This window comes from Candidatus Firestonebacteria bacterium RIFOXYD2_FULL_39_29, assembly GCA_001778375.1.
Classification (GTDB): Bacteria; Oederibacteriota; D2-FULL-39-29; order D2-FULL-39-29; family D2-FULL-39-29; genus D2-FULL-39-29.
The window spans coordinates 1-44143 of the sequence record MFGV01000013.1; the positions used below are offsets into that span (position 1 = coordinate 1).

37 protein-coding genes and 1 pseudogene are annotated in these 44143 nt (G+C 40.7%); all 38 read left to right on the forward strand.

The genetic code is table 11. The features are described 5' to 3' along the window. Window positions 1–529: 529 nt before the first annotated feature. Window positions 530–1435 carry a hypothetical protein gene (locus A2536_00170; protein OGF47855.1) on the forward strand — a complete coding sequence of 302 codons (906 nt, stop codon included), beginning with the start codon at window positions 530–532 and terminating at the stop codon, window positions 1433–1435. Window positions 1436–1673: 238 nt separating this feature from the next. Beyond that, complete coding sequence (locus tag A2536_00175) at window positions 1674–2873, forward strand: hypothetical protein (protein OGF47856.1); 1200 nt, start codon at window positions 1674–1676, stop codon at window positions 2871–2873. A gap of 154 nt (window positions 2874–3027) precedes the next feature. Next, a complete protein-coding gene (locus A2536_00180; GenBank protein ID OGF47891.1) occupies window positions 3028–5496 on the forward strand; it encodes a DNA gyrase subunit B in 2469 nt (822 codons plus the stop codon). Further along, window positions 5493–6188, forward strand: a complete 696-nt coding sequence (locus A2536_00185; GenBank protein OGF47857.1) for a histidine kinase — start codon at window positions 5493–5495, stop codon at window positions 6186–6188. Before A2536_00180 ends, A2536_00185 begins: the two co-directional genes overlap by 4 nt. A 79-nt stretch (window positions 6189–6267) precedes the next feature. Continuing rightward, a complete protein-coding gene (locus tag A2536_00190; GenBank protein ID OGF47858.1) occupies window positions 6268–7245 on the forward strand; it encodes a hypothetical protein in 978 nt (325 codons plus the stop codon). Between the two features lie 178 nt (window positions 7246–7423). Further along, complete coding sequence (locus tag A2536_00195) at window positions 7424–8077, forward strand: 2-C-methyl-D-erythritol 4-phosphate cytidylyltransferase (protein OGF47859.1); 654 nt, start codon at window positions 7424–7426, stop codon at window positions 8075–8077. Window positions 8078–8089: 12 nt separating this feature from the next. Then, complete coding sequence (locus A2536_00200; protein OGF47860.1) at window positions 8090–8755, forward strand: hypothetical protein; 666 nt, start codon at window positions 8090–8092, stop codon at window positions 8753–8755. A gap of 128 nt (window positions 8756–8883) precedes the next feature. Continuing rightward, entirely contained in the window at window positions 8884–9618 is a 735-nt protein-coding gene (locus A2536_00205; GenBank protein ID OGF47861.1) for a hypothetical protein, read from the forward strand. Between the two features lie 168 nt (window positions 9619–9786). Continuing rightward, entirely contained in the window at window positions 9787–10152 is a 366-nt protein-coding gene (locus tag A2536_00210; protein OGF47862.1) for a hypothetical protein, read from the forward strand. 105 nt (window positions 10153–10257) lie between these two features. Further along, window positions 10258–10449, forward strand: coding sequence for a hypothetical protein (locus A2536_00215; protein OGF47863.1), 192 nt, complete (start codon window positions 10258–10260; stop codon window positions 10447–10449). Between the two features lie 108 nt (window positions 10450–10557). Further along, the gene (locus A2536_00220) at window positions 10558–10935 is read left to right on the forward strand and encodes a hypothetical protein (GenBank protein OGF47864.1); all 378 of its coding nucleotides are present in this window, start codon (window positions 10558–10560) and stop codon (window positions 10933–10935) included. Window positions 10936–10948: 13 nt separating this feature from the next. Next, window positions 10949–11536, forward strand: coding sequence for a polyketide cyclase (locus A2536_00225; GenBank protein ID OGF47865.1), 588 nt, complete (start codon window positions 10949–10951; stop codon window positions 11534–11536). A 312-nt stretch (window positions 11537–11848) separates the two neighbouring features. Beyond that, on the forward strand, window positions 11849–12535 hold the full coding sequence (locus A2536_00230; GenBank protein ID OGF47866.1) for a hypothetical protein: 687 nt from the start codon (window positions 11849–11851) through the stop codon (window positions 12533–12535). A gap of 69 nt (window positions 12536–12604) precedes the next feature. Then, on the forward strand, window positions 12605–12964 hold the full coding sequence (locus A2536_00235) for a hypothetical protein (GenBank protein OGF47867.1): 360 nt from the start codon (window positions 12605–12607) through the stop codon (window positions 12962–12964). Between the two features lie 730 nt (window positions 12965–13694). Further along, the gene (locus tag A2536_00240) at window positions 13695–14156 is read left to right on the forward strand and encodes a hypothetical protein (GenBank protein OGF47868.1); all 462 of its coding nucleotides are present in this window, start codon (window positions 13695–13697) and stop codon (window positions 14154–14156) included. 35 nt (window positions 14157–14191) lie between these two features. Then, the gene (locus A2536_00245) at window positions 14192–14347 is read left to right on the forward strand and encodes a DUF1328 domain-containing protein (protein OGF47869.1); all 156 of its coding nucleotides are present in this window, start codon (window positions 14192–14194) and stop codon (window positions 14345–14347) included. Between the two features lie 182 nt (window positions 14348–14529). Then, complete coding sequence (locus A2536_00250) at window positions 14530–17457, forward strand: hypothetical protein (GenBank protein OGF47870.1); 2928 nt, start codon at window positions 14530–14532, stop codon at window positions 17455–17457. A gap of 35 nt (window positions 17458–17492) precedes the next feature. Continuing rightward, complete coding sequence (locus A2536_00255; protein OGF47871.1) at window positions 17493–18446, forward strand: hypothetical protein; 954 nt, start codon at window positions 17493–17495, stop codon at window positions 18444–18446. 51 nt (window positions 18447–18497) lie between these two features. Then, on the forward strand, window positions 18498–20642 hold the full coding sequence (locus A2536_00260; protein OGF47872.1) for a hypothetical protein: 2145 nt from the start codon (window positions 18498–18500) through the stop codon (window positions 20640–20642). Window positions 20643–20677: 35 nt separating this feature from the next. Continuing rightward, the gene (locus A2536_00265) at window positions 20678–21640 is read left to right on the forward strand and encodes a hypothetical protein (protein OGF47873.1); all 963 of its coding nucleotides are present in this window, start codon (window positions 20678–20680) and stop codon (window positions 21638–21640) included. Between the two features lie 52 nt (window positions 21641–21692). Continuing rightward, on the forward strand, window positions 21693–24767 hold the full coding sequence (locus tag A2536_00270; GenBank protein ID OGF47874.1) for a hypothetical protein: 3075 nt from the start codon (window positions 21693–21695) through the stop codon (window positions 24765–24767). A gap of 113 nt (window positions 24768–24880) precedes the next feature. After that, on the forward strand, window positions 24881–26257 hold the full coding sequence (locus A2536_00275) for a hypothetical protein (protein ID OGF47875.1): 1377 nt from the start codon (window positions 24881–24883) through the stop codon (window positions 26255–26257). A gap of 217 nt (window positions 26258–26474) precedes the next feature. After that, window positions 26475–27149, forward strand: coding sequence for a hypothetical protein (locus tag A2536_00280; protein ID OGF47876.1), 675 nt, complete (start codon window positions 26475–26477; stop codon window positions 27147–27149). Between the two features lie 63 nt (window positions 27150–27212). After that, a complete protein-coding gene (locus A2536_00285) occupies window positions 27213–27446 on the forward strand; it encodes a hypothetical protein (protein OGF47877.1) in 234 nt (77 codons plus the stop codon). Window positions 27447–27479: 33 nt separating this feature from the next. Further along, on the forward strand, window positions 27480–28256 hold the full coding sequence (locus A2536_00290; GenBank protein OGF47878.1) for a hypothetical protein: 777 nt from the start codon (window positions 27480–27482) through the stop codon (window positions 28254–28256). Between the two features lie 43 nt (window positions 28257–28299). Next, window positions 28300–28590 carry a hypothetical protein gene (locus A2536_00295; protein ID OGF47879.1) on the forward strand — a complete coding sequence of 97 codons (291 nt, stop codon included), beginning with the start codon at window positions 28300–28302 and terminating at the stop codon, window positions 28588–28590. 9 nt (window positions 28591–28599) lie between these two features. Beyond that, window positions 28600–28935: a hypothetical protein gene (locus tag A2536_00300; protein ID OGF47880.1), complete on the forward strand. Its 336-nt coding sequence runs from the start codon at window positions 28600–28602 to the stop codon at window positions 28933–28935. 21 nt (window positions 28936–28956) lie between these two features. Further along, window positions 28957–29442 carry a hypothetical protein gene (locus A2536_00305; GenBank protein OGF47881.1) on the forward strand — a complete coding sequence of 162 codons (486 nt, stop codon included), beginning with the start codon at window positions 28957–28959 and terminating at the stop codon, window positions 29440–29442. Further along, a complete protein-coding gene (locus A2536_00310; GenBank protein ID OGF47882.1) occupies window positions 29439–35603 on the forward strand; it encodes a hypothetical protein in 6165 nt (2054 codons plus the stop codon). Before A2536_00305 ends, A2536_00310 begins: the two co-directional genes overlap by 4 nt. 488 nt (window positions 35604–36091) lie before the next feature. Continuing rightward, a complete protein-coding gene (locus A2536_00315; GenBank protein ID OGF47883.1) occupies window positions 36092–36802 on the forward strand; it encodes a hypothetical protein in 711 nt (236 codons plus the stop codon). Between the two features lie 25 nt (window positions 36803–36827). Next, a complete protein-coding gene (locus tag A2536_00320) occupies window positions 36828–37529 on the forward strand; it encodes a hypothetical protein (protein OGF47884.1) in 702 nt (233 codons plus the stop codon). A 21-nt stretch (window positions 37530–37550) separates the two neighbouring features. Further along, window positions 37551–38600: a hypothetical protein gene (locus A2536_00325; GenBank protein ID OGF47885.1), complete on the forward strand. Its 1050-nt coding sequence runs from the start codon at window positions 37551–37553 to the stop codon at window positions 38598–38600. Between the two features lie 39 nt (window positions 38601–38639). Continuing rightward, a complete protein-coding gene (locus A2536_00330) occupies window positions 38640–39023 on the forward strand; it encodes a hypothetical protein (GenBank protein ID OGF47886.1) in 384 nt (127 codons plus the stop codon). Next, window positions 39020–39874: a hypothetical protein gene (locus A2536_00335; GenBank protein OGF47887.1), complete on the forward strand. Its 855-nt coding sequence runs from the start codon at window positions 39020–39022 to the stop codon at window positions 39872–39874. The genes A2536_00330 and A2536_00335 overlap by 4 nt, the downstream gene beginning before the upstream one ends. Before the next feature lie 103 nt (window positions 39875–39977). Then, window positions 39978–41183: a hypothetical protein gene (locus A2536_00340; GenBank protein OGF47888.1), complete on the forward strand. Its 1206-nt coding sequence runs from the start codon at window positions 39978–39980 to the stop codon at window positions 41181–41183. Window positions 41184–41464: 281 nt separating this feature from the next. Next, a complete protein-coding gene (locus A2536_00345; GenBank protein OGF47889.1) occupies window positions 41465–41827 on the forward strand; it encodes a hypothetical protein in 363 nt (120 codons plus the stop codon). Between the two features lie 229 nt (window positions 41828–42056). Next, on the forward strand, window positions 42057–42416 hold the full coding sequence (locus A2536_00350; protein OGF47890.1) for a hypothetical protein: 360 nt from the start codon (window positions 42057–42059) through the stop codon (window positions 42414–42416). 31 nt (window positions 42417–42447) lie between these two features. Continuing rightward, a pseudogene (locus A2536_00355) lies at window positions 42448–44143 on the forward strand (hypothetical protein).

The window sequence follows — 44143 nt, forward strand, 5'->3', positions numbered from 1 at the left end:
AGCGACGTTCCTCCTTATAATTTTGTTCTCGTAAAACTTATTATACAGGATACGTCGCTGTTTTACTTCATACACATCTTTTGATTATAACTCTGGAGTAAATTTAATGGAAGGCTATAAAGGAATAGAAATTAGAACTCCTTTGGAGGTAAAAGAATATGATTGATAAAGAACCGAAATCAATGAAAGAAATTCATGACATAAGAATTAAGCATTATGAGCAGAGAAAACACTTGTCCGACAAAGAAAAGATTGCATTGATAAATAATCGGGCAAAAGAAGCCATGGAAAAGTACGGTATAAAACCCAAAGAGTATTCCAAGGTTTAAGTAAATATTATAACCATATACATTTGTTGCCTCTTTATTGTCAATTTCTCCAAGAATGGCGCGCGTTCTCCTGGTCAAATGGGTAAAAGAAAAATATTTGCTTGTAGCCGACAAATCAAATAAAAATAGAATTACAAAAGGTCTGCAAAGTTTTTGTAAACATTTCATCCATACAAAAAAGCGCATACAGGTGGCTTAATATGAAAAGGGTATTTTCACTATTGCTTTTGATGGTTTTATTTGTTTCTTCCTATAAGGCAGGTGAAGAGGTGAATTTTGATGATGTTAATTTATTTTTTGCAGATAAAAGTCTGCTCAAGTTATCCGTGTTTATGGATAAACTGGGGATAAAAAATACCAAATTTGGAAATATTACTTTTTCAAGCGACGGAGAGAAGAGCTGGTATTATCAAAATTATTGCCAAAATCATTATTCGGAAGATAAAAGCCTCTTGGTTTTTGAAATGGCAGAGGTTCCTATGCGTTGGACAAAAGTGTTTGCAATTTTCGAAAAAAAAGATACAAAATATATTCTAAAAGATTATATCGTAGGCAATGGTAAATATAAATTATCAGAGATTTCTTTTTACCCGTCAAAAACCAATGTCCCGGTTTTTTCAATTACCGGTAATTGGGGCGGGACAGGAACGCAAACAAGTGTTATCACATTTTATCAATACAAAAATGGTAAAGCGAATAAAGTGCTTGATTTTACAAGTGATAAAGAGAATAATACTTCGCGAATTTCGGATAAGTACACAGAAAAAATATCATATTCAGATGCAGAAATACGAGTTGTTTATGATATTGAAATATCGTCTTTGATTGGTTTTTATGAATCCACATTTAAAGACCGGCCGTTTAGAATCCAAGTATTTAAAACAACAAGGCAAAATGTTTATAAGTGGAATCCTGCTGAACAAAAATATATATATGATACTGATTCCTCCCAGTTACCGGATAAGACAGGAAGTGGCCTGTCTCCAGATGCGGTATTTTACAAATACTTTAAAACGGAAATCAGAGAAGTTTTAAAAAACGGCGATAAATATCAGCGCGAATGGGTTGAAAAAATGTTTAAAGACATACCGAATCAGGATAGATAGATATTTTTTGGTTTCCCCTTCATTTCACAGCGCCTTCCTAGGATATTGTTTAAAGGCATCTTGACAAGTCTATCTTCCCGCGGTATACTTAAACATCATCCCAGTAAGGCGTTATGCTTTGCTGGCCCCGAACTCTATGGGTTCGGGTTTTTTAAAGGGGAATCCAAATGTCTCAAATCAGCGACCGTGCCGCAATATTAATATCAGCCAAGTTAACCGGTGGAGGGCTGTCTTAAAAATGAAAAAAATAATAATAGCAAGTTTATTACTATGTATAACCTCCAGTGCGGTTTTTCCGGAAGTTGTTAAGAAAACAACAAAGAAAAATGAAAAAGGTTTTACAAGGGAAGTTACTTATTACAACGGCGATCAGGAAATTGCAAAAGAGATAATTGACGAAAGTTGGAAGTCAACAGTAACAGGAAAAATTCCTGACGGTATTGTAAAAGAATATTATGAATCAGGGGAACTCTATATAGAGTGGAATTATAAAAATAACAAGAAAGATGGTCTATCTAAAGCATACTATAAAGATGGAAAAGTAAGCGGGGAGTGGAATTATAAAAACGGGGAGTCTAATGGTTTCTCGAAGTCATATTATGAAAATGGAACACTTAAGTATGAAAGTAGTTTCTCGGACGGAAAAAGAGACGGTTCAGATAAGGAATATTATAAGAATGGACAGCTTAAGCGGGAAGCAAATTATGCAAAGAATGAATTAGATGTTGTAAAAGCATATTTTAAAGACGGTAAAATAAGATCAATCTCAACATATAAAAACGGGAATCCTTTTAACGACAAAATATACGATAAAAATGGTGAGCTTACAATGGATTCAGATTCGGGATACTTTCCGGTTAAAGCTACAGAAAAAGAAAAAGCGGAAGGGGTAAATATTTTAAAGCAGTGGGTTAAAGAAAATACAATAACGATCAATCTTCCTGATTGGCCTACCAATGGTCCGGGATTGAAAGAAATAACTTCAGATGTAACAATTGCCGATATTAATAAAGCTATTAAAGATAAAGCAGAAGAGGAAGAAGAGGGAAAAGAGGAAAACACCTATTTGTATGATGCAAAAAACGAAAGGGTAGAATTAAAAACTATTAGTCTTGGAAAAGGGACTCCATGCTTTGCATTTCTTGTTCAGCATGGACATGTTGGCTGGGATGGGGGACTTTGGAAGATAAACGAAAACAAAAGTTTGGAATTTGTTTTAGGTTTGGGCGGGTGGCATTCAGGGGTGTTTTTCATGGATATAGATAAAGATGGTGTACAAGAAATAATCAATACCGAATTAATGCTTTCTGCCGGAGGTCTTAATTTGCGTAAATATGGAATAGATTTAGGACATGCAGGCATGACTAAGGTTTATAAATGGAAAAATAATAAATTCGAAATTATCGGCCGTATGTTCGACAATATTGACCCTAAATAGAGATTTTCCTTTCATTTTCCAACCCGTTCCTATGATATGAAAGTGACAAAATACCTCCTTTTATGCTATAATGATACGTATTTTTATATGGGAAAATTAATAAATTAACTGATAATATCATAAGAATCAGGAGGAATCATAAGTGGCTAAGAAAGTGAAAAAAGAGAAACCGGTTAAACCTGCTAAGGCGGTTAAACCCGGAACAGGGGATTATAACGCAGATAACATAACCATATTAGAAGGTCTTGAAGCGGTTAGAAGACGGCCTGCTATGTACATCGGCGGGACCAGCGTTGACGGGCTGCATCACCTTGTATATGAAGTTGTTGATAATTCGATAGACGAAGCGCTGGCGGGGCATTGCAAGAATATCTCGGTTACCATCCACAAAGACAACTCCGTTACCGTAATTGATGACGGGCGGGGAATTCCGGTCGGAATGCACAAAGAAAAGAAAAAAAGCGCGCTTGAAGTCGTTATGACGGTGCTTCATGCCGGCGGAAAATTCGATAAGGATTCATATAAGGTCTCGGGCGGTCTTCACGGGGTCGGGGTTTCCGTGGTGAACGCGTTATCGGAATGGCTGGAAGTGGAAGTTTACATAAATGGGGAAGTTTGGAGACAGGAGTACAAACGCGGTAAACCGGTAAAGGATGTGGCGAAAGTCGGAAAGACCGGAAAACGCGGTACCAAAGTAACTTTCATGGCGGACGATAAAATATTTGAAACTAAAGTTTACTCTTATGATGTTCTATCAAGCCGTCTCCGCGAGCTGGCGTTTTTAAACCGCGGGATCAATATAAAAATTAAAGACGAGAGAAGCGGAAAAGATCATGAGTTCGAATTCGCGGGCGGTATTGTTGAGTTTGTTACCACTATGAATAAAAATAAAGAACCTCTGCATCCGAAACCTATCTACATCTCGAAAGAAAAAACAGGTATTGCTATTGAGATTGCCCTGCAGTGGAACGACGGATACAGTGAAAATATTCTGACGTATGTTAATAACATTAATACACACGAGGGCGGTACGCACTTAATAGGACTGAAAACAGGACTTACCAGAGTGGGGAATGACTACGCAAAAAAGAAAGGACTCTTGAAAGCCGATTCCGAATCCCTTCTGGGCGACGATATGCGGGAAGGTTTAACTGCCGTTATCTCCGTAAAAATAGCCGAGCCGCAGTTTGAAGGTCAGACAAAGATGAAACTCGGGAACTCCGAGGTAAAAGGAATTGTTGAGTCCATTGTAAATGAAGATCTCTCCGCATTTTTTGAAGAAAATCCGAGTGCCGGAAAAAAGATTCTGGAAAAAGCATGTATCGCCTCCCAGGCCAGAGAAGCGGCAAGAAAAGCAAGAGAACTGACCAGGAGAAAAGGCGCCCTTGAAGGATGGTCTCTCCCCGGAAAGCTTGCTGACTGCTCGGAAAGAGACGCTGCAAAATGCGAGTTATATATAGTCGAAGGTGATTCCGCAGGCGGTTCCGCGAAGCAGGGCAGGAGCAGGCAATTCCAGGCTATACTTCCCCTTCGCGGTAAAATATTAAATGTTCAAAAAGCCCGTCTTGATAAGATATTCGGCAACGAAGAGATCAGGACTATTATTACCGCAATAGGCACCGGAGTAGGCGAGCAGGATTTTGATCTTGAAAAACTGCGTTACCACAAGATAGTGATCATGACCGACGCCGACGAGGATGGTTCGCACATCAGGACCCTTCTTCTTACTTTCTTCTACAGGCAGATGAGAAAACTTATCGAAAACGGGAATATCTACATAGCCCAACCGCCGCTTTACAAAATTAAAAAAGGAAAGCTGGAAAAATATTTTGTTACAGAAATAGAGATGGAAAAGTTCCTGATAGATGAGGCCTGCAGAAATACGCGCCTTACAAAGCTTAAAAACGGCAAGGAAGACATTCTCTTTAATGAGCATCGTTACAGGGAGATTCTTACTTCGCTTCTGGAGATAGAAGAGTATATCAAGTCTATCGAGAAAAAAGATATTACTGTAGCCGAGCTTCTTTCTTTTATAGGCAAAAGAAAGCTCCCTATGTTCAAAGTGCAGGTCTTCGGTGAGGTGAAATATGCCGATTCGGAATCCGAAAAAAACACTATCCTTAAATCCCTCAGGAAAAAACAGAAGGCAGACGGAAAAAAAGGGAAGACCATAGAAAAAGACGAGGAAGAAATAATAGTAAACATTTCCGAAATAGAAGAAATAGGCGTCCTTATGGAAAAAATAAAGCTTCTTGAGAAAAAAGATGTACTGCTTGACGAAGAAGAGTTTGACAAAAAGAAAAAAGAAATGAAACCCCTCTATATGATAATCGAAGGGGAAAACGAAACGATGGTGCATAGCGCTCTGGAGATATTAAAGAATGTCCGGGTTATCGCAAAGAAAGGGCTGGAAATACAGAGGTATAAAGGTCTTGGAGAAATGAACCCAGAGCAGCTCTGGAATACAACGATGAATCCGGAAACCCGCACGGTTCTGCAGGTAAAACTCGAAGACGAGGTGGAAGCCGAAAGAATATTTACAATTCTTATGGGCGACCAGGTGGAGCCGAGAAGACAGTTCATACAGGAAAATGCGCTGGAAGCGAAGAATATTGATATATGAGTAAAGTTTCCAAAGTTGATAAACATCTTAAAGCAGTCAGCGAGATCAGCAGGGCAATTACGTCAAATCTTTATCTTGAAGATATTCTCCGCCTTATCGTTACTGTCACCGCAGAGGTTATGAATTCAAAGATCTGCTCTCTCCTGCTGCTGGATGAAAATAAAAAAGAATTGGTGATCCGCGCTACTCAATCCATTTCTGATGCCTACAATAGAAAGCCGAATATTAAACTAGGGGAAGGTATTGCCGGCCGTGTCGCAATTGATAAAATACCGATGGTTATCTCGGATGTAAGAACTAACCCGAATTATCTTAACAGGGATGTTGCAAAAAAAGAAGGGCTTGTATCGCTCTTAGCTGTTCCCATGCTCGTGAAAGGAAAAATTATCGGGGTCTTTAATCTCTATACAAGCAAGCCTCATGAATTTTCCCAGAAAGAAATTGATATTTTAACGAGTGTCGCAAGCCAGGCCGCTATTGCCATTGAAAACGCGGAGTTGATGGTGAAAACTAAAATAATCGAAGAAGAGCTGGCAGAAAGAAAATTAGTGGAAAAGGCAAAATCATTGCTCATTAAAAAACTGGGGATGTCCGAAGAAGATGCCTATAAAAAGATTCAAAGAAGGAGCATGGATTCCAGAAAAAGCATGAAAGATGTAGCCGAAGCAATAATTTTAGCGTCAGATTTCTAAAAATAAAGCAAAGATTTGTTTCGTCCGCCAATTATTAGGGCGGATAGAGCTTCGAATTTGTTTTTAAGGGAGGCCTCATATGGTAATAGTTTTCAGGATTGTATTCATTTGTGTCAGTAGTTTGGTGGGATTTTTGATTGCTGACGGTTTTAACGTGCCGCAATACAAAGGAACGATTGTCGGAGTATTTTCCGGCATTGCAGTAGTTTTGTTGGATATTTTTTCCGGTAAAATATCCGTAAAAGACCTGTCTGCGCTCCTAATCGGACTGATACTAGGCCTTGTGGTTGCGGCTTTATTTGCCCATGGTTTTGCCCAGATCCCGGCTCTCCAGCAGCCCAAAAACGCTTATATTCCCTTAATTATCTATATTATCTGTATTTATTTTGGCATGGTTATGGCGCTTAAGAAAAAAGATGAGCTTCTCGGTTTCCGCTCTTTTGTCGGCGGAAAGGAAAAATCCGCGTATTCCAAGATACTTGATACCAGCGTTATCATAGACGGCAGAGTCGCGGATATCATAGAGCTCGGGTTTATGGACGGCGATATAATTATTCCCAAGTTTGTAGTGCTGGAACTCCAGATGATCGCGGATTCTCCGGATACGTTAAAAAGAAACAGGGGCCGCCGCGGGTTGGATATAGTCACAAGAATGCAAAAAGCCTCTCCATTTATCAGGATTACCGAGGAGGATTTCCCGGAGCTTCGTAATGTGGATGAGAAATTGTTAAAGCTGGCGAAAAAAACAGGAGGGAAGGTTGTAACCAATGATTTTAATTTAAATAAAGTCGCCTCTGTGGAAAAAATAAAAGTTCTGAATATTAATGACCTTTCGAACGGCTTAAAGCCGCAGGTAATTCCCGGTGAGTACATGAGAGTAAAGATAATAAAGGAAGGCAAAGAAAACAACCAGGGAATAGCCTATCTTGAAGACGGCACGATGATAGTAGTGGACGGCGCGAAGAATGCCATAAACAAAGAGATAGATGTAATGATAACCAGTGCTATTCAAACCTCCGCCGGAAGAATGATATTTGCAAAGAAAAGGGAAGACTAGAAGAGATATTGACAATTTACGAATGACGAATGACGATTTTAGGTATACGGAAAATAGCTTCCGTAATATTTAAAAAAATGAATAAGCAACAAATTGTATTTTCAAAAAATAATACCACATACAATTGTCAATCGTGAATCGTCAATTGTAAATGCTTTAGCAGGCAAGGGGAGAATGCATGACAATCTCAGTGATCATCGTCGCTGCCGGCAGCAGCAAGCGGCTGGGCGGTAAAGTGAATAAACCTTATTTAAATATTAAAGGGAAACCTGCGCTTTATTATTCTATAAAAACATTTTTATCATTGAATATGATCAAAGAGGTCCTTGTTGTCATCAGAGAAAAAGATGAAACAATGTTCAGATCATTGTTAAATAAATATATATTTTTCGGCGTAAAATATACTTATGGCGGTAAGGAGAGAAAAGATTCCGTATTAAACGGGTTAAATGCTCTCGAAAATAAAAAGGGAATTGTTCTTATTCATGATGCCGCTCGGCCGTTTGTTTCAAAAGAACTGGTAAGCCGGGTAATAAAGGCGTCAGTAAAATACCGCGCGGCGATCCCTGTAATACCCGTAAAAGACACGGTTAAATATTCTAAAAACGGAACCTTTGTTGAAAAAACACTCAACCGGAATGAACTTTTTCTTGCGCAGACTCCCCAGGGGTTTGATTTTACTCTTCTTATGAAGTCCAATTTGAAAGCTCTCCTCAAAAAAACACCGATTACGGATGATGCTATGCTCATGGAATCAGCCGGGGTTAAAACGGCGCTTGTAAAAGGCGATGAAAATAATATCAAAATTACGACTATAGAGGATCTTGCATAAAACGGAGTTAAAATGAAAGCATTGATGTCTCTGCTTCTGCTCCTTCCTATCTTATCAACCTGTCTTTCTTCCAAAGAATATATTTTTAATATTAATGAAAAAGGAACGGAGTATAAGAATTTTGTAAATATAAATAAGATCGAGAGCGGCTATTATTTAAAGAGTACCGTAAATAAGGAAGAAGAAAAAGATTCGGTTATGGAAGCAAAATTAAATAAGGATTTTGAAACTGTTGAATGGAAATTAAAGAATCCTAAGAAAAGTATTGATGTAATTGCCGTACGTGAAGGGAATATAATAATACTTACGGGAACTTTTAGCGGAAAAGAGAACAACAAAAAGGAAATATATATAGACAACCGGCCGTGGCATCAGATATTCCAGCTCGGGCTTATGAAATTCGCAATTTCGGAGACAAAAGAAAAAAGTATTGAGTTTTGGGGGCTTAGGCCTGACAACCCGGAAAGTTCCGGAGTTCTCGCGGCGTCAAAAGACAAGGTTGAGACCATAGAAGTAAACGGAAAGAAGATAGAAACTGCAAAGTTAAGAATAGGCCTTGCCGGCTGGCTTTCAATATTTTGGACCGGGGATTACTGGTTCCGGCTCTCTGACGGTCTTTATATCATGGCAAAACCAACAGGTAATGTATCCGCGGTGCTTGTTGAAGAAAAAGAGTGAAAACCTCAATTGGATACTTGATAATTTCTGATTTTGCAATATTGTGAAAGAGGATAAAAGTCAATTGTTCTGGGAATTAGACCAGTACCCTTCCTGCCTTTAAATGATATAATTACCGCAGAGAGTATATGAAAAAAGATAAAATACTTTTAATAGATGATGATGAGATATTGAAGAAGGAATTTAAAGAATGCTTTTCCGAATATGAGTTTTTAGATGCTAAAAACGGAGAGCAGGCTTTAAATATTATTTCTAAACCGAACGAAATAGACCTGGTAATTCTTGACGTAAAAATGCCGGGGATAAACGGGCTTGAGGTCTTAAGGAAAATAAAGAAAAACGCTCCTGAAGTTCCTGTGATAATATTTACGGGATATGCTTCAAAGGAAGTAGTTCTTGAGTCGCTGAGAAATAGTGCCGACAACCTTATTGAAAAGCCGTTTGATATAGAAAAGTCCAGAGATGTTATAGAAACGCTTCTTGCTAAGATAAAAAAAGAGCCGGAAGATGAGTCGCTGGATACCAAAGGTAAGATAAACAAGGCAAAAAAGTTTCTTGAAAAAAACTTCAGAAAGAAGACCGATCTTAAAGATGCGGCAAAAGTAGTAGCCCTGACCGCAAAATATTTAAGTATGGAGTACAAGAAGATAACAGGCGTGGGTTTTAGCGAACACAGGCAGCAGTTGAGGATTGATGAGGCAAAAGAAATGCTTAAAAACACGGGTTACAGCGTTGATCAGATATCTTACAAAGTAGGATATGAGAATTGTGAATCATTGATACGACCGTTTAAGAAAAGTACCGGCACCACCCCGGCTGAATACCGTAAAAGCAAAAATAAAGGCAAAAAAAAGAAACGCTAGTTTTAATAAATTTCAATTGAAAACATATCTTGTATCAGTGGAATCCGATAGTTTTGTAATCAGTGAAATCGCTTTTCACCGGGGGCTCATGCAATAATACTCAGTATTGGATGCAGCGGGAAAAAGTAGAACAAAGATCGTAAGTTTTCCAATATAGAGGAGCGCCGGGTGAAAAAATATATTTTGATCGCGGACGATGATGTAGAATTAAATGAAGGGCTTGCAGAACTTCTTAAAGGTGAAGGTTACCTGGTTTGTTCGGTTAGCAACGGGGAAGAAGCAGTAAAGGAAGCAGGCAAGCAGCATTTTGATCTTATAGTTCTTGACTATAAAATGGAAAAAATGAACGGCAGAGAGACATTAATAGAATTAAAAAAAATTGCCCCTGAAGTAAAAGTAATATTCATAAGCGGTAACCCCTTTATTGAAAAAATAAAAGAAGAAAAAGAATTTTCCGGAAATATTATTTGCGCCCTGAGTAAGCCTTTTAGCATAGAAAAGTTCATAGCTTCCGTATCCGAAGCCTGCAAATAGGTCAATCCTTTAATCGGATAAAAATCAACTCAAACAGGCATAACCTCCTTAATAAAATAATGAATATTTGTAATAATAATACATAATTTAAAACAGGAGGATAATATGATAATAAAAAAAGCAGGTAAGCCGGTTTTGGTAAAAAATTCAATAAAGAAGCCGGAGATGCAGAAAGACGGAATAAATGAAGAAATAAGAAGGAAGGCGTATTATAAGTTTGAGAACAGCGGAAGGATCAATGGAAATGACCGGCTTCATTGGTATGAAGCGGAAATTGAAGTAGCAGGAAATAAGTAGGAAAAAATATTCTTTTCCTGTCGGCGAAATATTGTAAAATATATTCAAGTATTAATATTTCTGTTTTTGGTTGCTGAACAGACAGGAGATGGTTTTTAAAGGATAAATATGCCTAAAAAAGTGATGATAGTAGATGACGATACAAGTTTTCTTGAAGAACTCGTTGAGATGATAAAAATGAGCGGTTACGATGTTATCTCTTCTGACAACAGCGCAGATGTCGTAAAGATCGTCAGAAAAGAAAAGCCCGATGTAATTCTCATGGATTTAAAAATGGACGGTCTAAACGGTTTTCAACTTGTCATGATGCTTAAACATTATAAAGATATAAGTAATATTCCTGTAATAATAATGACGGGACACTATAATGACGAAGTGGATGTTTGGCTGGAGAATTCTTTTGGCGTGCATAGGTTCATAAAAAAGCCTTTTAACCCGCTGGATGTAATATCGAGGATAGAAGAAACAGTAGCAGCAAAAATATAACGGAGAAATAATCATGATAAAGTCAAATTGTTACACCGGGATAATTACGGTATTCATTTTTTGTATTATGCTCTTGTCTGCCTGCGCGCCAAGGAGCGGTTATTCCACTGAAATGCAGGTGAAAATAAGGGAAATGGAAGATAAATTAAAAAAATATTTGGACAACGAAAAAATAGTCAAAGAAAATCTAAAAACTTTTGATACTTTTGATTTTGTCGTTTTCAGCAATCAGGAATGGGTCAGGCTTCACGAGAGTCATTCAAAAGATGTGATAGTAAATTGGCCCACCGGTCATCATACAAACGGCATCGAAAGACACATAAGCGACCTAAAGGAAATGTTTGTTTATTCTCCCGATACTAAAATAAAAGTGCACCCGGTAAAATTCGGCTCCGGCGAATTTACCTGCGTTACCGGTGTTATGACGGGCGCGTTTACCAAGCCTTTGCCTGTAGGAAACGGTAAATTCATTGAACCTACCGGTAAAAAGTTTTCTATTTCAATGTGCACCATCGGGCATTGGAAAAATGGTGTAATGATAGAAGAGTGGCTGTATTGGGATAGCGCGAGCTATATGCAGCAGATTGGACTGGCGAAATAGACTTTAAATATATTACAGCTGCAGGGATTGCTCTCCGGGTTGTTGTTTTTAAACAAAGAGCCAAAAATATTACCTTTCAAAAACTACAAGATTCTTTCACTTACTGTCTTTGCTTCTCCTGCTATTACCTGCTCCCCGGTGTTGTTTAACTTACTATATTATATGGAAGTTAAGAAATCTGCGCATATGTGAATGCAAAATCAAAAGTTTTTAAAAGGGGAAAAAGTCAATTTAGCAGGTAATCAGCCTCTACTATGTCCGACCGGTTAAGTATATAGTTACTAAAGAATCTAGTTTCAAAGGAGAAATATTATGAAGAATAAATGTTTTGACAGATCCAAAAGTAAAAGGAGAAGTATGAGAAAAAATGTGTTGGTTGTGGGGGCAATATTGGCGGTAGGTCTTTTAAGCGTAGTTTTTTCGGAAGAGCAGCCAAAAAATGCGGACAAGATAATAATAAAATACGGATTGGATAATAATGGTTTTCAAAATTATCCGTCTACTCTTTCGGTTTCCGCCTTTCCTCTTGTTGGCGCGCAATCTCTAGGCGTTGATCTCGGTTCTTCCGTTCTGCTTGAAATACAACATCCCCTTTCTGATAAGTTAAGCGTAGGGCTTGGAGCTACATATAATATGAACAGGACCCTTCATAACACAACTGCTGAATTTAGTTTTTTACCGGTATATGCCACGGTATCTCTTTTTCCGATCGGAAGTATTGTAGGTCTTGCTCCCTATGCAAAAGTAGACTTAGGATACAATGTTTCTTATACAGGAAATGCTCAATATTTAGCGCCCGCGCCTTTTGTGACTACTTTAACGGGAGGGATGTATTGGGGTATAGGAGCCGGAGTAAAATTAGTTAATACAATATTTGCGGATATTATGTTTACCTCTTATTCGGGCACATATAAAGTTGCGCTTAATCCGCTTTCAACCGACGTGGCTATTTTATACACAAAAGTAAGCGTGAATGTAGGAATAGGTTTCGACCTGTAAAAGTGCCGGCGGCCTATCATGTAAAAAGGATAGACCGCCGATGTAATATGAAATTAAAAAGGAAAATATATGAAAAAAATTCTATTCTTTTTTTCGGCGCTATCGGTCTTGATCCTTTTTTCGGGATGTTTAACCGGCTATCACACCGTGGTTGTAGTTTCTGATTATGATGAAAGGTTCTGGCTTGAGGATCACTGGGTTTACAGGTTTTCTTATGGAGACCAGTTTGTTTACCGGCGCTGGTATAACGACAGATGGGAAGATGAAAGACGGGAAAGTTCCTTTTGGGGGAAAATAAAATGGGAGAGAGCGTCCCATAATGACAGAGATGACGGTCGAAGGTTCGAAAATGAACAGAACCGTGAAGAAAAAAAAGAGAAAAACTTAGGAATAAAACAGGAAAACAAGCATAAAGGCGGACACAAGTAAAGTTGTTTTTTGATTGCAGCCTGGCTGCAAGAGAAGAACAGGAGGCAGTATGGGGATCAAAAGTAAAGAACATGAAATAAAAGATGCTCGGAAAATAGAAAAGCTAAAATCACGGGTAGATGAACTCCGGGAAGTGATAAGAAAAGGCGCGGCGCATCTCTGGACTGACATCAGGAATAAATATAGTAAAGCGGTTTCGTTATTCAAAAAGAAATGAAAGAGATCCTTTAAGTTGAAGTATTAAAAATGCGGGAAAGAACTAAAAAGGAGGATTGAAATGTTGACAACAACTGTAGTTATACTCCTGGTTCTCTGGGTGCTGGAAAGGAGGCTTTAAATGCTGGAAACAGTTGCCATTGTTCTTTTAATTCTCTGGGTTCTCGGATATGTAAGCAATTATACGTTGGGAGGATTTGTACATATTCTGCTTGTGATAGCAGTTATAGTTATTTTAGTAAGAATAATTAAATGGAAGAAAATATAGGAAAAGCAGCAAGGGAAGCAGGGGAAGAAAAAAAGCAAGAAAAGCAAGGGAAGGGGAGTTGAGGAAAGTCTAAATATCAGACAGTTATACTTTCTGAAATCTTTTAATCCGCCTCAGGAGGACACCTGGGCGGAAACAGAAAGTGAAGTGCAAAACCTGGTGAAGAGAAGAAAGAAAAGAATTTTGTATCAGTGAAATCCTAAAATTTTGCAATCAGTGGAATCTTTTTTAAAAAGGAGAAATAAAATGAAAAAAGTATTTTTTTTGGCGGTATTTTTTGTATGCGCGCTTCAAATGAATATGTTTGGACAAACACAGATGGGTAACAGGAATTTTGGTCTGGGATTGGAGTTTGGAGATTATCCGGGCGTTATAGCAAAACTTTGGCTGGCCGATAATAACGCGCTCAGCGCCGGGATAGGTTTTGGATCTTTTACCAGAGTGCATCTGGATTATTTGTGGCATGATTTTAATGTTTTTAAAGTGAGCGAAGGAAGATTGCCGCTTTATTACGGTTTTGGCGGAATAATAAATACCTACCAGAATGCGAACGCTAATTTTGGAATCAGGGGTACTTTCGGATTGTCCTATATTTTCAAGGAAAATAATTTTGATGTTTTCTTTGAACTGTCTCCAATTTTAAGATTTAACCCGGATAGCGGATTATTTCTTTCCGGCTCTGTAGGCGTCAGATATTTTTTCTTGTAGAAAAAGTTAAATTGTTTCATAGAAAAGGAGAGAATATGCTTTACTGGGCTTTATTTTTCCTCGCAATCGCGCTTGTATCGGCGGTATTTGGCTTTACGACTATAGCAGGAGCTGCCTTTATGGCGGCAAAAATACTGTTTTTTATTTTCATTATCCTGTTTGTGGTTTTTATTTTTTTCGGTTTTAAATAGTTTTGGAGGGTGAAAAAATGAAGAAGAAATTGGTGTTGTTATGGCTAGCTACTATTCTTTTAAGAACATCCCGCTGACGGGAAAAAGGGATAAAAGTCAATTTAAACAGTAAGAGGCCCCTACATTGTCTCGGCGCATAAGTATATAGTTAATTAGAGAATTCAATTTAGTAGGAGGAATTTATGAAGAGGAAAGGTATGAATGCTAGATGGAATAAAAGGGGGCATATGAAATCTGTTTCAAAGTTCATCTGCCTGATTCTGTTGACGAATCTGATAGTATGTTTCACTGGAATAAGTTTCCTTACGGCGGGAGTAAGTATCCCATCAAAGGCCGCAGCTCTGAAAGAATCAGGGCAGGATAAGAAAATGGAAGCGGGAAAAAAGTCCAAGGCGGAAGAAGCCTATGGTAAGCTACCGTTGTGTTTTGAATCTAACCATGGGCAAACCGATGCGTCAGTAAAATTTCTCGCTAGGGGCAAAGGGTATACCCTGTTTTTAACTTCTACAGAAGCTGTGCTGGCGTTAAAAACGGCGGCAGGTTCAAAAGCAGAAGGACTTGATGTAGTGCGAATGAAACTTAAAGATGCCAATATCGATCCGGTGTTTCAAGGGATGGATCTCCTGTCAAGTCAAAGCAGCTATATGACCGGTAATGATCCGAAGAAATGGCAAACCAAAATCGAACAGTATTCCAAAGTGGAGATAAAGCAGATCTATCCGGGAATAAATATGGTCTATTACGGGAATAACGGGCAGTTAGAATATGATTTTGTAGTAGCGCCGGGAGCAAATCCCGGACTTATTAAAATGATCTTTAAGGGAGCCAAAAATCTCGAGCTGGATCAAAAGGGAAATTTGGTCCTAAATTTACAAGAGGGCAGGCTGGCTTTTAATGCACCGACACTCTACCAAAAGACAGGCAGTAAAAGAGATATTGTTGCCGGGCGTTTTGTTCTGTCAGGCAATGAACAAGTCAGTTTTGAAGTGGCCGCGTATGATAAGAAAAAAGAACTGGTGATCGATCCGACTCTCGCGTACTCGACTTATCTGGGTACGACCGTTGCAGACAGGGTGAACTCCATGTATGTGGACACTCTGGGCAATGTGTATTTAACCGGAGAAACGGCCGGTACCGGTTTTCCCGGAACTGCCGGGCATTATCAAAACTTTAATAAAGGCGGGGCTTATGATGCCTTTGTGTTAAAAATTAATCCGGCCGGAGCTGTTGAGTGGGGCACCTATTTAGGCGGCGGCGGAGTGGATGTTGGCAGATCCATTACAGTAAGCGGAACCGGGATTATTTATATCTGCGGCGCTACGACTTCAGCGGGCGCGGCGTTTCCTACTACAGTCATCCCGAGTGCTGCGTCTTACCAGGCTGTTAATAACGGCGGTACAGACGCGTTTCTTACGGCTATTGCAGCGAGCGGAAATTCTCTTGTGTACTCGATGTTTATAGGCGGGGCAGGTGAAGAGTTTGCTTTTGGCGTCGCGGTAGACAGCACAAATAATGCGTATGTGACCGGAGGAACAACCTCTAATAATACGACACTTCCGGTAACGGGCGGTTTTCAAGGAGATAACGCCGCCGGAGTTGGTGATACGCACGAAAATGCCTTTGTGGCGAAATTCAACTCCGCAGGTACAGTACAGTTCTTTACCTATCTCGGAGGAACTACAATTGGAGGAGGCGGTACGGGAGAAGCGTTTGATCCCAGCCTCGGCGGAACACACGGCAATGCAATTGCTTTAGACAGTAGCAATAATATCTACGTGACCGGCAAAACAGTAGCCGGTTTTCCTATATATCCTTTAGGCACAGAGTTTCCGTATGTGGGAATAGCATATAAGACGACAATCAGCGGAGCTCCGGATGCATTTGTATCTAAGATCAGCACAAACGGTGCCACTTTGCTCTATTCCACATATTTGGGCGGCAGCGGAATGGCGATGGGATTTGCAATAAAGGTAGACAGCGTCGGCAATGTATATGTTGCAGGCGATAATGATTCCGATAATTTTCCTGAAGTGACCATAGATATGCCTAAGGTCGGACAAACGACTATAGCGGGCGGTCCCTTTGATTGCTTTATCATGAAGATGAAGTTAGATGCCGCCGGATCTTTGGACGGCGTGTATTGCACCTTTTTAGGCGGAAAAGCCTGGGATCATGTAAATGCGCTTGCGGTGGATTCTTTCGGTAATGCGTATGTGACCGGCAGAACAGCGTCTGATGATTTCGTCTCTATCTCTCCTGCGTCAATTAATACACCCTTAGACAGTGTGTATGGCGCGGTGGCAAAAGCTTTTGTGACAGTAATTGGTCCTGATGGCAGTACCCGTATTTTAAATAGTTATATAGGAGGAGTCTCGGATCAGGAAGGAAGAGGGATTGGACTGGATGCCGAAAATAATATTTATGTTTCGGGCTGGACTACTTCCACCGACTTTCCTACTGCTATTCCTTTTTACGAAGCAAATAAAGGAACATATGACGGCTTTGTTATGAAGATCTCAGCCACCTCACCCGCTACTTTAGCGGCACCGGCAATCACCGGTATAAATCCAAATGTCGGGCCCATTGCCGGAAACACAACAGTTACCATTACCGGCTCCGGTTTTTCCAATGTAGCTTTCGCGACCGGCGTTAAGTTCGGCAGCGTGAACGCTGCGAGTTATGTAGTAATTTCTGATACGAAGATTACGGCGAAGACGCCTGCGCATGCTGCGGGAATAGTGGATGTTGTGACTACGAATACGGTAGGGTCATCTCCGGCTGTGACGGCAGATCGCTTTACATTCTTTGTCACGCCTGCGATAAGCTCCAGCGGCGACTTTGAACCTTTTATATTTCCATCGCCGGTTACCGGGAGCACTGCCGGAATTGCCTATTACATGACAGGCTCCGGAACAGTAAAAATCAAGATTTACAATGAGGTCGGGAATATGGTGTCCTCGCTGGAAGAAATCAAATCGCTGGGCTCACAGGGTTCCACCCTCAATGTCAGCAATCTTGCGCCCGGGATCTATTTTCACATAGTGAGCATGACCTATGATGATGGAGGTATAAAAAAATACTCTAAACGTAAATTTGCGGTTACACGCTGATAGTTTAATAAAATAAAAAATTGGAGGTTAAATATATGAAGATTGAAAATGTTAAGCGGATAGGAATGGGAATTTTGTCCGTTATTTTGCTAAGCAGTCTGTCCCGGGCTGCGGAAAGTAGTCTGGCTATGCCCTCGACTCAAGAGGGCGGTACGGCCCGCGCCATGTCCATGGGGTCTGCAGTTGTAGGGCTGCCTCAGGGGTCGGCATCCTTGTTTTGGAATCCGGCAGCGCTGGCAACTTTAAATGACATGGAGCTGGGACTGCACCACAACAGCGGCCTTGGTGAATCCACACAGGAGACTGTTGTTTTTGGTTTGCCTATGGTTTTACTGGGCGGCTTCGCAGCTTCCTTGAATTATGTGGATAACGGAATCTTTGAAGGAAGAGACAGTATCGGAAATCCGACCGGTAATTATACTGCCGGAAGCTTGGGAATAAACCTGGGCTGGGGCAAACAATGGTTGCCCCGTTTTTCTGCCGGAGCAGTGGTAAAGTATAATCAGCAAACTCTGGGCAGCCAGACATATTCCGCTTTTGCGGTGGATCTGGGGCTTTTATGGAACCCGTTTAACCATTTAAATCTGGGCCTGACTTATAGCAATCTGGGCACTGTGGTGGCAGGCAGTCTTCTGGATTCCGTCTGGCGAGTGGGGGCTTCCTATGACGTGGACAAGAATCTTCTTGTGGCCGTTTCTACCGATCTGAAACTCGGCGGGTTTAACCGCCTGCAGATGGGCGCCGAATATTATATTATTCCTGACGTGGCAGTTAGAGCCGGATATATTCATAACTTTACAGAGTATAAGCTTGACGGCTTAACCGGGTTGACCGCGGGTCTAGGTGTCGGAATAGTCAAGAACATGGTTTTTGATTATGCTTTCGTTCCTTATGGAGATCTGGGGAACTCTCACCGCTTAAGCATAACCTATAAATTTGCGGATGCGGTAAAAACTGAACCTGTTCAGTCAACAACGAAGGAGAAGTAATATGTTTAGATCTAATTACGAATGTAAACAATTAACTAAGGAGGTTAAGATATGAAATCTATTTTAAAGATAAGCTTTCTGATTTTGTTGATGAATTTAGTGATGTACTCTGCGGAAATAAAGTACTCGACTTATCTGGGTACGACCGTGGCAGACCGGGTGAACGCCATGTATGTGGACGCCTCGGGGAATGTGTATCTGACGGGAGAAACGACCGGAGACGGATTTCCGGGCACCGGCGCGCATTATCAAAACTTCAATAAAGGCGGAGCTTATGATGCCTTTGTGCTGAAAATTAATCCGGCCGGAGCTGTTGAGTGGGGCACCTATTTAGGCGGCGGTGGAGTAGATGTCGGCAGTTCCATTGCGGTAAGCCAAACCGGGATTATTTACGTATGCGGTTCTACGACTTCAGCGGGCGTGGCGTTTCCTAATACAGTCATCCCGAGCGCGACGTCTTATCAGGCCGTTAATAACGGCGGGACGGACGCGTTTCTTACGGCTATTGCAGCGAACGGAAATTCTCTTGTGTACTCAATGTTTATAGGCGGGGCGGGGGAAGAATTTGCGTTCGGCGTTGCGGTAGACAGTACAAATAATGCTTATGTGACCGGAGGAACAACCTCGAATAATACGACACTTCCGGTAACGGGCGGTTTTCAAGGAGACAATGCTTCGGGAACAGGTGATACGCATGAAAACGCTTTTGTGGCGAAGTTTAACTCTGCAGGTACGGTGCAATTCTTTACGTATCTCGGCGGAACAACAGTCGGAGGGGCGGGTACCGGGGAGGCATTTGATCGCAGCCTCGGCGGAACACACGGCAATGCAATTGCTTTAGACAGTAACAATAATATCTACGTGACCGGCAAAACAGTAGCCGGCTTTCCTATATATCCTTTAGGCACAGAGCTGCCGTATGTGGGAATAGCATATAAGACGACAATCAGCGGAGCACCGGATGCGTTTGTATCTAAGATCAGCACAAACGGTGCCACTCTGCTCTATTCCACATATTTGGGCGGAAGCGGAATGGCGATGGGTTTTTCCATCAAGTTAGACAGCGTCGGCAATGTATATGTTGCAGGCGATAATGATTCAGATAACTTTCCTGAAGTGACCATAGATATGCCGAAGGTCGGACAAACGACTATAGCGGGCGGTCCCTTTGATTGCTTTATCATGAAGATGAAGTTAGATGCCGCCGGATCTTTAGACGGTGTGTATTGCACCTTTTTAGGCGGGAAAGCCGGGGATCATCTGAACGCGCTTGCGGTGGATTCACTTGGAAACGCATATGTGACCGGCAGAACAGCATCGGATGATTTTGTTTCTATCTCTCCTGCATCAATTAATACACCCATAGACAGCGTTTATGGCGCGGTGGGAAAAGCTTTTGTGACAGTAATTGGTCCTGACGGAAGCACCCGTGTCCTAAATACCTACATAGGAGGAGTAACTGATCAGGAAGGAAGAGGGATTGGACTGGATGCTTCAAATAATATTTATGTGGCGGGTTGGACCACTTCTACTGCGGAGACTTTCCCGGTAGTTGTGCCGCTTTACGCTGCACTTAAAGGACCGGTTGACGGGTTTGTTATGAAGATTTCAGCTACAGCCGCCGTCCTTTCACCTGCGATTACCGGCTTAACTCCGATTCTTGGTCCCACAACAGGAAATACAACAGTTACCATTACCGGTTCCGGGTTTTCCGGCGTTGCTTTTGCGACCGGTGTTAAGTTCGGCACTTCAAATGCTGCTAGTTACACAGTGATTTCTGATACGAAAATTGTAGCGAAGACGGCAGCACATGTTGCAGGAAGAGTAGACGTCGTGGTAACAAGCCCTCTCGGCTCATCTCCGGTTGTGGCGGCAGATCGCTACACGTACTTTCTTCTGCCTGAGAGCAGCAGTTCCGGCGATTGCGATCCCTATATCTTTCCTTCGCCTACCGAAGGGAGCACGGCAGGTTTTGTTTACTGCATGGTCAGCTCCGGAATTGTGAATATACGGGTTTACAACGAGATTGGGGTACTGGTAGCCAATCTGGAGGAAAGTAAGCAGGCCGGTCCTCAGGGTTCCACACTTAATGTTGATAGGCTGGCGACGGGGGTGTATTTCTATATTTTAAATATAACCTACGACGATGGAACTACAAAGAAGAATCCTAAACGCAAATTTGCGGTTAATCATTAAAGAGAGATTTATGAAAAAATTCGGAGGTTAAAATTATGAAGATTAAAAAGATTGAGCGGATAGGAATAGGAATTTTGTCCGTTGTTTTGCTGAGCAGTCTGTCCTGGGCTGCGGAAAATAATCTGGCTCTACCCTCGACTCAAGAGGGCGGTACGGCCCGCGCCATGTCTATGGGTTCTGCGGTTGTAGGTCTCCCGCAGGGGGCGGCATCTTTGTTTTGGAATCCGGCAGCACTGGGCGGTTTGAGTGAAACAGAATTGGGCCTTCACCATAACAGCGGCTTGGGTGAATCCACACAGGAAACCGTTGTTTTCGGGATGCCTGTGAATTCTCTGGGCGGCTTTGCAGCTTCCTTGAATTATGTGGACAACGGAACCTTTGAAGGAAGAGACAGCGTCGGAGATTTGACAGCTGATTACACTGCAGGAAACCTGGGCTTAAGCCTGGGTTGGGGTAAATATTTGCTCCCCGGTATTTCTGCCGGTGTGGCGGTAAAATACAACAGGGAAAGTCTGGCTGCCTTTACATATCAGGCTATTTCTATGGATATAGGGTTTTTGTGGACTCCGGTTTCCAATCTATATCTGGGACTGACCTATGCAAATCTGGGAATCAAGGTATCCAGCGCTCTCAGCGATCTGGAATCGGTTTTGCGTTTCGGGGCTTCCTACGAAGTTATCAAAAATTTGATTGTTGCCGCCTCCAGCGAACTGAAAGCCGGTAACAGGTTTGATAATTTACAGGTAGGAGCTGAAGGTTTTATTGATCCCATGGTGGCGCTCCGCGCCGGATATGTGCATAACTTTACAGATTTCAAACTTGAAGGCTTAACCGGTTTTACTGCCGGTCTGGGTGTTGTAATATCTAAGAGCTTGAATTTTGATTATGCATTTGTTCCTTACGGTGAACTGGGAAACTCGCACCGCTTAAGTCTAACCTATAAATTTTTGGGTGATGATAAAATTACTCCGGAAAAACCTGCATCGAAGGTCGAGTAATATGTTTAAAAAAAATGTCAAAAATAAACAATTAACTAAGGAGGTTTAAATTATGAAATCAATTTTAAAAGTCATTCTGATTCTGTTAGCAAATATAATTGTAAGCACTGTCGGGATAACTCCTGCAGCAGCGGCAAGTATAATGTATTCGACATATCTCGGGGGGACTGTTGTAGACCGGGTGAACGCTATCGCGCTGGATAGTTCAAATAACGTTTATCTTGTCGGAAAAACGGTATCAACCGGTTTTCCGGGTGCTACAGGAACCAGTTACCAGACCAACATCAGCGCGGGAACTGATGCATTTGTGACTAAGATCAGTTCGGGCGGTGTTCTTTCGTGGTCAACTTATCTGGGAGGCGACGCAATAGACATTGCGAATGCGGTTGCTGTTGATAATGCAGGTATTGTATATATCGCAGGCTCAACGACTTCGACGACCTTTCCAATGAAAAACGCGAATATTGGGACATACGTAGGATCAACAGATACTTTTGTAACGGCGGTTAGTGCCTCCGGCGCAGGGTTGGTTTATTCGACTTATCTGGGCGGGTCCGGCGTAGATATAGGTTATGGTATCGCTGTGAACGCAAGTACAGGGGCTGCCTATATAGTAGGAGATACCACAGCCAGCGCTCCTACGGCATTTGTGACAACAGATAATCCGGATGGTTATGGTTCCGGCCTTCTTGCAAGAGGAGCAAGCGATATTTTTGTTGTTGAGTACAATCCGGCAGGAGGCCTCGCGCATGCTTGTTTACTCGGAGGGACAACCTCGGATATTGGACGGGCAATTGCGATTGACGGCACCGGCAAGATTTACATAACCGGCCAGACGACGGCTACTTTTACCACAACAGCCGTTTGTTTTAAATCAAGTCCTACCGGGGCGACCGATGCATTTGTAGCGATACTCAGCGCTGACTTCGCTTCTTTACTTTATGGCACATATATAGGAGGCAACGGTAATGAAGATGCCTTCGGTATAGCGTTGGATCCCAGTCTCAATGTTTACATAGCGGGATATACAGATTCTACCGCTAACTTTCCCACAACGGGCTTTGGCAATATGGTTGGTCAGACGATAAAAGGGACCGGCGAGGATGCATTTGTTTTTAAGTTGAATGCGGGTTCTGCCGGTATAAGTGACGGTGTGTATGCCACTTTTATAGGCGGCGACGGTGTTGATAGAGCTACTGCGATTAAGGTAGATTCTTTGGGCAATGCCTATGTGATCGGGTATACCTTTTCTACTGCAACGGGTTTTCCGCTTAATAATCCGATACTATCCCCGGACTTGAGCACAAGAACCGGATCGGAAATGGCTTTTGTGACTGTGATAGATCCTTCACCTGTAGCTGCTCAGCTTCCGGTGTTCTGTTCATATTTAGGAGGTTCCGACGGGGCCACTGTTACAGAAGGTTGGGGCATAGGTCTGGATAGTTCAAACAATATTTATGCGGTCGGATATACAACTTCGGCTCTTTTTCCCATTGTCAGCGAGCTCTATACTTATCAGGGCTCGGAAGACGGCTTTCTTACTAAGATTTCTGCGGTAGCAGCAAGTACAGTAGCAACACCGGTCATAACTCCTGCGGCCGGGTTGTATACAGGTTCAGTCACGGTAACAATTACAACCTCAACCTCGTTAGCAACTATAAGGTATACAACTGACGGATCAGCACCAAACGGATCCTCGGCAGTATACACAGTTCCTTTTGCACAGACGACAACCGCAACAATTGTGGCTTTTGCAATGAAGGGCGGAATGACGGACAGCGCGGCGACAGCGGCAACTGCATTTACGATACAGGTAGCAACGCCTGTGATAACACCTGCGGCCGGGTTGTATGCAGGTTCAGTCACGGTAACAATTACAACCTCAACCTCGTTAGCAACTATAAGGTATACAACTGACGGATCAGCACCAAACGGATCCTCGACAGTATACACAGTTCCTTTTGTACAGACGTCAACCGCAACAATTGTAGCTTTTGCAATGAAGGGCGGAATGACGAACAGTGCGGCGACAGCGGCAACTGCATTTACGATAGAGGGTTTAATACCTGTAATAACACCTGCCGCCGGTCAGTATACGGGCTCAGTGACAATAACTATGGCAACGGGAACTTCAGGAGCAACTATAAGATATACAACTGACGGAACAGCTCCAAACGGATCCTCAACAGAATACACAGGCCCATTCGCGCAGACAACAACTGCTACAATTGTGGCTTTTACTACTAAAGGCGGAATAACAAGCAGTGCAACAGCGACGAGTGCGTTCACTATTTTATCGTCGATTATAAGTATTGACCCGGCCGGCGGCACCACCGACGGGGGTACAACAGTTACCATTACCGGTTTAGGTTTCACCGGTACAACCGTAGTAACCCAAGTCAAGTTTGGTTCGCTGAATGCCACGAGTTTTATAGTGGATTCGAATACGCAAATTAGAGCGATAGCGCCTGCTCAAATAGAAGGCGCAGTGAACATTGTGGCGATGAGCTCTGTGGGTTCATCTCCAAGTGTGTCCGGCGATATCTACACATATTTTATCGCGGGAACCGTGCCGGTTATTACCAAACTTAATCCGGTCTATGGACCTTCTACAGGCGGTGCAACAGTTGTAATTACCGGTTCCGGTTTCACCGGAGTCACCGGCGCCAACGGAGTTAAGTTCGGTAATTTGAATGCCGAGAGTTATGTAGTGAATTCTGATACGAAGATCACAGCGAAGACTAAGGCACATGCTGTAGGAGTAGTGGACGTTGTGGTAACAAATCAGACGGGATTGTCTTTGGTTATTTTGGCAGACCAGTATAATTACACTCTTACTGCGCCGGTAAGCGGCAGTACTTCATATGTATATCCGTCTCCAAGCACCGGCAGTACGGTAAATATCAATTATTTCATGGATGGTCCGGGAGTTGTTAAGATCCGGGTTTACAATGCGGTAGGCAGACTGGCAGACAGTCTGGAGGAAAGCAAACTTGACGGCGCGCAGTATTCCACTCTCAATATTGGTAATCTTGCGCCCGGGGTTTATTTCTACATTTTGAGCATGAACTACGATAACGGAGATACGAGCAAGTTTACAAAGCGCAAGTTTGTAGTTGTGCGTTAAAAAAACTCAGTAGACTTGCCGGAAGAAAGTAAGCCGGCAAGTCCGCGGAGATTTGGCATCAAAGTAAGTTAAGGTGCCGGCATCCGGTAAAACTAAATTAGGAGGTAAAATATATGAAAATTAAAAATGTTGAAAGGATAGGAATCGGAATTTTGTCCGTTCTTTTTCTTAGCGGCCCGTCCTGGTCTGCGGAAAACAGCAGTCTGTCTATGCCTTTGACTAAAGAGGGCGGTACGGCCCGAGCCATGTCTATGGGGTCTGCGGTTGTGGGAGTTTCCCAGGAATCGGCATCTTTGTTTTGGAACCCGGCAGGACTGGGCAGTTTAAAAGATATGGAGCTGGGGCTACATCACAATAGCGGACTGGGTGAATCCACGCAGGAGACTCTTGTTTTCGGAATGCCTGTGGAATCTCTGGGCGGTTTTGCCGTTTCCTTGAACTATGTGGATAATGGAACCTTTGAAGGAAGAGACAGTGTAGGAAATATTACAGACAACTACTACGCAGGAAATTTAGGCATAAATCTGGGTTGGGGTAAGTACTGGCTTCCCGGCATTTCTGCCGGTTTAGTCCTGAAATACAACCGGCAAGCGCTTGCCAGCCAGGTATATTCCGCAATTGCTATGGATGTAGGATTTTTATGGAATCCGATTTCCAGCTTAAATGTGGGTCTGACCTATACAAATCTTGGAATCAAAGTATCAAGCGCAGCCAGTGATTTGGATTCAGTCTGGAGGGTTGGAGCTTCCTATAACGTGGACAAGAATATACTTTTGGCCGCTTCCAGTGAACTGAAACCTGGAATCGGGTTCGATAATCTGCAGGTAGGAGTTGAAGGCTACATTGATCCTATGGTGGCACTACGCGCCGGTTATGTGCATAACTTTACAGATTTCAAACTTGAAGGCTTAACTGGATTTACCGCCGGTCTCGGTATTGTAATATCTAAGAGCTTTAATTTTGATTATGCTTTCATTCCTTATGGAGAACTGGGCAACTCACACCGCTTAAGTTTAATCTATAAGTTCTTAAGTGAGGAAAAGATCCAGCCGGCGCCGAGGGCGAAGATGAAACTTAGAGTCCCCGTAATAGAACCGATTGTTATCCTTAAGACGGTTCCTATTATCGAAAAACTTATCGTTCTTGATGATGCGCATTTTGAATGGGAGAAGGATACCCTTACTGAAGATGGAGTGAAGGTAGTAGCGGAGAATGCGAGAGTATTAAGAGAAAATCCCGAAGTTAAAATCCGCATTGCCGGCTTTTCCTCTGCCGAAGGTACCCCGGAGTTTAACCAAACGTTGAGCGAAAAAAGGGCAAAGATAGTAAAGGAAATACTTATTAAAGAAGGCGGCATTGCTCCGGAAAGGATGGCTACGATCGGATATGGCGAAACAAGACCTGCAGTGTTTGAACCGATCCCAGAGCATGTTAATTCTGCGGAAGCAAAGGCCAATATGCGCGTTCTTTTTGAAATAATTGTAAAATAAGAAAAAGCAGAAAAGGAAGCAAGGACAGCAAAAACAGTAAGTAAAGCTAGGTAATCACAAAATCTGCCAATGCTTTGTTGCTGATGAAAAAAAGGATTTTGTATTCTTATCCGACTATGTTGGAAAAGGAACCATGAACCATTCATACTTCAGGTTCATGGCCCTGCACCTGAGCATAGCGAATGGTACAGGGTCATTCTTAACAAAAGAGGATAAAATGACAGATAAAGAAATGATTGAAGAAAATACGGAAATAAAGAGCAAAGCGTATGAGCTTTATAAAAAACACGGTTTTAAAGACGGAAATGATTATGTTGACTGGCTTGAAGCGGAAAAACAAACGGGAGCGCACTCTTGGTTAAAGCGAAGAAAGCAGCTGCAAGATATTCTTATTGGTATTGTGGGAATATTATGCGGTATCGTAGTGATCCTTATTATCCTGTTGTTTCGGGACAGCCCGAAAATGGAGCTATCCGAAAAGAGTCTTTCTGATTTGAAGGTAATGATGCTTGTGCTTGATCAGAAACCGGATGAGAACGTAATCGCCTTCGGGGATACGCATTTTGATTATAATAAGTCTGCTCTTGCCGGTGAAGCTAAGATGCTGCTGGACCGGGAAGTTAAGATTTTAAAAGAAAACCCTAAAATTAAGGTTCGTATGGCGGGATATACCTCCGCTGAAGGCACGGAAGAAAGTAATCAGAAATTAAGCGAAACAAGGGCAAATGTAGTCAGAAATTATCTGATTGAAAAAGGTGTTGCTCCCTCTAGAATAACGACAATAGGATATGGCAGGACTAAACCGGCATTGTATGAAGTTTCCCCGGGTAACAGTAACTCACCAGAAGCAAAAGCCAACATGAGAGTTCTTTTTGAAGTGGTTGTGAAGTAAGGCATAATGCAGAGGTTTTGACGTTTAGAAGGTTGGAGGTTTGGCAAAAAATAATCTAACAGGTTGCTGAAAAACTCAATATTTCGTTGTTTCTGTTATTTAATTTGTTCCTGCAAAAACAAAGTGCTTGTTTTAGCAGCAATTCTAACGACACTGGATACCGGATCTGAGTCCGGCATGACAAAAAGTGAGTTTTTCAGCAACCTGCTAAAAGACGGAAGTCTGAGGACAGAGATTAAAGTAAGTGGAATACTAAAGTTTGTAATCTCATCAAAAGATCCGCTTATTAATATATAGCTCCTCTAATTTGGATATAAAAACGGAGAGTGAATGAGAAAAAAATTATTGATCGCGGGAGCACTGTTTTTTTCGGTCACGCTCATCGTCTGGTTCTTCGTTTCAAAGAAAATAGAACCTGTAACAGTGGTTGAAGAAAAAAATGTAGTTGAAGAAAAACCTATAGAGGCTGTAAAACCGCTGCTTACCGGATTATTTGCGGAACATATCTTTAATGTCAAAGAAAAAAAACAGGTGTACAAAAATGTTATAAATATTCGTAAAGAAAATAATATTTATTATTTCAACGGTGTAGTGATAAAAAAAGGGGAAAAGAATATAGTAACCGAAGCAAAACTAAATACGGATTTTGAAACGCTGGAATGGAAATTTACTGACCCTAAAAAGGGCATAAAAGTGGCTGCTGTGAGAAAAGGGAATAAGATAATCCTGACAGGGACCTTTGACAAAAAGGAAAACAACAAAAAAGAAATAAATATAGATGAACGTAAATGGCTGCAGATTTATCAGCTGGGGATGATGAGATTTGCCGTTAAGGAAACAAAGGGAAAAAGTATTGAGTTTTGGTCTCTTAATCCTGATGATCCGGGAAATGTCATGGTGCTTGCTGCCGTCAAAGAGAATCAGGAAACTATTGAATTAAACGGAAAAACAATAAAAACAGCAAGGCTGAAAATATGCCTTGCCGGTTTTCTTTCGTTTTTTTGGACGGGAGATTATTGGTTCAGGCTCTCCGACGGTTTTTTTGTCAGAGCAAAGGTCAGCGGAGATATTTTTGTGGAATTAAAAGAAGAAAAACAGAAGAAGTAAGTATATCTGCTTAAAATATTAATTGGTATTTCCCGGAGGGATTATGAAGGAAACAATGATAAAGGATTGTATCTTTGAAAGTTGTTCTTATAATGAAAATAAAAAGTGTCAGGCGTCCACCGTGAACGTAGGGGATGGGAATCATCCCAGGTGTGATACTTTTGTAGCGGGTAAAATTAAAGTAAAAGGCGGGGACTCGAAAACGGCGGGCAGAGTAGGAGTTTGCAAGGTTAAAAAATGCTCTCATAATGTTTCTCTTAGATGTACCGCAGGGGTTATTGATATGGGCTTTCATGAAAAACATCCTGATTGCTTGACTTTTTATGCGGAATAAGATAAAAAAATGATAAGAAAAGAAAAATCACAGGACAGATGTAAAGATCTTGCCGGATCTATTGTAAAAGCCTGCAAGGTGGAAAGTTGTTCTTTCAATAGAAATTCCAGGTGCCACGCGCTGGCTATTACCATAGGGGACGGCAGCCGTCCCAGGTGCGATACTTTTGTGCAGGAGAAGGCTGAGGGTGGAATCGAAACAGAAACCGTAGTGGGCGCCTGTAAAGTTGCAAGCTGCGGGCATAATAAAAATCTTATCTGCAAAGCGAATTTCATTGATATTATCTTCCGTAATAAATACCCGCACTGCAATACTTTTCAAACAAAATATTTGCTGAAAGTTTAAACAAAAACAAAAGGCAGGATTATGAAAAATGTAATTGATGTTGTAACCGGGAAGGTAAAGGTTGGCAGGAATAATACAATATTGATGTCAAGCGCTATCGGCTCCTGTGTTGCCGTTGTTGCGATAGATATAGAAAATAAAATTGGCGGAATTGCCCATGTTATGCTTCCCGGAGCCGCGCCGGTTAAAAAGGGGATGAAAACAAAATATGCTTTTAATGCTCTTGATGCTTTATTCAAAAATATGCTTATAAAGGGGGCCGTCTTAAATAAAATGCGGGTATTTATTGTGGGCGGCGCCAGTATGCTGGGGTTAAAGAAAAGCAAAGTCGGAGAAGATAATACAATATCTATCATTAAATATTTAAAAGAAAAAAGAATCCGGCTGTATAAAAAAAATGTCGGAGGTAATAAAAGAATGAGCGTCAGACTGGATATTAATAAAAAGATAGTATCTTTTAGTGAAGGCGGCGGGCCAAATAAAATACTTTGGAGAGGATCTCTATGAAAAGGAAAAACAGTAAACACAGTATTGATTTAGCCGGGCAAAAACTAATAGATGTCAGACAACATCTGCAGGATGAAAGAGATTATTCCGAGTCAATTATTGAGACTATCAGAAAGCCGCTTTTAGTCTTGGATAAGGATTTAAGGGTGGTCTCTGCCGGCAGGGCATTTTATGATACCTTTAAAGTGAAAGAAAAAGAAACAGAAGGAAAACTGATCTATAAATTGGGAAACGGACAATGGAATATTCCTGCCTTAAAAGTGCTTTTATCCAATGTGCTTTCCAAGAAAAGCGTCTTTCAGGATTATGAAATAGACCATGAGTTTAAAACAATCGGTAAAAAGCATATGATCTTGAACGGCAGGGAAATAAAAAGGGGAAACGGCAAGAGCCGCTTAATCCTCCTTGCGATAGAAGATGTGACGGAAAAAAGAAAAGCTATGGAGACAATTAAAGCGTCTAACCAGGAGTTAACAGCGGCTAATCAGGAACTTTCAGCTCTGGAACAGGAGTTAAGATCCTCCAATCAACAGCTGAGGGCTCATGAGCAGCAGCAAACAGCTCTCGAGCAGCAGTTAAAATCGTCCAATCAGCAGCTAACAGCGCATGAGCAGCAGTTAAAATCATCCAACCAGCAGCTAATAGCGGCCGAACAGCACCTTAAAGATGAAAGAGATTACTCTGAATCTATTATAGGGACTATTAGAAAACCGCTTTTGGTCTTAGATAAAGATTTAAGAGTGGTCTCTGCCGGCAGAGCATTTTATGATACCTTTAAGGTCAAAGAAAAAGAGACGGAAGGAAAACTGATCTATAAATTGGGAAACGGACAATGGAATATTCCCGCCTTGAAAGTCCTTTTATCCAATGTGCTGTCCAAGAAAAGTGTCTTTCAGGATTATGAAATAGATCATGAGTTTCGGACGATCGGTAAAAAGCATATGATCTTGAATGGACGGGAATTAAAAAGAGGGGACGGCAAGAATCGTTTGATCCTCCTTGCGATAGAAGATGTGACGGAAAAAAGAAAAGCAATTGAAACAATTAAAGCGTCTAACCAGGAGTTGACAGCGGCTAATCAGGAACTTTCAGCCCTGGAACAGGAGTTAAGATCCTCCAATCAGCAATTAATAGCTCACGAGCAGCAGCAAAAAGATGAAAGAGACTATGCGGAATCTATTATAGGAACTATTAGAGAGCCGCTTTTGATATTAGATAAGAATTTAAGGGTGGTCTCTGCCAGTAGATCTTTTTATAATACCTTTAAGGTCAAAGAAAAAGAAACGGAAAAAAAGCTGGTTTACGAACTGGGAAACGGACAATGGAACATTCCTGCGTTAAAAACACTGCTCACCAATATACTTCCCAAAAAAAGCGTTTTTCAAAGTTATGAAATAGAACATGAATTTACAACAATCGGTAAAAAGAATATGATATTAAATGCCAGAGAGTTGAAAAGAGAGGGCAGTGAAGACCGTTTGATCTTGCTTGCCATAGAAGATGTTACAGAAAAAAGAAAAGCAATGGAAATAATTAAAGCAGCCGAACAGCAGATAAAATATGAAAGAGATTATTCCGAATCCATTATAGGAACTATCAGAGAGCCTATTCTGGTATTAGACAGGGATTTAAGGGTGGTTTCCGCAAACCGGGCTTTTTACGGTACCTTCAAGGTAAAAGAAAAAGAAACAGAAGGAAATCTGGTTTATGAACTGGGAAACGGGCAATGGAATATACCTGCGCTAAAAACCCTTCTCACCAATATACTGCCTAAGAAAAATATCTTTCAAGGTTATGAAATAGAGCATGAGTTCAAAACGATCGGCAAAAAGAACATGATCCTGAATGCCAGAGAATTAAAAAGAGGGGGCAGCGAAAACCGCTTGATCCTTCTTGCGATAGAAGATGTTACAGAAAAGAGAAAAGCTGAGGAGATAATTAAAGCATCCAACCAGCAGTTATTGGGCGCTAACCAGCGTTTAACAGCGATAGAACAGCAGTTAAAAGATGAAAGAGATTATGCGGAATCGATAATTGGAACAATCAGGGGACTACTTTTAGTTTTAGATAAGGATTTAAGGGTGGTATCCGCCAGCAGATCCTTCTATGAAAAATTTAAGGTAAAAGAAAAAGAGACGGAAGGAAAACTGGTATACAAGCTTGGAAACGGACAATGGAATATTCCGGCGCTCAAAACACTATTAACTAATATTTTACCCAAAAAGAGCATATTTCAAGATTATGCAATAGAGCATGAATTCAAAACAATCGGCAAAAAGAATATGATACTAAATGCCAGGGAACTGAAAAGGGAAAATGGCAAAAACCGCTTGATACTGCTTGCTATAGAAGATATTACGGAAACAAGAAAAGCAATGGAAATAATTAAAGCAGCTGAACAGCAGATAAAGTATGAACGGGATTATGCCGAATCAATAATAGGAACCATCAGGGAGCCGCTTTTAATATTAGACAAGGACTTAAGGGTGGTATCCGCCAGCAGATCCTTCTATGACACGTTTAAGGTAAAAGAAAAAGAGACAGAAGGAAAACTGGTATACAAACTTGGAAACGGACAGTGGAATATTCCGGCGTTAAAAACTCTTCTTACCAATATACTTCCTAAGAAAAACATTTTTCAGGGTTATGAAATAGAGCATGAATTTAAAACGATCGGTAAAAAGAATATGATCCTGAATGCCCGGGAGTTAAAAAGGGCTGATGGTGAAAGCCGGTTAATCCTGCTTGCCATAGAAGATGTGACGGAAAAAAGAAAAGCAGGAGAAAAAATTAAAGCAGCCGAGGAAGAACTAAAAGAGGAGAGAGATTATGCTGAATCTATAATTGGAACTGTCAGGGAATCCCTCTTGGTGTTAGACAAGGACTTAAGGGTGGTATCCGCCAGCAGATCTTTCTATGACAAATTTAAAGTAAAAGAAAAAGAGACAGAAGGAAAGCTGGTATACGAACTGGGAAACGGACAATGGGATATTCCTGCGCTTAAAATACTTCTTACCAATATCCTGCCCAATAAAAATATATTTCAAGGTTATGAAATAGAGCATGAATTTAAAACAATCGGTAAAAAGAATATGATTCTAAACGCCCGGGAGTTAAAAAGGGCTGATGGTGAAAGCCGCTTGATTCTGCTTGCCATAGAAGATGTGACAGAAAAAAGAAAAGCAGAGGAAATAATTAAAGCAGCTAACCAGAAATTGACAACAGCCAACCGGGAATTAACCGCCGCGGAACAGCAAATAAAATACGAAAGAGATTATTCTGAATCAATTATAGGAACGATGAGAGAGCCCCTTCTGGTATTAGACAAGGATTTGAGAGTGGTCTCCGCCAACCGGGCTTTTTATGGGACCTTTAAGGTCAAAGAAAAAGAGACAGAAGGAAATCTGGTATACGAACTGGGAAACGGACAATGGAATATTCCTGCGCTTAAAGTACTGCTTACCAATATCCTGCCCAAGAAAAGTATCTTTCAAAGTTATGAAATAGAACATGAATTCAAAACAATCGGTAAAAAGAATATGATCCTGAATGCCCGGGAATTAAAAAGGGGGGGCAGTGAAAACCGCTTGATCTTACTTGCCATAGAAGATGTGACAGAAAAAAGAAAAGCAGGGGAAATAATTAAAGCAGCTAATCAAAAATTGACAAACACCAACCAGGAGTTGACAGCTATTGAACTGGAACTAAGAGCGTCTAACCGGCAATTAACAGAGATCGAGGAACAGCTAAAGGACGAAAGAGACTATGCGGAGTCAATTATTGGAACCATAAGGGAGCCTCTTTTAGTATTGGATAAGGATTTAAGGGTTGTATCTGCCAGCAGGTCTTTTTATGATACGTTCAAGGTAAAAGCTAAAGAAACGGAAGGAAATCTTGTTTATAAGCTGGGAAATGAGCAATGGAATATTCCTGCCCTTAGAATACTACTTACCAATATCCTGCCCGAGAAGAGTGTTTTTCAGGATTACGAAGTTGAACATGAATTTAAAACAATAGGCAAAAAGAACATGATTTTGAATGCAAAAGAATTAAAAAGTGAAAATCACAAAAATCGCTTGATCCTGCTCGCGATAGAAGATGTGACGGAAAAAAGGAAAGCAGAGGAAAAAGTTAAGGCGGCGGAGGTAATTAAAGCAGCAAACGAACAACTGATAGCGGCTAATAAGCAGCTTATGTCTACGGAACAGCAGCTCCGGACGTTTAACGAGCAATTAAAAGCCGGCGCGCAAAAGCTGCAGGAATCAGAATTAAAATATAGAACTCTGTTTGAAACCAGTGTTGACGGAATATTGATAGCTGAAATTGAAACAAGGAAATTAGTATACGCAAATCCGTCAATTTGTAAAATGCTGGGCTACACAAAAGAAGAATTGGAAAATATGAGTATAACTGACATATATCCTAAAGACAATAATGACAATCTGAAAAACAATATTTCAAAATTTGGTTCTCAGAAAGAAGGTGTGGCCTTAGAAGCGGATATTCCCTGCTTGAAAAAGAATACGGAAATAGTCTATGTCGACATCAATGTTACTGTCGCCTCAATAGACGGGAAAGAATGTAATGTAGGTTTCTTTAGAGATGTGGTTATACGCAAAAAAGCCCAGGACGATCTAATTAAAAGTGATAATAAATATCAGTATTTGATTGAAAACTTAAATGAAGGTGTATGGGTTATTGACAGGGACAACCTTACTACTTTTACAAATGAAAGAATGGCTAAAATGCTGGGCTACGAAGCAATAGAAATGATAGGAAAGTCATTTTTTTCATTTATGGACGCTGTCGGAATAAAAATAGCTAAAGAAAATATGGAAAGGCAGAAAAACGGAATAAAAGAACAACATGATTTTGAATTTCAAAAAAAAGACGGCAAAAAGATGTTTGCTGTATTGGAAACCGCGCCGATACTTGATGATGGCGGAAAATATAACGGCTCAATTGCGGGAGTTATTGATATAACAGACAGAAAAAAGCTTGAAGAGCAGCTGCTGCAGTCGCAAAAGATGGAATCTGTAGGTATTCTTGCGGGCGGGATTGCCCACGATTTTAATAACTTACTTACTGCAATTAAAGGATATTCTGAACTGGCAAAAGAAAGTACGGCTAAGGATAATCCGATATATGATGATTTAAACGAAATATGTCTTGCTGCTGACAGGGCTGCTGACCTGACGAGACAGGTACTTCTTTTTAGCAGAAAACAGCCGTTAAATCCGATAAATCTGAATTTAAACAGGATAATAGATAATATGTCAAAAATGCTAAACCGTATAATCGGCGAGGATATCAGCATAAAAACGGATTTGCAGTTAAACTTGTGGAATACTAACTCGGATGAAACAAAGATGGAGCAAATCATTATGAATCTGACGATAAACGGCCGTGATGCAATGAATAAGGGCGGGGTACTGACCATAAAAACAGAGAATGTTATAGTAAGTAAAGAGTATTCCATGAATATAGCAGAATCATACCCGGGTAAATTTGTTAAATTATCAATTCAGGATAACGGAATGGGAATAAACAAAGAAGTTCTTCAGCATATTTTTGAACCATATTTTACTACAAAAGGTCTCGGAAAGGGTACCGGGCTTGGTCTATCCGTAGTCTACGGTATAGTGAAACAACATAACGGCTGGATAAATGTTTATAGTGAACCGGACCGTGGGACTATGTTTACAATATATCTGCCTTCTTCTTCTTCGGAAAAAAAAGGGGAAATAATAAAAGAAAAATATAATCCCGATGATCTTGTCGGACACGGAGAAAGAATTTTGGTTGTTGAAGATGAGGTTGCAATTAGAAAATATTCCAGCCGGGTCCTTTTAAATAACGGTTATACTGTGTTTTTGGCAGGGGATGTTAATGAAGCTCTTACCATCTTTGAAAAAGAAAAAAACAATATAAAAATGGTTTTAAGCGATGTTGTACTGCCTGATGGGACCGGAATTGACCTGGTTAACCGGCTTCTTTTAGAAAAACCCGAATTCAAAGTTATTCTTTGCAGCGGTTATCTTGATGACAGGTCGCAGCAGCAGTTAATTCATGGAAAAGGCCACAAGTTCCTTCATAAACCGTTTCAGTTAAATGAACTGCTTGTTGCGGTAAAAGAAACTCTGGCAGAGGGAAGTAAGTAAAGCAGGTACAGTAAGAACAGTAAATGAAGCAAAAGAAGAAAAAAAGCCTGCGAGCCGGTTTTTGGGCGAGACAGTCCCCCGCGCTTGCGCAGTGAGACCTCGACTGTGGTCGGGTCCGCCAGGCTTAAGGGCGGAAAGAAAGTAAACGCATAAGTCTGTGGTGGGTTAAAAAGCTTCTTCCTCTCCCACCCCAAAACCCAGTTCCTGGAACCCGTCATTCATTCCAAATAGCGAAAAATGTCTATTAAACAGGCAAAGTGCATGTTAATTAGCTTGCTGATAAAGTATATACTTACATAAGGAACAAGTATCCGCCGCTTGGCCCGCCTATTGGCGAGGTCTCGATTAAGGCGGACGAGATCTCTCCAAAGTTTTGCTTTGGAGGACAAATGACAAAGTACGAAGTCAATATATTGAGGATAATCTTCCTAATATTGTAATTTGTCATTCGTAATTCATATAATTTTTTTTAGAGGAGGGAGCATATTATGGAAGGCACAATTTTGCTGGTGGATGATGAAGAGAGAAATTTGAAAATGTTGGAATCAATGCTTTTACCTGAGGGCTACAAAGTTCTGAAGGCAAGTAACGGGAAGGACGCTCTTGAAATCTTAAAAAGCGAAAATGTACAGGCAGTTTTAACGGATATTATGATGCCCGGATTATCGGGGTTCGATGTTTTAAAAACAATCCGCGAGAATAAAGACCTGGCCACTCTCTCCGTTATAATTCTTACCTCCTTAACGGATAAAGAAGAAAGAATAAAGGGCCTGGAACTCGGCGCGGACGATTTTATTTCGAAACCTTTTGATCTGGATGAATTACGCGCCAAAATCAATACGCAGGTAAAATTGAATTTTTTGAGAATGCAGCTGAATGAAAGGGCAAAGCTTGTAAAGGTGATAAATAAAATAGAAGAAGGCGTAATAGTTGCCAATACTGATTTTGTACCCGTGAGTATGAATATGAAAGCCCGGGAATTTCTTGGCATAAAAGAAGCTCCCGTCAATATTTTGGCGTACTTAAAAGAAAAATATAATCAAGATATCGAGATCAGTGACGAAAGAATAAATATTGTTTTAAAACAGAAGATAAACACGGAGAATAATGTGCAACCGCTTTCTTTAACTATTGAAATGATAAAAGATGCTTCCGGCTCGGTTGATTCTTATATTTTTATATTTAAAATAATAAAATAACAAATCCTTCAGACGGTCGGTAAATATGAAAATTCTTATTGTGGATGATGAAGAAAAAGATCTAAAAATGCTGGAAGCTATGCTTTTACCTGAAGGTTACGGGGTTGTAAAAGCCAAAAGCGGAGAAGAAGCTCTCCGGATTTTAAAGAGCGAAAATGTGCTGGTAGTTTTGCTGGATATTCTGATGCCGGGCTTGTCGGGATATGATGTTTTAAAAACAATTCGCGAGGACAAAAACCTGGATACCATGCCGGTTATAATTCTTACGGCCTTAACGAGCAAAGAAGAGCGTATAAAAGGTCTGGAGCTCGGAGCGGATGATTTTATTTCAAAACCATTAGCTATGGAAGAATTGCGCGCTAAAATTTACACACAGGTCAAATTAAAATATTTAAGAAGGCAGTTAACTGAAAGGGCAAAACTTTTAAAAGTGATAAATAAAATTGGTGAAGGGGTAATAGTCAGTGATAAGAAATTTGCTCCTGTGAATATAAATATTAAAGCCGGAGAATTGCTGGGAATAAAAGCAGCTCCCGTAAATATCATGAACTATTTAAAAGATAATTATAATGAGGATATTCAGGTCAGCGAGGGAAGAAAAAATTATATTCTAAAACAAAAGCTTAATCTGGGTGATGCGATATTTCTTTCGTTAACAATTGATCCGATTAAAGATGTTTCCGGAGCGATTGATTCTTACATTTTTATTTTTAAAAAAATAGAGTAAAGGATCATCGAGGTTTATAATATGAAAATTCTTATTGTGGATGATGAAGAGGCAAATGTTAAGCTGCTATCAGTAATCCTGTCCAGAAAAGGTTACGAAACATTAAAAGCCTACGATGGGGAATCTGCTTTGGCAATCGTCGGGAAGCAGGATGTTGATTTGATACTGCTCGATGTAATGATGCCCGGAATATCCGGTTTTGAAGTTGCAAAAAGAGTAAAAGCAATAAAGCAAATACCTATTATCATGGTTACCGGTTTAATGGACAGGGATAAAATAATTGAAGGTTTTAAAAATGGGGCTGATGAGTTTTTATCAAAGCCCTATTTACAGGAAGAATTACTGCTGCGTATCGGGAATATTTTAAAAGTAAAGGAATATCAAAATAATCTTGAAGGCGTAGTGGAAGAAAGAACTAAAAGTTTAAAGGAAGCATTACGAAGATTAAATATCGTAAATAAAGAAGTAATGCACCGTTTGCTTGTTGCGGCGGAATATCGTGATGACAATACGGGAAAACACGTGGTGCGGGTGGGAGAATACAGCAGAATAATCGCGGAAGGCCTGGGGTTGGATAAGGAATATATTGAGTTGATACAACAAACGGCGCCCATGCATGATATAGGAAAAATCGGAGTTTCGGATCTGATCTTAAATAAACCTGACAAGCTTACATTCGAAGAGTTTGAAATAATGAAAACACATGTGATAATCGGAACGCGGATCATAGAAAAAGGCGAATCCCCTCTTATAGAGACTGCTTATGATATCATACTGCATCATCATGAAAAATGGACCGGGCAGGGCTATCCAAATAGTAAAAAAGGAAAAGATATACCGCTTTCAGGCCGGATAGTTGCCTTAGCGGATGTTTTTGACGCCCTTACTTCCGCACGTCCTTATAAACCCGGTTTTGCCTGGGATAAATCGGTAAGTATCATTAAGGAAGAAAGAGAAAAACATTTTGATCCGGATGTAACGGATGCATTTTTAAATAATCAGGAAAAAATAAAAACTGTATATGATCAATATACCGACAATACACGAATTGAAAAAACTAATGTAGCCTGAAAACGATTTATGAAATCTACAATCTGGAGGAAAATATATATGAAAAGTACCGTATTAGTAGTCGATGATGAAGAAAAAAACAGAAAACTTCTAAATAAAATATTAAAAACAGCAGGATATAGTGTTTTAGAGGCAGAAAACGGGGAGAGAGCTCTCCGGATAATTCAAAGTAATACCGTTGATATTGTGCTGCTGGATATTGTAATGCCGGGGATGGACGGATATGAAGTTTGTGACAGGATAAAAACAAATCCTTATACAAAAAATATTCCTATTATTATTTTGACGGGAAAGGGTATGGATGAGGGATTAGCCGGAGCCGCAAAGAAAAAAGCAAATTTTTATATTGTTAAACCTTATGATTATAAAGTGTTACTGGCTCAAATTGAAACAATGCTTAAAAAAAGCAAGGAGGGCAGATGATCATTAAATATAGAAGAATAGCAATTTTGATTATTGCCTGCCTGTTTTTCAGCATAAACGGGTTTTGTCTGGGGGTATCACCGGCAGTTGTTTGTATAAGCGGTGTAGAAATTGGAGAGGATAAAAACACCGGCTTTGACTATGTAGTAAGTAATGACGCGGAAAACGAACAGGAGTTCACTCTGGATGTAATTTTGCCTGTAATGCCGTCGGATGAATCTCTCAAAGGCTACAGCAAACTTCCCGATCTTTCCTGGCTTTATCTTGAAAAAACAAATTTAATTATTCCCGCAAAAAGCACGGGAACAAGCAGAATTCATATAAAAATTCCGAGGAACGACAAATATTACAATCAGCATTGGGCAGTGTCTTGTCATATAGTACAAAAGGGAAATAGTTTTGTAAACGCGGCGGTTGCCCCGTTTATTATGATAGAAACCAGATCAAAGGAAAATCCGGCAGAAAGACCTTATGGTGAATTTGGAATTACTCCCGGCATTATTGGAGTTGAATTGCGGGATTTTAAAAATAAAAAAGTGAGTTTTAAAATTTATAATAACAGTGACAAGGATTGCGTGTATAAGATCAAAAGTTTCATTCCTGACGCGGAGTCTAAAAATGCAAAAATAAGCCCCTCTGATAATTTTGAATGGATAAATGAAGCAAAATGGATAAAACCTGAAGTGGACAGTTTAAAAATACGCAAAGGAGAGGATAAAACAGTTGAAGTTGAGATAAAGTTACCTGAAGATTTTAAGATATCGGAAGGACAAAAAGGATTGGAGGTACTTATATTTATTGAATCAGATAAAAAAGAAAAAAGATTTGTCAGAGTATTGCTGGTCAAGTAAGCAGAAACAGCAAATAAAGCAAGTTGAGCGAAGTTTAAATATAGGACCATAAATCTTCGCGAAATCCGCCTAGGCGGATGAAGAAAGAAAAAAAGGAATTAATATGAGAATAATTTTTAAAATAATAAATGTAGTATGCGCCCTCTTGACCTTTGCGGGGGTCAGCCTGGCAGGAGGTAAGCAGGAAATGTGGAGCAGGTCTTATCCACTGGAAGGTGCTAACTCGGAAATAGGCGGCGATATTAAAGTAGACAGCATAAAAAACAGCCTTTATATTACAGGGTTAAAATGTGTTAAAGAAGGTGTGAACATCCGCGGTCTTGTTGCTGTAAGAAAAATAGATCTTGAAGGTAAGGAGTTATGGAAACAGGTCTGTGATATCGGTGTTTATGGGCTTGATCAGACCGGTTGTATAGCTGTGGATAATAAGAATAACGTATATATTGCAGGCTTCAGGTATATAGAAGGAAAAGGAAAGAATCTGTGGAGCAGGAAGTATGATCTTAAAGGCAATATTATTTGGGACAATACCTATGAGAACCTTTATGACAGCAAGGATGCTGAATTCAAGGAACTTGCGTGTGATGCAAAAGGTAATATTTATGCGGTCGGGTATAAAAATACAGAGGAGCTTAAACGCGACCAGTGGCTTAGGAAATACGATCCGGACGGGCAGGAGCTTTGGAAAGTCATTTTCAGCGGGTCCGGGAGTAAGCTGGAAAAAGAACAAGGCCTGGCTGTGGATCCGGAAGGTAATGCTTTTGTTGCAATTTATGAGAACGGGGAGAATTCTGAATATTTACTCAAAATAAATAAATATGACGTTAACGGCAGTATCTTAATATCAAAGCAGTACCGGGATAGCAGGGAAAAAAATCGCAGTGTTAATAAAATCGCAGTTGACAATGCCGGGAATATTTATATTACAGGGACAGAATCGGTATTTTATCAGGGGAATAATGTTTTTGTCAGGAAGTTCGATGCTAAAGGTCTGGAACTTTGGACCAAGAGCTACCCGAATTTTGGTTATCAGCAATATACCGGCAGTAATATCATTATAGATAATGGTATGAATGTTTATGTTTCTGCGACAAGCGGCGGCGGCAAAGATGAAAAAAAATACAGCTGGATCTCCAAGCTGGATAAAGATGGTAATGAATTATGGACGACGGATTATTCCGGCTATTCTTACGGTGTAAAATTCGCCGTTCGTGAAGACGGTGCGTTTTATGTGCTCGGCACCGAAACCGATAAAAATAATAATTCAAACCTCTGGGTCAGAAAATATATTCAATATTCTGAAAAGTAAAATCCTTTTCAGTTTGATAAATACGCGCGGAAAAAAGTTGGAATAATGTAGCTTTAGGTCATAGTATGTTTTAAATAGTTATGTATAATTTTAATTAAGGTAATGTCGCGTAGGATAATAAAGTCACTCGGGAAAATGATTCAAAAAAAGCTTATCTTGTATCAGTGTCCACCTGTGGTGAGATCTCGCCAAGGGCGGAGAATCCGAAAGACTTGTAATCTCATCAAAAGATCCGCCAAATATAACTGGCGGGAGCGGAATCGTTCTATAGGAGGAATAAAATGAAAATATTTCCGGTATTGAGTTTGTTTTTCAGTCTTGTTTTGACAAGTTGTGCTACAGTAGCAAGAGAAGATATTCGCGAATTAAAGTTGTACGGTATGATAATCGATAATTTCTGTGCAGCCCAACATAAAGAGGATATAGATGAATTTTCCAAGACATATTCCAAAGATAAAGCTTTAAATTGCACGCTCGGGTATGCTTTTTACTCTACCTCAGGGATACGTGAATTTGATTCAGAAAGCAACGAAAAGATAACCCGATATTTAAGAGACAAAAAAAGCGAGCTAAATGCGGGTATTAAATGTTATGAATTAAATAATAAACTGCATTTAGTAGAAATAATTATTCCTGAAAGATAATTTATTTTATTTCATCTGTTTTTGTTTTTTTCCTCGCACCAAGAACCTAGTACCCAGCTTGAGCGACAGCGAAATCCGCCAACGCTTTGTGGCGGAACCTATCGCTTATCCAAAATAGCGAAAAACGTCTATTAAACAGGCAAAGTACCCCTTATTTGTTTCCCAGCTAAAGTATACACTGACTTAGGATTTACTTTTACCCTAGTGAGCGTAAATTAACGAGGTGTCTATGATATTAATAGTCGACGACGAACAGAATATTTGCAATATTTTAGCACGTTTTCTGAAAAAAGAAGGGTATGAGACGGAAATAGCAAAGATTGGTCTTGATGCGGTTACAATATTTAAAGAGAAGAAACCTTCGCTTGTACTTCTTGATATAAACCTTCCCGATATTGACGGAATAGAAGTCCTGAGAAAAATAAAAGAAATAGATAAAGGGGTCCCCGTTATTATGATTACCGCCTGCATGGATTCGGAGCGCGTCGCTTTGACTTTTCGTCTTGGTGCTTGCGACTGTATTTATAAGCCGTTTGATTTTGATTATTTGAAAGTCACAATAAAGAGTTTACTTGGAAATAGAAGATGATATTTTACACATTTGAAGTAAAGAGGATTATATGAAAAGAAATATTTTAGTTGTCGCAGCAATGTTGGCGGTTGGTCTTTCAAATATGGTCTTTGCGTCAGGGCCTGCTTTGCTGTATTCCACCTACTTGGGAGGGTCTTTAGACGACCAGGTTAACGCTATTGCGGTGGATAGCGCGGGAAATATATATTTGGCGGGAAAAACATTTTCAACCGATTTTCCGTGCGGGACAGGAACTACTTTTAAAACCACCAAGGATGGCGCTGTTGGCGAGGATGCCTTCGTGACCAAGATAAGCGCGGCTGGAACTCTTTTATGGTCAATTTATCTTGGCGGGGACGGGATTGATATTGCAAATGGAATTGCCATTGATAGTTCCGAGGTTGTGTACATCTCAGGCTCTACAACTTCGACGACTTTTCCTACTGTCAGCCCGCATCAAGCAACAAAAGCAGGCGGAACAGATGTTTTTGTAACAGCAATTAGTGCCTCGGGCGCGGGATTGATTTACTCGACTTATCTCGGCAGTCCCGGAGAGGATGAAGGCAATGCAATAGCTGTGGATAGCGCAGGGTACGCCTATGTCACCGGATTTACCACCGCCAGTGCTGCTTTTACGATAACTGCCGATGTACATCCCAATACAAGAGGAGCGAGCGATGTTTTTGTGTCGAAGTTTACTCCCGCAGGAGTTCTTGAGCATTCTACTGTACTCGGGGGCACGACTGTGGATATCGGGCGGGCAATTGCAATTGACGGTTCCGATAATGTCTATATTGCCGGTCAATCGTTTCCCGGCGATCCTGCCTTTCCTACAAGTGCAGATGGTTTTAAACCCACAACTACCGGAACCTCCGATGCTTTTGTGTCAAAAATCAATGCAGCCTTCACAACTTTGGACTATTCAACATTTGTAGGCGGCAGCAATGATGAAGATGCCTGCGGCATAGCGTTGGATGGTACGAATCCGGCAACTCTCAATGTTTATATCGCGGGATATACAAATACTGCCGACGATACCACATTTCCTATAACAGGCTTTCCCCGACGGGTCGGTCAGCCAATCAGAAGCGCCGGCACAGACGCATTTGTATTTAAACTGAAGATGAGTCACCTGGGGATTGATGATGGGATATACTCCGCTTATTTGGGCGGGGACAGTGATGATAGAGCCGCAGCAATCAAGGTTGATACCGCGGGCAATGCTTATGTGACCGGGTATACCACATCTACGGATTTTATAACGGTGAATCCGATTCAGGCCGGCGGTAATATCGGGGCGTCGATGGCTTTTGTAGCAGAGATAGGTTCCACCACCGTGAGTAATGACCCCCCTGTTTTCTCTACTTATTTAGGCGGGACTACTGCTCAAAAAGGAAGTAGTATTGCGTTGGATAGTTCAGGAAATATCTACGCGGCAGGGTGGACGACTTCATCGAATTTTCCCACGGCCGGTACGTTTATGGCTCATGCCGGAGCTGCCGGAACATATGAAGGTTTTGTAACGAAGATTTCTGCAACAGTACCTTTACCGTCTGTAACCAATGTATCTCCAACTTTCGGAAGCACAGCCGGAAGTAACACCGTAGTCATAACAGGAACAAGCTTCGCAAGTGTAACGGGAGCTGCAGGAGTGAAGTTTGGAGTTACAAATGCCTCAAGTTATGTTGTGAATTCAGATACACAAATCACAGCAGTAGCGCCTTCGCATGTCTCGGGATTAATTG

Bases quoted from the DNA above. Each gene is read 5' to 3' on its own strand.
- A2536_00300 (OGF47880.1), top strand. From the start codon at position 28,600: ATGATAAGAAAAGAAAAATCACAGGACAGATGTAAAGATCTTGCCGGA.
- A2536_00275 (OGF47875.1), top strand. From the start codon at position 24,881: ATGAAAATTAAAAATGTTGAAAGGATAGGAATCGGAATTTTGTCCGTT.
- A2536_00280 (OGF47876.1), top strand. From the start codon at position 26,475: ATGACAGATAAAGAAATGATTGAAGAAAATACGGAAATAAAGAGCAAA.
- A2536_00170 (OGF47855.1), top strand. From the start codon at position 530: ATGAAAAGGGTATTTTCACTATTGCTTTTGATGGTTTTATTTGTTTCT.
- A2536_00260 (OGF47872.1), top strand. From the start codon at position 18,498: ATGAAATCTATTTTAAAGATAAGCTTTCTGATTTTGTTGATGAATTTA.
- A2536_00215 (OGF47863.1), top strand. From the start codon at position 10,258: ATGATAATAAAAAAAGCAGGTAAGCCGGTTTTGGTAAAAAATTCAATA.
- A2536_00265 (OGF47873.1), top strand. From the start codon at position 20,678: ATGAAGATTAAAAAGATTGAGCGGATAGGAATAGGAATTTTGTCCGTT.
- A2536_00315 (OGF47883.1), top strand. From the start codon at position 36,092: ATGGAAGGCACAATTTTGCTGGTGGATGATGAAGAGAGAAATTTGAAA.
- A2536_00325 (OGF47885.1), top strand. From the start codon at position 37,551: ATGAAAATTCTTATTGTGGATGATGAAGAGGCAAATGTTAAGCTGCTA.
- A2536_00270 (OGF47874.1), top strand. From the start codon at position 21,693: ATGAAATCAATTTTAAAAGTCATTCTGATTCTGTTAGCAAATATAATT.
- A2536_00205 (OGF47861.1), top strand. From the start codon at position 8,884: ATGAAAAAAGATAAAATACTTTTAATAGATGATGATGAGATATTGAAG.
- A2536_00335 (OGF47887.1), top strand. From the start codon at position 39,020: ATGATCATTAAATATAGAAGAATAGCAATTTTGATTATTGCCTGCCTG.
- A2536_00195 (OGF47859.1), top strand. From the start codon at position 7,424: ATGACAATCTCAGTGATCATCGTCGCTGCCGGCAGCAGCAAGCGGCTG.
- A2536_00290 (OGF47878.1), top strand. From the start codon at position 27,480: ATGAGAAAAAAATTATTGATCGCGGGAGCACTGTTTTTTTCGGTCACG.
- A2536_00190 (OGF47858.1), top strand. From the start codon at position 6,268: ATGGTAATAGTTTTCAGGATTGTATTCATTTGTGTCAGTAGTTTGGTG.
- A2536_00235 (OGF47867.1), top strand. From the start codon at position 12,605: ATGAAAAAAATTCTATTCTTTTTTTCGGCGCTATCGGTCTTGATCCTT.
- A2536_00230 (OGF47866.1), top strand. From the start codon at position 11,849: ATGAAGAATAAATGTTTTGACAGATCCAAAAGTAAAAGGAGAAGTATG.
- A2536_00225 (OGF47865.1), top strand. From the start codon at position 10,949: ATGATAAAGTCAAATTGTTACACCGGGATAATTACGGTATTCATTTTT.
- A2536_00340 (OGF47888.1), top strand. From the start codon at position 39,978: ATGAGAATAATTTTTAAAATAATAAATGTAGTATGCGCCCTCTTGACC.
- A2536_00350 (OGF47890.1), top strand. From the start codon at position 42,057: ATGATATTAATAGTCGACGACGAACAGAATATTTGCAATATTTTAGCA.
- A2536_00220 (OGF47864.1), top strand. From the start codon at position 10,558: ATGCCTAAAAAAGTGATGATAGTAGATGACGATACAAGTTTTCTTGAA.
- A2536_00185 (OGF47857.1), top strand. From the start codon at position 5,493: ATGAGTAAAGTTTCCAAAGTTGATAAACATCTTAAAGCAGTCAGCGAG.
- A2536_00255 (OGF47871.1), top strand. From the start codon at position 17,493: ATGAAGATTGAAAATGTTAAGCGGATAGGAATGGGAATTTTGTCCGTT.
- A2536_00240 (OGF47868.1), top strand. From the start codon at position 13,695: ATGAAAAAAGTATTTTTTTTGGCGGTATTTTTTGTATGCGCGCTTCAA.
- A2536_00200 (OGF47860.1), top strand. From the start codon at position 8,090: ATGAAAGCATTGATGTCTCTGCTTCTGCTCCTTCCTATCTTATCAACC.
- A2536_00245 (OGF47869.1), top strand. From the start codon at position 14,192: ATGCTTTACTGGGCTTTATTTTTCCTCGCAATCGCGCTTGTATCGGCG.
- A2536_00345 (OGF47889.1), top strand. From the start codon at position 41,465: ATGAAAATATTTCCGGTATTGAGTTTGTTTTTCAGTCTTGTTTTGACA.
- A2536_00330 (OGF47886.1), top strand. From the start codon at position 38,640: ATGAAAAGTACCGTATTAGTAGTCGATGATGAAGAAAAAAACAGAAAA.
- A2536_00175 (OGF47856.1), top strand. From the start codon at position 1,674: ATGAAAAAAATAATAATAGCAAGTTTATTACTATGTATAACCTCCAGT.
- A2536_00250 (OGF47870.1), top strand. From the start codon at position 14,530: ATGAAGAGGAAAGGTATGAATGCTAGATGGAATAAAAGGGGGCATATG.
- A2536_00305 (OGF47881.1), top strand. From the start codon at position 28,957: ATGAAAAATGTAATTGATGTTGTAACCGGGAAGGTAAAGGTTGGCAGG.
- A2536_00310 (OGF47882.1), top strand. From the start codon at position 29,439: ATGAAAAGGAAAAACAGTAAACACAGTATTGATTTAGCCGGGCAAAAA.
- A2536_00295 (OGF47879.1), top strand. From the start codon at position 28,300: ATGAAGGAAACAATGATAAAGGATTGTATCTTTGAAAGTTGTTCTTAT.
- A2536_00320 (OGF47884.1), top strand. From the start codon at position 36,828: ATGAAAATTCTTATTGTGGATGATGAAGAAAAAGATCTAAAAATGCTG.